Here is a 56,596-nt window from a genome sequence, read left to right as displayed (position 1 = left end):
CTCTTCACGGCGGCAGCGCGTGCAGACGAAGCGGACCTCGTGTGGGGACGCCGACCAGTTCGACCGCTTCACATTCGCGGCCATCGGCCAGGCATCGCAATGCGAGCACGACACCAGAAATCGACCGGGATCGAGCACACCCATTCCATCGGACTCCGCGTCCTGCCCGCCTCATTCAATGATTAATCCATGTGAATCGTTCCGGTGCCCAAGCACCGCCAGCCTTTGACCTCGGGGCCGCTATCGGTTCCCCGCAAGGCAAGGTGGTTCCGCTCAGCGAGCCCCCTTGAGGGTGCAGGAGGTCGTGCAGGTGACCGTTGTGCCGCGGTCGCACGCTTTGCAGGCGTTGACGCACTGGTTCATGTCGCGTGGATTGTAGCTGTAGTTTCGCATCGGACAGGTCGAATTCGTCGTGCCGGTGATGTCCTGCTCCTGATCGCAGGCCGCCGTCATGAGCGCGACTATGATCACTGCAACGAGGCGCATGGGATTGCCCTGTCAGGCATGACAAGTGACACTCGCGAGGCGCGCTGCATTGCAACGAACCCCGGCCTTCCCACAACGAGCAATCGCCGATCGGCGACGCCCGCATGCTTCAAGGATGCGCGCCAAACGTTAAGAACGGATTGCAGGCCGGCTCAGGCCGCAGCCCTGGTCGCGATCGCGTGCCGCATATCTGCCGCCAGCTGGCGGTACTGCTCCGCGAGCCTCAGATAGAACTCGCGCTTGGTGCTGTCGGTGGTGAGCTTGGCAATCAGCTCGCATTCGGCGGTGAGCGTCTCGAACCGTTCGAGCCTGTCCTCAAGATGTGTCATCGGCGTGTCCCCATCAGACGCCTCAGGGACGACAAACCTAGGCCCGGGAAATAGGTCACGGCGAACATCGTTATGGAGTAGCATCGTTTTTTCCGGTCCGGCATTCCGGACCGCAGCCACGGCTATTTCTGCTCCAGCCGCCAGGCGCCATCCCAATCGGCATCCGGCGGAGTGGGCGCGAACTGGGTGATGCGCTCGAGCATCGCGCGCGAGGGGCCGTCGCCAGGCGCCGCCTCGAGTGCCGCGTTGAAGGCGGCACGGGCCTCGTCGAAGCGCCGGGCGCGATAGGCGGCGAGACCTTCGGCATAGTGCGTGCGCAGGCTCGCTTGCGCATCGGTGAGTGCGCCCGGTCTCGCCATCACCTCGAAGATCGCCTGCGGGGCGCTTTGACCCGCGACCGCCAGACGATCGATCTCGCGCAATTCGAGGTGCGATCCAATTGCATCCGCAGTCGCCTGCGAGATCAGGATGCGGGTGCCGTAGACCTTGTTGACGGCCTCGAGCCGCGAGGCGAGATTCACGGCGTCGCCCATCACGGTAAAGCTCATCATCAGCTCGGAACCGATGCTGCCGGTCAGGACCTCGCCGGTGGCAATGCCGATGCGCAGATCGCACGGCGCCGGCATGGAGCGGATGCCGAGCAGATCCGGCAGCTGCTTCTGCAGCGCGGGCACCTGGTCAACCATCTCGACGGCGGCAAGTCCGGCGAGCATCGCCTGCTCGTCCTCCTCGATGAAGGGCGGGCCCCAATAGGCCATGATGGCGTCGCCGATATATTTGTCGATGACGCCGCGATTGCTCCTGATGGGCGCGGACATCACGGTGAAATAGTGGTTCATCACTTTGACGAGGCCCCGCGGGGTCATGCCCTCGCTCATCGAGGTGAAGCCGCTCATGTCGCAGAACATGATGGTCATCACCCGGCGCTCACCGTCGATGGCGACCTCTGGCCGGTCGATCAGGCCCTGCACCACCTTCGGGTCGATGTAGCGGCCGAAGGTCTCGCGGATACGTTCGTTGTGGCGCAACTGCTCGATCATGCGGTTGAAGGCCGCGGCAAGCTCGCCGATCTCGTCGTGCGTGGAGACGGTGATGGGCTTGTCGAACCGGCCCGCCTCGACCTCGCGGGCGCCGGCCAGCAGCAGCCGTACCGGGCGCGTGATGCCGCTACTCACCAGCAGTGCAAAGACAAACCCGACGATCGCCGCCAGCAAAGTCACGATGCCCGAGATGATGATCGCCTGATGCTGGCGGCTGATGACCTGCGACGTCGAGAAGAAGACCTGGGTCAGCATGTCACCGCGGATCGCATCGACCTTCCGGTTGAACTGGTCGCGCAGCACGTCGATGTGTTCCAGCGTGCCGCGGGCCTCGGCCATTTGCCTGGCGTCGACCTGCTTGAGGAGCTTGGCATGGTCCTCGGTCAGATCGCGGCGCAGCTCGGTGACGGCAGTCTCGATGCGGATATCGATCCGTCCCAGCGCGGCATTGTCGGAATACGTCCTGGGGTCGTCGATGATCGCGTTGATCAGCTTGCGCGCGGCCTCCGCCTCCTCCTCGATCTTGCGGTCCGAGGCCTCGAAGTCGCGAAGGCGCGCCGCATAGGCCTCCTCGTCCGACGGCGCCTCCATCTTGGTCATGACCATGCGCCGCAACGCCAGCCCGCGCTCCAGCGAGCGAATGTTGGCACGCGCCAGATGGCTATAGGCCGGGATGTAACGGTTGGTGAGCTCGTCGAGCAGGACGCCGACCTGGCTCGACATCACCATCGACAGGATCGAGGTGACCAGCATCAGGACGATCAATCCGAGAGCGATGCCGACGATCTTGCGCCGGATCGACTGATTGAAAATCGGCATAGGTGCAGGGCAAAGGCTGAAAGGACGAAGCGAGGGAACTCATACACCGGATTTGGTCGTTGGAACACGCGCAATCTCGCCGCCCTGACGTCCTGAACCGTGCACTCCCGTCGCGCGAGCCCTGATCGTTAACAAAGGTTAAAGCCACTGCCTCTTCCGCCATTTCGGAAGTTCCCGAGTTCCCATCCGTATTTTGCCGCATTGTTGCGACAGCCTGAGGATGCGACACGATGCTGATGCATCGTTCGATGCTTTGATTCGCAAGCCGCATGTCGTCGCGGACCTTGGTTTGTAGTGGTTTCGCAGGGGGGACCATCGAATGAACCAGTGCCTACGCTCGCTCGCGTGTGTCGTTGCCGTGGCCGCGATGGCCTTGCTTCCCGCCGAGCTGGCGGCGAAGACTAGTCACAAATCGTCCGCGCCGAAGAAGACGCATGAGGCGAAAGCCGGCAAGCACCGCCACGCCTCCGCCGGCAAAGCGCGACACGGCAAGCACGCCGACGCCAGGCGCAAGTCGAAGAAGACGGTCGACGAGCCCGCGGCCAAGCCGGCACTGCCGCCGCTGACCGGCGACCTCGCCGCGCTGAAGGACGCCATCGATCTCGCGCGCAAGGGCAAGACGGATGACGCGAGCGCGGCGCGCGACCGCATCGCTGACCCCGCCGGACAGAAGCTCGCCGACTGGTTCATGCTGCGCCACTCCGAGAGCACCGCGAATTTCAAGCGCTACGCCGGCTTCCTCGCCGCCAATCCCGACTGGCCGAGCAGCACGCTCCTGCGCCGGCGCGCGGAGGCGCGGCTGTGGCAGGAGAAGGCCGACGCCGGCACCGTGCACAAATTCACCATGGACCGGCCGACCAGCGCCAAGGGCAAGTTCGCGCTCGCCCGCGTGCTGCTCACTGAAGGCGAGGCCGACAGGGCTGCGCGGCTCGTGCGCGAAGCCTGGCGCACCGACGAATTGTCGGAGCGCAGTGAGGAGGACGCTTACGAGGCGTTCCGTGATTTCCTCACGGCGGACGATCATCGGGCCCGCATGGACAAGCGCCTCGGCGCCAAGGACTATGCCGGCGCAAGGCGCGCCGCCAAACGGCTCGGCGAGGATGCGCTCGCGATCGTCAAAGCCTGTGCCGCGGTCACCGGCAAGGCGAACAAGGCCAAGGACTATCTCGATGACGTCGCCGCTGACGCCCGCCGCGATCTCGGCTACGTGCTGTGCCGCGCGCAATGGCATCTCCAGAAGGACCGCATCGACGACGCTGCCGAGGTGATCCTCGCTGCCGCACCCGACACCATGGCCGCCCAGGACACCGATGCCTGGTGGCGCGAGCGCCGCCTGCTCGCGCGCAAGCTGCTCGACCAGGGCAAGTCCAGGACCGCCTATGATGTGGTGCGCACGGCCGCGGTGCCGGAAAAGGAAGTCTATCGCGTCGACTACCACTTCATGTGCGGCTGGATCGCGCTGCGCTTTCTCGACGATCCCAAGACGGCGATGATGCACTTCGCCGCGATCGACGAAGGCTCGGCCAATCCAATCGCGCTGTCGCGGGCCCATTACTGGCGCGGCCGCGCCGCCGAGGCCATGGGCGCAATGGCCGATGCGCGCATGAGCTATCGGGCGGCGGCGCGCTATCAGACCGCCTATTACGGCCAGCTCGCCCGCGCCAAGCTCGGGCTCGACCGCATCGAGCTGCGTGCGCCCTCGCCGGTTCTGGCCTCTGCCGATACACAGCTTGCGGACGAACGCGTCCGCGCCGCCGACATGCTGTACGGGATCGGCGAGCGCGACATGGTGTTCTATTACGCCGAGGATTTTGCAAAGGAGAGCACCGACGTCGCGGCGCTCGAAGCGCTCGGCGAGCTTGCCGGCCGGCGCAACGATGCGCGCGTGATGCTGGAGGTCGGCAAGTCCGCGCTGGCGCGCGGGCTCGCGCTGGACCATTACGCGTTCCCGACCATCGGCATTCCCGAGCACAAGCAGGTCGCGCCCGCGATCGAGACCAGCGTGATCTATTCGGTGGCGCGCACCGAGAGCTCGTTCGACCAGCGCGACAAGTCGCCGGCCAATGCGGTCGGGCTGATGCAGGTGACGCCGGAAGCGGGCCGAGATACCGCCAAACGCTTCGGCCTCACCTATGACTGGGACAGGATGGTGTCCGATCCCGTCTACAACACCCAGATGGGCGCGGCCGAGCTCAGTGCGCTTCTGTCGGAATATCGCGGCAACCAGATCATGACCTTCGCCGGCTACAATGCCGGCCGCGGACGCGTGCGCGAATGGGTGCAGGCGCGCGGCGATCCCAGGGATCCCAATGTCGATCCGGTCGACTGGGTCGAGCGCATTCCGCTGTCGGAGACCCGCAACTACGTCCAGCGCGTGATCGAGAACGTGCTGGTCTACCGCGCAAGGTTCGAGGGCAGCGGCATGGTCGCCGGCAAGAGCGACCAGCGCGTGGTCACGCATGAGGCCGGTGCAGCGGCACCCGTGGCGGCCGCAGCACCCGCTCCCTAGTCGACGCCGCCGGGGCTGGACACGGCGCCTGCAAGGTTGCGTCGCTGCGGCCTCCGCGCGAGTGCAGTCGCGCAGCTAGGTGTCACCTCCCTCCATCGTGATCAGATCGCGGCCGTCCAAATATGCGCCGGTCAAAGCTCTCGCGAAGGTCCAGGCGTTGATCGTGCAGCTCCAGCACCAGACGGCACCCAGGACCGTCAACATCTCGATCATGCTGCCAGCGGCAAGCTCGACGTTCCTGCCTGCCGGCTCTGTCCGCAGAGGCACCGGCCATTGCATCAACAACGAGACGAACTCGCCGCGCCGGTAGCAATCGTAGTCACAGTAACGGCGCTGTGTCCGCGCGTGCCGGACATAGCCGGAGCCGAGCGACCGCGAGCATGTGCTGCACGTGGCCGTGTGCAACGGAGGCTCGTGATTGACCAGCACGAACTTCATGAAACCGCTCTCACGCCATCTTTCGCGAGCGCCTCGCAGAACAGCGCGTAGCATTGATGGTCGCAGTAAGGCAGACGGGTCGCGATCTCGCGGAGATAGCTGCCGCTGATCGGCTCGCAGCACTGCGTGCACCAGGTCGGCCGGAACGGGGTCCGGCCGTTGACCAGCACGAACGCGAATCTCATGTGGCACCTCCCAAAGCGAAGCAGTAGACGCTGTCGAGCGGAGACAGTGCGGGCGGTGGAGCGCAAAGATGGTTTCGGCCGTCCGGATTATCCCGGTTTCGCTCCACCTTTTGCGGTGGGATCCGAATGTATCTCCCGTCCTCCCGGCGCCGCGCATAGATTTGGCCGTCGATGTATTTGATATCGGTCGGATAGCAGTCGGCGCTGTTGCAACAACTGAGGCTCGGATTGTCCGGCATGTGCCAGGTCGAATAGAATTTTTCGTGCAGCGCCTGGTCCTGGGGTGGGTGCTGGCGGTGAACGGCGCCGTGTCCCGTCTCCTGGGCCTGGACCGTCGCAATGGAGCCGAGGAGAACCATCGAGCACAAGAGCTTGCATGAGCGGTTCAACGCACGGGCTCCCGGATCAGACCTTCGGAACGGTGTCAGCTCTCCAGCCCGGCCTCACGCGACCTGAGCCCGGAACAACCACCGGCGGTCACGTTCGCGGCGTGTGCGGAAGCGGTCGACGCACTTTTTGGAGCAGAGCGCGGTGCGCCAGGAATAGTAGCGGATCAGGCCAAACCTACCGCCGCACACCGCACAGCCGTTGACTGAAGAGCAACGTTCGGACTCCGATAGGCGACGCTCAGGAAGTGCCGATGTATCGCACATTGTTGTCTCCCTCTGTTGCTTGCGCTGTTCGTTTCCTTCGACCTCACGCGGGTCGTGAATTTGCCGCGACGGCGGATACGTGTCGGGAGTTGCAGCGGCCTTGGTCGTGCCTGTCGATAAGACGCCTCGGCCGTAAGCTTCAGACCGGTTCTCGTGTGCTCGCTACGATTGGCCGGCCGATACTCCCGATTGGTCGCAAGGCTAGTCCGCTGGGGCCGAGACGCTCAATTGAACGGAAGTAAATTGCCGACATGACTAGGAATGGAGGAGCTATACCTAGGTTTGTCCCGTATTCGCCCGGGGGCCAGGCTGGCTCATGTTCAACGAGACGGCGCACGATGATCCGGCTGCACGGTCACCGTGAAAGCCTTGCCGGCATGGCGTCCTTGATGCGCCGCAATCGACCAGGCGGCGAGCGGTCAATTCAGAGGCGAACGTCATGACGGCCCATCCGAGCTTGGCCGGAATTGCTCCTCTCGCGGCAACGTGCTCTACTCGTGTTCACGCCGGGAGCGCCGGGAGCGTCTGCGATGAAGCCTGGCCGGGCAGCGACATTCGGGAAGTCAGCCGCGCAATTCCTCGTCGGCTGCGTCAGGCAAACTGTCACCGCTAAGCCGCGCACCAAGCTCGATGGCCCCGACCTGCTCGAGGCGGTCAAGCAGTGGCAGCAAGTCTTCGAGCACAACCCGGTCATGTACTTCATGGTCGACCCGGCGGGAACCGTGATCAACGTGAACACGTTTGGCGCCGCGCAGCTGGGCTATACGCCCGCGGAGCTGATCGGCCGATCCGTGCTGGATGTCTTCTTCGAGGAAGATCGCGCTACTGTCCGCGCGTGTGTCGCGCTGTGCCTTGAGACCGTCGACCAGTCTCACACCTGGGAGATCCGGAAGATTCGCAAGGACGGCTCGGTGCTATGGGTGCGCGAGAATGCCAAGACCATGCTGCGGGCCGATGGCGGACCAATCGTGCTGGTCGCCTGCGAGAACATTACCGAGCGCAAGGAAGCGGAGAATGCGCTGCGACAGAGCGAGGCTTATCTCGCCCAGGCGCAGGAATTGAGCCACACCGGCAGTTTCGGCTGGAAGGCCGCAACCCGCGAGATCACGTGGTCCAAGGAGACCTATCGCATCTTCCAATTGGACGAGGGGACCAAGCCGGAGATCCCGTTCATGCTCCAGCGGATCCATCCGGAGGACCGGCTCGCGGTGCAGAACACCACGGGCCGAGCGGCGCGCGAGGGAAAAGATTACGACCACGAATACCGGCTTGTGATGCCCGACGGTTCCATCAAGTACGTCCGAGCGGTCGCCCGGGCGACACGAGATGCCAGCGGTCAGGTGGAGTTCGTGGGATCGGTATCCGACATCACGGCGACCAAGGAGGCAGAGCGCAGGCTGCGTGACAGCGAGCAGCGCTTTCGCGACTATGCCGAAACCGCCTCCGACTGGTTCTGGGAGACGGGGCCAGACCATCGCGTCACCCATGTATCGGAACACTCCGATACCATCACCGTCCCCGCCGGCCTGATCGGACTCACGCGCTGGGACATCGCTCCGGACGCAGATCTCGAACCCGAAAAATGGCGACAACATCGGGCGGCGCTCGATGCCCATGTCCCGTTCCGCGACCTGGTGTATCGCAGCAGAGACCGCAACGGGCAGCCGATCTACGTCCGGACCAGCGGCAAGCCGTTCTTCGACGCCGACGGCGCTTTCCTGGGCTATCGGGGCGTCTGCACTGACGTAACCGCGGCCATCCGCGCCAATCAAGCCGAAGACGCGCTGCGCAAGGCCCAGGCCGAGCTCGCCCATGTGACGCGAGTCACGACACTGGGTGAGCTGACCGCTTCCATTGCCCACGAAATCAATCAGCCGCTCGCCGCAGTGATCGCAAACGCCGACGCCTGCCTCGCCTGGCTGCAGCGCAGCCCGCCCGATCTCCAAGCGGCCCGCCGCTCCGTCGAGTGGATCATCGAGGACGGCAGGCGTGCCAGCGACGTGATCCGTCACGTTCGGGCACTCGCCAAGCGGTCTGACATCGAGATGGTTCTGCTCGACGCCAATGTGGTCGTGCGGGAGGCCGTCGCGCTCGTTCAGCGCGAGATGGCCAGCCACGCCGTTTCGATACGAATGGAGCTGTCGTCGGCACTACCAAAGATCCTCGGCGATCGAATCCAGTTGCAACAGGTCCTGATCAACCTGATCATGAACGGGATCGAGGCCATGGAAGACGTCCACGATCGCCCGCGCGAGCTGGCGATCCGTTCGGGGGCGAGCGGCGATGACGCAATGCTGGTGAGCGTTTCCGACTGCGGGGTCGGCATCAGTGAACAGGCGATCGACCGCCTGTTCACGCCGTTCTTTACCACGAAGTCCTCCGGACTGGGCATGGGACTGTCGATCTGTCGATCCATCATCGAGGCCCATGGCGGACGACTTTCCGCCGCACCCAACCAGGAGCGCGGCGCGACTTTTCAGATCACCTTGCCCCTCCACCGAGAGGAACCATCGTGACCGAGCGCGCGGAATCTTCGCCGCCGCAGAAGGACGGCGATCAGCCCATCGTCCTCATCGTCGACGACGACGCATCCATGCGCCGTGCGCTCACCAATCTGTTCGAGTCGGTCGGTCTCAAGGTCGAAGCATTCGGCTCGGCGCCGCAGCTCCTCCAGGCCAAGCCGCCAGACGTCCCGAGCTGCCTGGTGCTCGACATCCGCCTGCCCGGAACAAGCGGCCTTGAGCTGCAGACCGATCTTGCCAAGGCAAATATCCACACGCCCATCATCTTCATTACCGGTCATGGCGATATTCCCATGACGGTTCGGGCCATGAAGAGCGGCGCGATCGACTTCTTGACCAAGCCGGTTCGCGACCAGGACATTCTGGACGCAGTCCAGGCCGCGATCGAGCGAGACCGCAAGCGCCGCGACCTCAACAGGACGGTCTCGAGCGTCAGATCGCGCTTCGAGTCACTGTCCTCGCGGGAACGAGACGTATTGTCGCTGGTGACGTCCGGCCTGATGAACAAACAGGTGGCCGCCCAGCTCGGATTGGCGGAAATTACCGTCAAAATCTATCGCGGCCAGATCATGCGAAAAATGGGCGCGAAGTCGCTGGCCGATCTGGTGAGAATGAGCGAGGCGCTCGGGATTGGGTCCAACAAATCCGACGCACAAACCTAAGTATGAGTTTCCAATCGTAACTGGCAGGTCCACCTTACGACTTTGTATGTAGCCGTGGCGACGGCAAGCGTAATTCCCGGCGAGGAGCGGACGTCTTGTCAGTGGCTTCGGTCATCTCGGTGCTTGACGACGACCCTTACGTTCGGGCCGCGATCAACAATCTCTTGGAATCGCGTGGATACATCGTCCACACATTCGCCTCGGCCGAGGAGTTTTTGAGCTCGACCGATTCGAATGACACCTCGTGCGTGATCGCCGACGTGCAGATGCCGCTGATGACCGGAATCGATCTGTTGACGCGGATGCGCGCGCAGGGTTCGGCCACGCCGTTCATCTTCATCACGGCTTTCCCGGATGAGAGCGTACGCGTGCGTGCGCTAGATGCCGGCGCAATCTGTTTTCTCGGTAAGCCGTTCGTCGCCTCGGATCTGATGCAATGCCTGAACCGCGCGCTGGCAGCAGATCAGGAAACCATGCTGTGAGCGCCCGGCGGCCAGCAAACGCGGCGGCGACAGCGAGCAGGACAAATCCCGCTTCTCGCGAGGTGGCCGCGTTCCGGCCTGCTCAGGATGAGTCGAAGAACCTGGCGACGCACCACAAGGCATGCGCCGCCCGGTTCAATCCACCTTGATATTCGCCGCCTTGATCATCGGCCACCATTTGGCGATCTCGGCCTTCTGCCGCGCGCCGAGCGCTTCGGGCGTGAGCTGATCCTTGGGTGTCATCTCGAGGCCCTGGCTTTCGAGCTGCTTCCTCACCGCCGGATCGTTCAGCGCCTCCACGGCGGCCGCATTGAGCTTGGTCACGATCTCCTTCGGCGTCCCCTTCGGCACCCACATGCCGGACCACAGCGTCATGTTGAAGCCTTTCAGGCCCGCCTCCTCCGCGGTCGGAATGTCGGGCGCCGAGGCGAGGCGCTTGTCGTCGGTGATGGCGTAGGCGCGGATGGTGCCGGCGCGGACCTGGTTGATGGAGTTGGAGGTCTGGTCGAGGATGAGGTCGATCTGGCCGGCGATGAGATCGTTCAGCGCGGGCGCGGTGCCGCGATACGGCACGTATTGCAGCTTGATGCCGGAGACGCTCTCGAAATAGACGCCGGCGATATGGCTGCCGGAGCCCGCGCCGGCGGTACCTGCGGTCGGCGGCGACGGCCGTGACTTGAGCCACTCGATGAGCTCCTTCAGCGAGGTCGCGGGCACCGCGTTCTTGCTGACCACGATCATCGGGTTGCTCGGCAGCAGCACCACCGGCTCGAGATCGGCGACGAGGTCGTATTTGAGCTTGTAGACGGCACCGTTGGCCACGTGGGTGCCGAGGTGGCCGAACGAGATGGTGTAGCCGTCGGGTGGCGATTGCACCGCGCGGCCGACGCCGATCGAGCCGCCCGCGCCGGTGACGTTCTCGATCACGACGGGCTGGCCGAGCGAGGTGCGCATCCGCTCGGCAAGCACGCGCGCCATCGCATCCGACGGTCCGCCGGCCGCGAACGGCACGATGATGGTGATGGGATGAGTGGGATAGTCATCGGCGCGCGCGGCGCCGGTGAACGCGAGAATAGCAAACAGCGCAGCCCAGACGGCCTTCGTCATTGTCTTCTCCCCAGCGATGTCGAATATTATTTTTGCTCTGCCCGCGTACGGGAAGAGAAATCGTTCGTGGCGTATTGCCGCGTTAGAACTGCGAATAGTCGATCGGCTTGTGACGATCGAGCGTGCGGGTGACCGGCGGCAGCGGATATTTCAGGCCGGTCGCGCAGTTGAACAGCATCACGCGATCGGTCTTGCTGACGCGGCCGTCGGCGAGGCTCTGTTTGTAGGCGGCGTAGGTGGCGGCGCCCTCGGGGCACAGCAAGAGCCCCTCCTCGCGCGCGACCTCGTTCAGCGCCGCCGAGATCTTGTCGTCATCGACGGCAATGGCAAAACCTTTGCTCTCGCGCACCGCGCGCAGGATCAGGAAATCGCCGATTGCCTGCGGCACGCGGATGCCCGACGCAATGGTGTGGGCGTCCTCCCAGCGCGTCGCATGCTCGGTGCCGGCATCATAGGCGCGCACCATCGGCGCGCAGCCCGAGGCCTGCACCGCGACCATGCGCGGGCGCTTGCTTCCGATGAAGCCGATCTTCTCGAGCTCGTCGAACGCCTTCCACATGCCAATCAGGCCGGTGCCGCCGCCGGTCGGATAGAAGATCACGTCAGGCACGTCCCAGCCGAGCTGCTCGGCGAGCTCGAGGCCCATCGTCTTCTTGCCCTCGATGCGGTACGGCTCCTTCAGCGTCGAGGTGTCGAACCAGCCGACTTTCGCTTTCCCCTCGCCGACGATCTTGCCGCAATCGTCGATATAGCCGTTGACGCGGTAGACGGTCGCGCCCTGCAGCTCGATCTCGCTGACATTCACCTCTGGCGTGTCGGCCGGGCAGAAGATCGTGGTCTTGATGCCGCAGCTTGTTGCGTAGGCCGCCAGTGCCGCGCCGGCATTGCCGTTGGTCGGCATCGCCATGTGCTTGATGCCGAGCGCCTTGCCCATCGACACCGCCATGACGAGGCCGCGCGCCTTGAACGAGCCGGTCGGCAGCCGCCCCTCGTCCTTGACGATGATCTCGCCGCCGCCGAGCTTTGTGCCGAGCTTCGGCAGCCGGATCAGCGGCGTCGTCACCTCGCCGAGCGAGACGATGTCCTGGCATTTGCGCACCGGCAGCAGCTCGCGGTAGCGCCACATGTCGCCGGGCCGGTTGCTGAGCGCATCCTTGGTCAGCGCCTTCTTCACGCCCGCGAGGTCGTAGCGGACGAGAAGCGGCTTGCCGGCCTTGGAGAGATTATGGACCTGGTCGGCCGCATAATGATCGCCCTCCATCGCGCATTCGAGATGGGTGACGAAGGTCGGGCGTTCGATGGTGAGATTGTCGTTGTCGTGCATGGGGTGATTTCCTTCTTATTCTGCAAACAGCTCTCTCTGCCCGTCATTGCGAGCGTAGCGAAGCAATCCAGAATCTTTCCGCAGAGGCAGTCTGGATTGCTTTGCTTCGCTTCGCTCGCAATGACGGCGGCGGTTAGATATTCAGCACCCGTCCATACGCATCCAGCACCGCCTCCTTCATCATCTCCGACAGCGTCGGATGCGGGAAGACGGTGTGCATCAGCTCTTCTTCCGTGGTCTCCAGGTTCATGGCGACGACATAGCCCTGGATCAGCTCGGTGACCTCCGCGCCGACCATGTGCGCGCCGAGCAGCTGACCGGTCTTCTTGTCGAAGATCACCTTGACCAGACCCTGGTCTTCGCCGAGCGCGATCGCCTTGCCGTTGCCGACGAAGGGGAAGCGGCCGACGCGGATCTCGCGGCCGTTCTCCTTCGCCTTGGCTTCGGTGAGGCCCACGGAGGCGACCTGCGGATGGCAATAGGTGCAGCCCGGGATCATGTTCTTGTCCATGGGGTGCGGATTGAGGCCCTTGATCGCCTCGACGCAGATCACGCCTTCATGCTCGGCCTTGTGCGCGAGCATCGGGGGTCCGGCGACGTCGCCGATGGCATAGATGCCGGGGACGTTGGTCTTTCCGTAGCCGTCGATGACGATGCAGCCGCGGTCGGTCTTCACGCCCAGCTTTTCGAGGCCGAGATTCTCGATGTTGCCGACGACGCCGACCGCCGAGATCACCCGCTCGAACTCGGTGGTCACGGGCTTGCCCTTGTCGTCGTCGATGGTGGCGACGACGCTGTCGGCCTTCTTCTCGAGTTTTGTGACTTTGGTCGAGGACATGATTTTCATGCCCATCTTCTCAAAGCGTTTCCGCGCGAGCCCTGCGATCTCCGCGTCCTCCACGGGCAGGATCTGCGGCAGCACCTCGACCACGGTGACGTCAGAGCCCATGGTGTGGAAGAAGGACGCGAACTCGATGCCGATGGCGCCGGAACCGACGACCAGCAGCGACTTCGGAATCCGGTCCGGCACCATCGCCTCGAAATAGGTCCAGACCAGCTTCTTGTCGGGCTCGAGCCCGGGCAGCACGCGCGGCCGCGCGCCGGTCGCGACGATGATGTGCTTGGCCTGATAGGTCCCCTCGCCCAGCGCGCCCTTCGGGCCCTCGACGTCGGACTTCTTCACCGTGATCTTGCCAGGCGCATCGATCGAGGCCGCGCCCCAGATCACGCTGACCTTGTTCTTCTTCATCAGGAAGCCGACGCCATCGTTCAGCCGCTTCGAGACGCCGCGCGAGCGCTGCACCACGGCCTTCGGATCGAACGAGACCTTCTCCGCCGAGAGGCCGTAGTCCTTGGCATGCTGCATGTAGTGATAGATCTCGGCGGAACGCAGCAGCGCCTTGGTCGGGATGCAGCCCCAGTTCAGGCAGATGCCGCCGAGATAGGACTTCTCGACGATCGCGGTCTTGAAGCCGAGCTGGGCGGCGCGGATCGCAGTGACATAGCCGCCGGGGCCGGAGCCGATGATGATGACGTCGAAGGATGTATCGGCCATTGCGGCTCCCCGAAGTTCGTAGGGTGGGCAAAGCGAAGCGTGCCCACCGCCTTCCAACCCAAAGAAACAAGGTGGGCACGGCGCGTTTCGCCCTTGCCCACCTTACGAATTCAACCCTCGCGGCTCACACCATCATCATCACAGGGTTTTCGATCAGCTGCTTGAACGCACCGATCAGCTCGGCGCCGAGCGCGCCGTCGATGGCGCGGTGATCGCAGGACAAGGTCACGCTCATCATGTTCGCGATCTCGATCTTGCCGCCACGGACGACCGGCCGCTCCTCGCTGGTGCCGACCGCAAGGATCGTCGCATGCGGCGGGTTGATCACGGCGGTGAAGTGGCTGATGCCGTACATGCCGAGGTTGGAGACGGCGGTGGTGCCGCCCTGGTATTCCTCGGGCTTCAATTTGCGGGAACGTGCGCGCGCGGCAAAATCCTTCATCTCGTTGGAGATGGTCGAGAGCGTCTTGGTCTCCGCTTTCCGGATGATCGGCGTGATCAGGCCGCCGGGCATCGCGACGGCAACACCGACGTCGGAATGGTGGTGCTTGACCATGCCGCTTTCGGTCCAACTGACGTTGCAGTTCGGGATCTTCTGCAGCGCGACCGCCATCGCCTTGATGACGAAGTCGTTGACCGAGATCTTGTAGAGCGGCCTCTTCTCCTTGTCCTTGGGAGCAGCCGCATTGATCTCCTCGCGCGCGACGAGCAGCTTGCCGATGTCGCAGTCGATGGTGAGGTAGAAATGCGGGACGTTCTGGATCGACGCGGTCAAGCGCTGCGCAATCGTGCGGCGCATGCCGTCATGCGGAACGATGTCGTAGGAGCCTGGCTCGAACAGCGACAGGATCTGCTTGTCCGACATGGTCGGCGCGATCGCGGGCGCACTTGACGGCGCCGCGGCAGGCGCCTTGAGGCCCTTGCCGGATTTTGCCTGCTCGACGTCGCGCGCGACCACCCGGCCGTGCGGGCCGGTGCCTGATATCATCGACACATCGATGCCGGCATCCTTGGCCAGACGCCGCGCCAGCGGCGATGAGAACACGCGGCCGCCATGGCCGTTGCTTTGCGCAGCCGGCGCTGCCGCCTGCGGCGCAGGTGCGGCGAACGGTGGTGCAGCTTTGGGAGCGGCGGGCGCGGGCGCAGGCGCGGCAGCCGGAGCTTCAGCAGCTTTCGGCGGTGCGGCCGAAGCGCTGGGCTTGGCGCTCCCTGCAGCCTTCACATCCTCGCCCTCGCCGGCGAGCACGGCGATCACGTCGTTGACCGGGACGTCCTGCGTGCCCTCGGGCACCAGGATCTTGGCGATCGTGCCCTCGTCGATGGCCTCGACCTCCATGGTCGCCTTGTCGGTCTCGATCTCGGCGATGACGTCGCCGGACTTGACCTTGTCGCCTTCCTTCTTCAGCCACTTGGCGAGGTTGCCCTTCTCCATCGTCGGCGAGAGAGCGGGCATCAGGATGTTGATGGGCATGCTGACCTCAAGAAGAACTTTGCAAAACGTCGTCTTTCGACAGCCGAAGACGAACAGACCAGGTTTAGTTGCCGATGTCGCCCTGCCACAGGCGCTCATTGGCTGGGATGGAACGCCAATTCTTCATCATGGTGATGGAGCGGTCGTCGGCAAGATCGATCCAGGGAATCCCGAACTTGTCGAGGATGTCCTTGGAGCCCTCGAAGGTGACGGATTCGCCGATCACCACCAGCTTGACCTTGAACAGCGCGAGCGCGCCGGCGCACATCGAGCACGGCGACAGCGTGGTGTACATGACGGTGTCGTGGAATTTGATCGCGCCGGCCTCGCGCAGGCAGCTCATCTCGCCGTGCAGGATCACGTTGTTCTCCTGCACGCGGTTGTTGTGGCCGCGGGCGATGATCTTGTTGTCGCGCGTCAGCACCGCACCGATCGGCAGGCCGCCCTGCGCGATCGAGGCTTCCGCCTCGCGGATCGCCTCGAGCATGAAATCGAAATGATAGGGTTCGATCGCCATGATCAGTGCCCCTTGCCGCGCGGCGTCGTGGTGCCGGTGTCGGTGGGGCGCTCGATCTCAGCCTGGAACATGTCGAGGATCCGGTTCAGCGCGTCCTCCTCGGTGTATTCGCTCTCGCGCGCATAGGCGCGCGCGGCGTGGCGGGCCAGATCGACGAGCAGGAGGCCCCACATGTCGGGCTCCTCGAAGGCACGCTGGAACGCCATCGACAGCCCACCGTCCAGCACGAACACGCGCAGGATCTCGACCGCGTCTTCGCGGGTCATGACGTCGGGCGGCAGTGGCTGCTCCTTGGGGCCCGCCATGGTCTACCTGTAGCAGACGGCTTTGGCGGCCTCGACGACTTCTGCCGCCGAGGGCAGCGCGAGCTTCTCCAGGTTCGAAGCATAGGGCATCGGCACGTCCTTGCCGGAGACGCGCGCAACCGGCGCATCCAGATAGTCGAAGGCGTTCTCCATGATGCGCGCGGCGATCTCGGCGCCGACGCCGCTCTGAGCCCAGCCCTCTTCCACCGTGACGGCGCGGCCGGTCTTCTTGACCGAGTTGACGATGGTCTCGGTGTCCATCGGGCGCAGCGTGCGCAGGTCGATCACCTCGGCCTCGATGCCGTCCTTGGCGAGCTCGTCGGCGGCCTTCAGCGCATAGGTCATGCCGTTCGACCAGGAGATGATGGTGACGTGGCTGCCAGCGCGCACGATGCGCGCCTTGCCGATCGGGATGATGAAATCGTCGAGCTTGGGCACTTCGCCGGTGTGGCCGTAGAGCACCTCGTTCTCGAGGAAGATCACCGGATTGGGATCGCGGATCGCAGCCTTGAGAAGGCCCTTGGCATCAGCTGCCGAATACGGCGCAACCACCTTGAGGCCCGGAATGTGCGAGTACCAGGCCGAGTAATCCTGGCTGTGCTGGGCGGCGACGCGCGCAGCGGCGCCGTTGGGCCCGCGGAACACGATCGAGCAGCCCATCTGGCCGCCGGACATGTAGAGCGTCTTGGCGGCGGAGTTGATGATCTGGTCGATCGCCTGCATGGCGAAGTTGAAGGTCATGAACTCGACGATCGGCCTCAGCCCGGTCATGGCGGCACCGACGCCGACGCCGGCGAAACCGTGCTCGGTGATCGGGGTGTCGATGACGCGCTTGGCGCCGAATTCCTGAAGCAACCCTTGCGTGACCTTGTAGGCGCCCTGGTATTCGGCGACCTCCTCACCCATCACGAAGACGTCCGCGTCACGGCGCATCTCTTCGGCCATGGCATCGCGCAAGGCTTCGCGGATGGTCTGCGTCACCATCTCGGTGCCGGCAGGCACTTCCGGATCCGGCTCGGCAACGGCCTGCGGGGCGGGCGCGGCTTTCGGCGCAGGCGCTTCGGCCTTTGCCGCGGCAGGCGGCGCGGACTCCACAGCCTTCGCAGCCGGTGCAGGCGCTTTCGCAAGATCAGCCGCACTCTCACCATCGGCGAGAATCGTCGCGATCGGCGTGTTCACCGCGACGTCGGCGGTGCCCTCGGGGATCAGGATCTTGCCGAGCGTCCCCTCATCGGTCGCCTCGACCTCCATTGTCGCCTTGTCGGTCTCGATCTCGGCGATGACGTCGCCGGACTTGATCGTCTCGCCCTCTTTCTTCAGCCATTTGGCGAGGTTGCCCTTCTCCATCGTGGGCGACAACGCGGGCATCAGCACTTGAATTGGCATATCTTCTCCAAAAGAAAGCTTGCGCGCGTTCAGCGGTAAACGTCGGTCCAGAGCTCGGCGACATCAGGCTCGGGATCATGCTGGGCGAAATCGGCGGACGCGTTGACGATGTCGCGCACCTCGGCGTCGATCGCCTTCAGATCCTGCTCGCTGACCTTGGCCGCGAGCAGGCGGTTACGTACCTGCTCGATCGGATCCTGGTCGTGGCGGACCTTCTCGACCTCCTCGCGCGTGCGATATTTTGCAGGGTCGGACATCGAGTGACCGCGGTAGCGATAGGTCTGCATCTCCAGAATGTAGGGACCTTTGCCGGCACGGCACCAGGCCGCCGCCTCCTCGCCCGCGGCCTTGACGGCGCGGACGTCCATGCCGTCGACCTGCTTGCCCGGAATGTTGAAGGAGACACCGCGCTTGGAGAAATCCTGCTGCGCCGAGGCACGTGAGACCGAGGTGCCCATGGCGTAGCGGTTGTTCTCGATGACGTAGATCACCGGCAGCTTCCAGAGCTCCGCCATGTTGAAGCTCTCATAGACCTGGCCCTGGTTGGCGGCGCCGTCGCCGAAATAGGTGACGCTGACATTGCCGTTGCCGCGATAGTGATTGGCGAAGGCGAGACCCGTGCCGAGCGAGACCTGGGCGCCGACGATGCCGTGGCCGCCGTAGAAGTGCTTCTCCTTGCTGAACATGTGCATGGAGCCGCCCTTGCCCTTGGAATAGCCGCCGCGGCGGCCCGTGAGCTCGGCCATGACGCCGTTGGCATCCATGCCGGTGGCAAGCATGTGGCCGTGATCGCGATAGCCGGTGATGACCTGATCGCCCTCCTTCAGCGCCATCTGCATGCCGACCACCACGGCCTCCTGGCCGATATAAAGGTGGCAGAAGCCGCCGATCGCGCCCATGCCGTAGAGCTGGCCGGCCTTTTCCTCGAACCGCCGGATCAGGAGCATGTCGCGGAGCGCCTTGAGCTCCTGCTCCCTGGTGAATTCCGGGGGCGAACCGCCGTCGGTCTTGGCCTGTGGGGTGCTTGCGGCGGCTTTCTTGGGTGCGGCCATAGGAATTCCGGGTCAGAGAAAACTTTCGCCCTCTCTAACCCAAGTCAATCGCGCGCGAAAGCACCGCGGCGGCATGGCACGATTTTCATTATGCCGCACTGCAACGTGATCGAAATATTGGAAAATCTTTGGCGCCGATCGGGCAACAAATCCATGCGCGCCATGGCGCGCGCAGATTCGTGACCGGATCAAGAACGGTGCGCTGCGCCAATCCCGGCATTCGGAGCGGACGGCGCCGAAGCGGCGCCGCCCTCTCCGGCCACCCGATCAGAAGAAGCCGAGCTTCTTCGGGCTGTAGCTGACCAGGAGGTTCTTGGTCTGCTGATAGTGATCGAGCATCATCTTGTGGGTCTCGCGCCCGACGCCCGACTGCTTGTAGCCGCCGAAGGCCGCATGCGCGGGATAGGCATGGTAGCAGTTGGTCCAGACCCGGCCGGCCTGGATCTCCCGGCCGAAGCGGTAGCAGCGATTGGCATCGCGGCTCCAGACACCGGCACCCAAGCCATAGAGCGTGTCGTTGGCGATCGCGAGCGCCTCCTCGTCGGTCTTGAAGGTCGTGACCGAGACGACGGGACCGAAGATCTCCTCCTGGAAGATGCGCATCTTGTTGTGGCCCTCGAACACGGTCGGCTGGACGTAGAAGCCGCCGGCGAGATCGCCGCCGAGCTCGGCGCGTCCGCCACCGGCGAGCACCTTGGCGCCCTCCTGCTTGCCGATGTCGATATAGGAGAGGATCTTGGACAGCTGCTCGCTGGATGCCTGGGCGCCGATCATGGTGGTGGGATCGCGCGGATCGCCCTGCTTGATCGCCGCGACGCGCTTCAGCGCCCGCTCCATGAAGCGGTCATAGATATCGGCGTGGACCAGCGCCCGGCTCGGGCAGGTGCAGACCTCGCCCTGGTTCAGCGCGAACATGACGAAGCCTTCGATCGCCTTGTCGAAGAAGTCGTCGTCCTCGGCGGTGACATCCTTGAAGAAGATGTTCGGCGACTTGCCGCCGAGCTCCAGCGTGACCGGGATGAGGTTCTGGCTGGCATATTGCATGATCAGCCGGCCCGTCGTGGTCTCGCCGGTGAACGCGATCTTGGCAATGCGCGGGCTGGACGCCAGCGGCTTGCCGGCCTCGAGGCCAAAGCCGTTGACGATGTTGAGCACGCCAGGCGGCAGCAGGTCGGCGATGATCTCGGCCCAGACCATGATCGAGGCCGGGGTCTGCTCGGCGGGCTTGAGCACGACGCAATTGCCGGCGGCCAGCGCAGGCGCGAGCTTCCAGCAGGCCATCAGCAGCGGGAAGTTCCAGGGAATGATCTGGCCGACCACGCCGAGCGGCTCATGGAAATGATAGGCGATGGTATCGTGATCGATCTCGCCGATCGAGCCTTCCTGGGCGCGCACGACGCCGGCGAAATAGCGGAAGTGGTCGATCGCGAGCGGCAGGTCGGCGGCGCGGGTCTCGCGGATCGGTTTACCGTTGTCCCAGGTCTCGGCGATGGCGAGGCGCTCGAGATTGTCCTCCATGCGGTCGGCGATCTTGTTCAGGATCGCGGCGCGCTCGGCGACGCTGGTGCGGCCCCAGGCGGCCTTGGCGGCATGCGCGGCGTCGAGCGCAGCCTCGACGTCCTGCGCGTCGGACCGTGCGATCTTGCAGACGACCTGGCCGGTCAGCGGCGAGGCATTGTCGAAATACTTGCCGGAGATCGGCGCCACGAACTTGCCGCCGATGAGATTGTCGTAGCGTTCGGCAAAGGGGACTTTGGTGACGCTGAGGAATTCCACCTTGTTCATTGATCACTCCCGATGTTTTGCTGTTTGCGCAATTCGTCGCCTGGTCGCGACTTGCGCCGACGATGTCGCGGGAGGTGTTTTCTGTCAGCCCGGCGGGAAGCGATGGTGGGGCGGACCTGTCGCAGTTCTGCGACAGTCGTGGCGCGGCGCCGCTCTCGTGTCCCGGACGCGCTGCAACGCTCTTGCGTTGCTGCGCGAGCCGGGACCCAGGTAGGCAACACGGGAGACTGCGACATGGGCCCCGGCTCAGCAGCGCACCACGTCGCAAGTGCGACGCGCTGCGTCCGGGGCACGAGATCGGAGTTTCGGGTAAACAGCGCGGCTCAGTGGTTCAGCTCGAACCGCTTCAGCTTTCTGTGCAGCGTGGCGCGGCTGACGCCGAGGGCCTTGGCGGCCGCGGAGACATTGCCGCCGGCGCGCAGCAGCGCGCGCTGCAACACCGCGCGCTGGCCGCCGGCAAGGTGATCATGCGCGGTATCGCCGCCGAGAAGGTCGGCGGCAGGCACCGGCTGCAAGGCCCGGCCGGGCGCGATTCCGAGCGCCGCCCGGGCGGAGCGGGTGGCGCCGATCACGAGGTCGTCCGCATCGACCGCAACGAGGCCGCCGCAGCTTCCGTCCGCAGCTTGCGTCAGCACGATACGGGCATAGGCAAAAGCCTTTCGAAACAAGTCGGCCTCGATCCGCTTGGCCGCCTCGCCTGCCGCGAGCGCGATCAGGCTGGCGAAGGCGTCGGTGCGGTCGGCGCGGCAGGAGGAGACGTCGAGCACGCCTGCGAGCGCCGCCTCATGGTCGTAGATCGGAACGGCGGTGCAGCTCAGAAGCGTGTTGCGGGCAAAGAAATGCTGGTCGCGATCGATCGTCAGCGGACGCTGCTCGACGAGGCAGGTGCCGATGCCATTGGTGCCCTCATGCTCCTCGCTCCAGAGTGCACCGGTCCACAGGCCCCAGGACTGAAACGTCGCGTCGTCCGCCACCGTGCCGCGGCGATCGACCGGCACGCCATCGCGGTCGGCGAGCAGCACGCAGCAGCCCGCGGCGCCGACGGCCTGATAGAGCCGGTCCATCGCGCCTTGCGCGGCGGCCAGAAGCGGCGCAATGCGCTCGCGCGCCTGGTGCAGCTCGGCTTCGGTCAGCCGGATCGGCGCGGCGTGGCCGCCGGGATCGAGATGATGCAATCGGGAGGAACGGCGCCACGAGGCCACGAGCGCGGACCGAGCCGCCTGGCCTGACGCGATGGCGGCCTCGACACGGGCCGCGTGATGCCGGGGCATTGTCCCATTCATCACAGTTTCCTCCGGATAGCAGTGTAGGACGTGCCAGTGCTGCCCGGTTGATCTGCGTCAACTTCAGCGAGCGCCACCAAAAGGCATGAGCCCGCCGCGGCACCGCCGTCAAGGCAACCGCCCGGTTCCAGGGTTACGACCTTCGCAGGAGGCAAAGGGTACGGTGGCCGGATTTCAGCAGCGACTTTCGCTGCGGCTTTCGAAAGCTGCGGATGCGCTAGTTCGCCGGGATCATCCGAACGAGATCGCGCGGATTGACATAGTCGAGCTGGAAGCGCGCCCGCTCGTCCAGCATGTCGGGGTCGATCTTCGCGGACCGCAGCAGCGACACCCGCTGCTCGCTCCTGGCGCGCTCGCGCTTGAGCTGAGCCAGCTCGCTGGTCAGCGCGATGATCTCCTGGTCGAGCTCCTGGCGGGCGTTGAGGCCGTATTTGCCGGTATAGGCGTTGACGCCGAAATAGCCGACGATCGCCGCCGCCATCGCGTAGAGGGCAAGGCCGGTCAGGATCGATTTCAGGCGGGCGCGGGAGACCATCTTCGGAAGATGGGACAGGTTGGTTAAGGGAGTGCTAATTGCACCCTGCCCCCCCCCCAGACATGGAAGCGTGATAGACGGCGCTCTGTCTCCCCAGCCGTCATGCCCGGCCTTGTGCCGGGCATCCACGTCCTTCGTCGCCGCAAGCAAGAACGTGGATGGCCGGGACATAGGCGAGCGGAAGCGACGCCGTCCTTCGGACGGCTATGCCCGGCCATGACGGAGAGTGCCTCAGCCCTGATGTTTCGCCACATGCGCGGCGAAGGCGTCGATGTACTGCTGCAGCACCGTCTTGAGGGAGTCCTTGGTCAGGTTGCCGTCCGCATCGAAGGCGTCGCCGACGCCGTTGAGATAGATTTCCGGCTGCTGGAGAACCGGACCGGAAATGCCCGGCAGGACGTTCTGCAGATGCTTGGCCGCACTGACGCCGCCAAGCGGCCCCGGCGAGTTGGAGATGATTCCGACCGGCTTGCCGAGGAACGAGCTCTTGCCATAGGGCCGCGAGGCGACGTCGATGGCGTTCTTGAGGACGCCCGGGATCGAGCGGTTGTATTCGGGCGTGACGAACAGGACGCCGTTCGACTTCTGGAGCTTCTCGCGGAAGGCGAGCCAGTCCGCGGGCGGCGCGCCCTCGAGGTCCTGGTTGAAGAACGAGATGCCCGCCGGCGTGATCACCTCGAGCTCGAGCGAGCCAGGCGCGAGCTTGGCGAGCGCATTAGCGATCTTGAGCGAGAAGCCGTCCTTGCGCAGGCTGCCGGCGATCGTGACGATGTTGTAGGCCATGATTGTCCTTGAGGGCTTGAGCGGAAATGCCGCGAAGGCACTTAAGCTATCCAAGCCAATCGATGCAAGTGCATGAACTGGCTCGATTTGGAAACGCTGAGTTTCTGGAAATGGGTCGGCTTGCGCTCCATCCGGGCCACGATCAAAAGCAATCAGGCCGCCAGTCGGCGGCCTGATATCCCTCCGTAACGGACCGAAGCGATCACTTGTACGGGTTGATCAGGAATTTTTCGCCGGTGGCGCGTTTGGCGTACACCGCGATGTTGGCGGGATCGAGCACCTCGGCAAGCGACACCACCTTGGTGTAGTGGCTGGCGAAGGTGGTCTTCAGCTCGGAGGCGACGCGCTGGCGCAGGCGGCCGATCTCGGCCGGACCGATCCTCTGAAGGAATGGCGTGAGCAGCCAGCCGCCAACGCCCCAGCTCAGGCCGAACGACCGGCTCAGCTCCGTCGGCCGCGTGTCGAGGCTGCCATAGATGTAGACCTGCTTGTACACGTTGGAGCCGTAGCGGCTGTATTCCTTCGCGGTCTTGTTGGCTGCAATTTCCATCGCGGTCAGGATCTGGCTCGCCAGCTTGCCGCCGCCGATGGCGTCGAAGGCGATGGTGGCGCCGGTCTCGACCAGTGCGCTGGTGAGATCGTCCATGAAGCTCGGCGCGCTGGAATCCACGACGTGCTTGGCGCCGATCTTGTGCAGGATGTCGGCCTGCTCCTTGCTCCTGACGATGTTGACGAGGCCGATGCCGTCCTTGATGCAGATCTTGTTGAGCATCTGGCCGAGATTGGAGGCGGCGGCCGTGTGCACGAGCGCCTTGTGGTTCTCCCGCCGCATCGTCTCGGTCATGCCGAGTGCTGTCAGCGGATTGACGAACCAGGAGGCGCCGTCGGCGGCCGTGGTGCCCGCCGGCAGCTCCATGACGTCGCGGACCTTGAGCACGCGGTACTGCGTGTACATTGCGCCGCCGATCATCGACACCGTCTTGCCCATCAGCGCTTTCGCCGCATCCGACGAGCCGGTCCGGATCACCGTGCCGGCGCCCTCATTGCCGACCGGCAACGACTGATCGAATCTCGCCGCCATCATCCGCATCGCCGCCTCCGGCATCGTGGCGGTGATGACCGGCATCTCCTTGGTGCCGGAAGCCTTGGCGGCCGACATGTCGGCTGGCCCGATCAGGAGGCCGAGGTCGGAGGGGTTGATCGGGGTGGCCTCGACGCGAACCACAACCTCATCATCGGCCGGCTCCGGCGTCGGGACGTTCACGAGAGACAATTCCAGCTCGCCGCTCTTCTTCAGCAGCGAACGCAATTCCAGTCCCGACGTGCCGTCGCTCATCTCGATCCTCCCCTGTCCATCTTTTTGCCGGCCGAGGCGCCGGCTTACGCCAGCGCCTTCAGTGCCGCCTTGCCACCATAGAGCGCCTGCTTGCCGAGTTGCTGCTCGATGCGCAAGAGCTGGTTGTATTTGGCGGTGCGGTCGGACCGCGCAAGGGAGCCGGTCTTGATCTGACCGCAATTGGTGGCGACCGCGAGGTCGGCGATGGTGGAATCCTCGGTCTCGCCGGAGCGGTGCGACATCACCGAGGTGTAGCCGGCCTTGTGCGCCATCTCGACGGCGGCGAGCGTCTCGGTCAGCGTGCCGATCTGGTTGACCTTGATCAGGATCGAGTTGGCGCGGCCGGTCTTGATGCCTTCGGCGAGGCGCTTGACGTTGGTGACGAACAGGTCGTCGCCGACCAGCTGGCACTTCTTACCGATCAGGTCGGTGAGCTCCTTCCAGCCATCCATGTCGTCTTCCGACATGCCGTCCTCGATGGTGACGATCGGATAGCGCGAGACCAGGTCCGCAAGATACTTCGCCTGCTCGGAGATCGAGCGGGTCTTGCCCTCACCTTCATAGACGTATTTGCCGTCCTTGAAGAACTCGGTCGAGGCGCAGTCGAGGCCGAGCATGATGTCGGTGCCCGCCTTGAAACCGGCCTTGCCGATCGCGTTCATGACGAAGTCGAGCGCGGCGTCCGCAGAGGGCAGGTTCGGGGCGAAACCGCCCTCGTCGCCGACATTGGTGTTGTGGCCGGCCTTCTTCAATTCGGACTTCAGCGTGTGGAATACCTCCGCGCCGTAGCGCAGCCCTTCGGCGAAAGAGGATGCGCCGACGGGAAGGATCATGAATTCCTGGAAGTCGATGGGGTTGTCGGCGTGCACGCCGCCATTGATGATGTTCATCATCGGCACCGGCAACAGGCGCGCGGAGGTGCCGCCGACGTAACGATAGAGCGGCATGTCGAGCGAGTTCGCGGCCGCCTTGGCGCAGGCAAGCGAGACGCCGAGAATGGCGTTGGCGCCGAGCCGGCTCTTGTTCGGCGTGCCGTCGAGGTCGATCATGATCTGGTCGATCTGGGCCTGCTGCTCGACGTCGAGGCCGCTCAGGGCCTCGAAGATCTCGCCATTGACGGCGCCGACCGCCTTGGTCACGCCCTTGCCGAGATAGCGGGCCTTGTCGCCGTCGCGCAGTTCCACGGCCTCATGGGCGCCGGTGGAGGCGCCGGACGGCACCGCGGCGCGGCCGAGAGCGCCGTCCTCCAGCACGACATCGACCTCGACGGTTGGATTGCCCCGGCTATCGAGAATTTCGCGGCCGATGATGTCGATGATGGCGGTCATGATGTCCACTTCCGTTCGTTAGGGCTGATCGGTGCCGCGGGTCTTACACGGGCCGCAAGCAAATGTGAACGCTTGGACGAGCCGCTTCGACTGACGCGTGAAGCGCCTCAGATTATGGTCGACCGCATCTGGTCCGCGTACCCAACCTCAATCTGAAACAGTCGGGGTAACGCCATGAATCGCCGCCAGTTTCTCGCTTCGAGCGCCGCACTGTTCGCCGCCCGCCCAGGTTTTGCGCAGGAGGGCACGTTCCGGACAAAATACTATCCCATCAGCCCGGGCATCGGCCTGCACGATCTCACGCCCGCCCCTGACGGCATGATCTGGTTCACCGCGCAGGGTAAGGGCCTGCTCGGCAGGCTCGATCCAGGAGATGGCCGTTTCAAGACGGTCAGCCTCGGCCAGGGCGCGGCCCCACACGGCGTGACCATCGGGCCCGATGGTGCCCCCTGGATCACCGAGGGCGGCCAGAACGCTATCGCGCGCGTGGACCCTTCCGATCTCAAGGTGACACTGTTCCGCCTCCCGGAAAAGTTCGCCTCCGCCAATCTCAACACCGGCGTGTTCGACAAGGAAGGCACCTACTGGTTCACCGGCCAGTCCGGCTATTACGGCCGGCTCGTGCCGAAATCCGGCGAAATGACGGTCTTCAAGGCGCCCAAGGGCGTCGGCCCCTATGGCATCACCGTGACGCCGAAGGGCGACATCTGGTACGCCTCGCTTGCCGGCAGCTACATCGCCAAGGTCGATCTTGCGACCGGCAATGCCCGCGTCGTGCAGCCGCCGACACCGAATGCGGGCTCACGGCGCGTCTGGTCGGATTCAAAGAGCCGGATCTGGGTCAGCGAGTGGAACAGCGGGCACGTGTCGGTGCATGATCCCGCCGACGGCTCGTGGAAGACCTGGAAGCTGCCAGGCGAACGTCCCCGCGCCTACGCGGTCTATGTCGACGACAAGGACAAGGTCTGGCTGACGGATTTTTCCGCCAACGCCATCGTGCGCTTCGATCCCGCCACTGAAAAGTTCAACGTCTTCGCCAGCGACAAGGCGAATGCGAGCGTCCGCCAGCTCGACGGGCGGCCGGGCGAGCTCTGGGGCTGCGAGTCCGGCAACGATCGGATCGTCATGATCCAGACAATCGCCGCCGGTTGACGGCAGCGGCATTTGCGTCCATCCCGGCATCCGAAACAGGATGTGACGACGATGGCGAAAAAATCCCTGCAGCTCGGCCGCGCGGTCGAGTGGCCGCACACGCCGGACGAAGCCCAGCTCGACCGCGTGCCCAATCCGCAAAAGGGCACCGACTACCTGGTGCGCTTCACCGTGCCGGAATTCACCTCGCTCTGCCCGGTCACGGGCCAGCCGGATTTCGCGCATCTGATGATCGACTACGCGCCGGGTGCGTGGCTGCTGGAGTCGAAATCGCTCAAGCTCTACATCGCGAGCTTCCGCAATCACGGCGCCTTTCACGAGGACTGCACCGTGATGATCGGCAAGCGCATCGCCAGCGAGATCAAGCCGAAATGGCTCCGCATCGGCGGCTATTGGTATCCGCGCGGCGGCATCCCGATCGACGTGTTCTGGCAGACCGGCCGCGTGCCGAAAGGCCTGTGGGTGCCAGAACAGGGCGTCGCGCCCTATCGCGGGCGCGGCTAATAGGCACTCAGCAAGTCCACCTTGGCATTCGCCAGCACCAGCCGCCGCGCCAGGATGGCGGCGAGGTTGCGCATGATTTTCAACGACGTTTCCGGGTGCAGCCGGCGGTAGTCGGCAAAACTGTCGAGCGGCAATTCGAGGCAGGTGACGGGCGTGTCGGCGAAGACGTCGGCGCTGCGGCTTTGCTCCAGGATCGCCATCTCGCCGAATTCCATGCCGGGGCCGAGGGAAGCGAGCCGGACGCCGCTCGGCAGCTTCACGCTGACCATGCCGCTCTGGAGAAAGAACAGTGAATTGGCAGGCGCGCCGGCCGCGACGATGCGCTGGCCGGCCGCGTAGTGCCGCGTGGTCGACAGCTTGACGATCGCGGCGATCTCCTCGACATCGAGCTCGGCGAGCAGCGCCTGCTCGTGAAGATGCGCACTCTCCTTCACGTCGGTGAAGCCGCCGAAGCGGTAAATCACCTGGTCTTCGGCCCATTCGATGGCATCGTCGAGCAGCGCGAAGCGGCGCAGCCGGCGCGGCTCGGCGGTGCGTGCGGCGATCGCGGTCCACACCGCGGAGCTCGTCTCGAAGCCGGACAGGATGGTGGTGACGCCGGCATTGCCGAGCGCGGTCAGCGTCTCGCCGAGCAGCTCGGCGCCGGCGGCGGTGATGTCGGGCACACGGCGGAAGTCGACGATCAGCAGAGGTGCGTTCGGCGGCTCGCTGGTGAGCCTTCGCGTGACGTAGTCGATCGTGGCGAAATTCATCGCGCCGACCAGCTCGAGCACACGGATGTCGCTGTGGCGCTCGTCGAGGATCTGCTGCTCGTGCGGCTGGCGGCTGCGGCGCGAGGAGATGCCGTAGACGTCGTAGTCCGCCATGATGCTGGTGCGCACGTCCGCGTTGCGGTTGAGCATGTGCAGATCGAACCGCGCCGACAGCGCCTCGCAGACCTTCAGGCCGCGCACGCTGTTGAAATGATTGTCGAGCAGCGGCGAGAAGGTGCCGAGACCGAGCTGCGAGGGCAGCGCCGCGACGATGCCGCCGCCGACGCCGCTCTTGGCGGGGATGCCGACGCGATAGGTCCACTCACCGGCATAGTCGTACATGCCCGAGCTCGTCATCACCGACAGCGTGCGCGCGACGATGTGCGGCGTGATCACCTGCACGCCCGTCACCGGATTGATGCCGCGATTGGCGAGCGTTGCCGCCATCACCGCGAGGTCGCGCGCGGTGACCAGGATCGCGCATTGGCGGAAATAGACGTCGAGCACGGCATCGACGTCGTCGGGCAGCACTGCGTAATTCCGCAGCAGCCAGGCAATCGCCCGGTTGCGGTTGCCGGTCGCGGTCTCCGAGGCATGCACGGCCTCATCGACGCCGAGCTCGCGGCCGGCGAACTCGCTGAGCTTGGCGCGGACGCGCTCGAAGGCCCCCTTCCCTTCGGCTTCATAGATCAGGCCCGAGCAGGCGATGGCGCCGGCATTGACCATGGGGTTGAAGGGACGGTTGTCGTTGGTGAGCCGGATCGAGTTGAAGGCCTCGCCGCTCGGCTCGACGCCGATGGTGGCCGCGACGCGCTCTTCGCCGACCATCTCCAGCGCCAGCGCGAAGACGAAGGCTTTGGACACCGACTGGATCGTGAACGGCACGTCGCTGTCGCCGACCTCGTAGACATGGCCGTCGATGGTGACGAGCGCGATGCCGAAATGATCAGGGTTGGCGCGTTTCAGCTCGGGGATGTAGTCGGCAAGTTCGCCGGAATTGTCGGTCCGGAATTCGGCGTGGCAATCGGCCAGGAAGCGCCGCAGCGGCGGCTTGGTGAGATATCCGGTCGAATGGGCCGTACCGGCTGCGCTGGCCGAATGACTGGTCTGGACGTCCACGGTCTCACACCTCGATTTGCCCAGAATCGAAGCAATTCGTGTGCCATGTATACCGGGCCGATGGTGTCGTGGTGGGGAGCAACGCCCGCTGAAGTCACCGAATGCACGTCAGCGCGCATCCGCCGGCGCGCGCGGCTTGAGCAGCCGGGCGCAGACGAGCCCCAGCGCTACCATGATCGCGGCGCTCACAAGCAGCGTCGGCATCTTGCCGCCGTGCTGGAGGCCAAAGCCGTAGGCGAGCGGCCCCACCGTCTGCCCCATGAAGAAGAAGAACGAATGCAGCGACATCGCGGTGGCACGCGCCTCGACCGAGAGCTCGCTGGCAAACACTTGCAGGCAGCCATGGGCCATGTAGAAACCCCAGCCCATCACGATGAGATTGAGCGCCTGGATCTCCCAGCGCGGGCCGAAGGCGACAGCGACCAGCTGCGAGGCGACCAGCGTCATCCCTGCGATCATCATGCCCTTGACGCCGAGCCGCGGCAGCATGCGCGACACCGTCAGCGTGTAGAACAGTCCACCCACCGCAAAGCCGGCGATGACGAGGCCGGCGATCGACAGCGAAGTCTGGCCGAGCTCGAACAGGAACGAGGCGATGTAGGGAAACAGGCCGAGCACGCAGCAGCCTTCGATGAACACGGCCGAGTAGCAGACATAGGCGTTCGGATTGGTGAAGATGGTGCGATAGCCGGCCTTCAGCGCCGACAGGCTCGTCTTCGGCGGATGCTTGACCTTGGCGCCGTGGAAGCCGGCCGCAACGGCGATCGAGGCGACGATCACGAGCGCACCGAGCACCGCGAGCACGCCGCGCCAGCCGAGGAAATCGCCGATCAGGCCGGAGGCCGAGGCGCCGAGCAGATTTCCGGTCATGGCGCCTGCCAGCGTGCGGCTGATCGCAACCTGGCGTTTCTCGGGCCCGACGAGATCGCTGGTGAGGCTGAGCGCCACCGGAAATACGCCGCCGGAGCCGATGCCCGCGAGGATGCGGGTGACGAACAGCACCGAGAACGAGGTCGAGAACGCACCCAGAATGTTGGCGAGGCCGAGCAGCGCGAGGCAACCGATCATCAGCCGCGTCTTGCCGAACAGGTCGGCAGCGGCGCCGATAATCGGTTGGATGATCGAGAAGGTGAAGGCGAACACCGCGGCAAAGCCGGCGGCGGTGGCGATGCTGACGCCGAAATCCTCGGCGACGTGCGGCAGCACCGGATCGAGCGCGCGCGCCGACAAGGCAGCGGCAAAGCTTGCGCCTGATATGACGTAGAGCGCTGCCGGCAAGCCGTGATCGTGCGGCCGCGCCTCGCTCTTCTGCATCAGCGCGGGCCGGTTTTTACAGATTCTTTGGCGAGCGCGTCGAAGGCCATCAGCCTGGCGATCAGCCCCTCGAAGTCGCGCAGCGGCACCATGTTGGGACCGTCCGAGGGCGCGCGATCGGGATCGGGATGGGTCTCGATGAAGACGCCGGCAACGCCGACCGCGACAGCCGCGCGCGCCAGCACCGGCACGAATTCGCGCTCGCCGCCCGAGGACGTGCCCTTCCCGCCCGGCTGCTGCACCGAATGGGTGGCATCGAAGATTACGGGCGCGCCGGTGGTGCGCGCCAGGATCGGCAGTGCGCGCATGTCGGAGACCAGCGTGTTGTAGCCGAAGGACGCACCGCGCTCGGTGACGAGCACGTTGGGATTGCCAGCGCTCGTGATCTTGGTCACGACGTTGGCCATGTCCCAGGGCGCCAGGAACTGGCCTTTCTTGACATTGACGACCTTGCCGGTCGCGGCCGCGGCCAGCAGCAGGTCGGTCTGCCGGCATAGGAAGGCGGGTATCTGCAAGACGTCCACGGCCTGCGCCACCTCGGCGCATTGCGTGGCCTCGTGCACGTCCGTCAGCACCGGCAGGCCGAGCGAGGATCGGATCTCGGCGAAGATCGGCAGCGACTGCGCCAGGCCCAGCCCGCGCGCCGCGGATGCGCTGGTACGGTTCGCCTTGTCGAACGAGGTCTTGTAGACGAGGCCGATGTTCAGCCGCGCCGCGATCTCCTTCAGCGCGGACGCGACCTCCAGCGCATGCTGGCGGCTTTCGAGCTGGCAGGGTCCCGCAATGATCGCAATCGGCAGATCATTGCCGAACTTGACCCTGCCAATGGTGACGACCGACGCCGCTGAATTTGAAGAGCTCAAGGCAAATCCCTCGTTTCGGCGCGACCATAGCCGCGATGAGGGTCGGATCAACCCTCTTCCGCCCGGGCCGTTCGAATATCAGGGTTGCGCCAGGGCTCCCGGCGCCGCCCTTGCATCGGCAGGTTCCTACTTCACCGCCGAGAAGGCGGTGGGCGCCAGGATTTGGCTGACGATATTGCCGACGATCTGGCCATCCGCCTCGCTCTCGGCGCGTGCTTTCATCCAGTCCGGATCAGTCATGAACTTGCCCCACTTCGTCTCGCGCTCGGCGAGCGACCCCCACGCCAGGAAATAGGTCAGCTCCTGGTTGGATTCGCCGATCAGGGTGGTGAAGAAGCCGGCCTGCTTGATGCCGTGCTTCTCCCAGATCTTGAGCGTGGCGGTCTCGAACCGCTTCAAGAGCGCCGGCAGGCGGCCCGGCACACAGCGATACTGACGCATTTCGTAGATCATTCATGTTCCTCCCTGAACAGGTCCGGCGGTTATAGCGGCTGGTCACGACAGTGTCTTGAGCCTCGCCTGGCCGCCCCCGTAGCGTTCCGCGCATGGCTCGAGCTTCCGGCGCTGCGCCGGACTCCCGCAATGCTGCCGCAATGATCGGGCCGCTAGAAAGGCTCGGTTGCGGTTCAGGTGCCCTTACATGCGGATTTTGCTCGTCGAGGATGAAGCGGAAATGGCCGGCGCGCTGGCCTCGGCGCTGAAGCGCTACGACATGGTCGTGGACCACGCGCCAACACTCGCCGAGGCGGAGGAGGCCATTTCCGCCGACGTGCATGCCGCTGTCCTGCTCGACCGCCAGCTTCCCGACGGCGACGGCCTTGCCTTGATCCCAAAGCTCCGCGCGCGCGCCGACGGCGTGCCGATCATCGTCCTGACGGCGCGCGGGGAACTCGCCGACCGCATCGCCGGGCTCGACGGCGGCGCCGACGACTATCTGGCAAAACCGTTTGCAGTCGAGGAGCTGCTGGCGCGGCTGCGCGCCGTGCTGCGGCGGCCCGCAGGCCTCTCCCCCGAAATCATCCGCGCCGGCCGCCTCGCCTTCGACGTCGGTCACCGCGAAGCCAGCATCGACGGCCAGCCGTTCGAGCTGCCGCGCCGCGAGCTCCTGGTGCTCGAAGCCTTGGTCCGCCGCATGGGCCGAACCGTGCTGCGCTCGGCGCTGGAAGAGGCGGTCTACAATTTCGACGACGAGATCCAGTCCAACGCGCTCGACACGCACGTCTCGCGTCTCAGGCGAAAGCTCGCGGAGGCGGACGCGGGCATCGAGATCCATGGCATTCGCGGCGTCGGCTATCTCCTCAAGAAGCTGCCAGCCTGAAGAAGCTAACATGAGCAAACACGACGATCCCTATTGCCTGCGCTCGCGCCTGAGCTGGCGCCTGCTCTCGCTTCAGGCCGCGATCCTGGTTGCGCTGGTTGCAGTCGTCCTGGCCGGGCTTTGCGCCTCAGGCTTCGTGCTGGCCGAGAGGGACGAGGACCGCGTCATCGACGTCGTCCAGCGCGCGCTCACGCGCGACGCGCAAGGTGGACTGGCCTTGCGACCGACGGCCGAGCTGCAGCAGTTGCGCAGCGAGACGCCGGACCTCTGGTTCCTGGTGCGCGACAGGCAGGGTCGTTTCCTCAGCGAAGGCACCGTGCCGGCCGAATTCGCCGCGATCGGCGGCGGTCTCGACCAGATCAGCCAGGCACGGCTCGGCTGGCAGCTGTTCGAGGGCGATCCGCGCAAGCCGGCGGCGCGGATGAAGCGGGTCGATACCGATGCGGGCAATTTGCAGGTCATCACGGCGACACAAGGACGCCTGACCGGCGCCAAGGCACTGTTCACGACATCCCTTGCGTTCCTCGGCATCGCCCTGCCCGGCCTGCTCCTGATGGGAACGGCTACGTTCATTGCCACGCCAATGATCGTACGGCGCGCGTTCAGGGGGCTCGATACCGCGGCGGACGAGGCGCGGCGCATCGACATCCATCAACGCGGCGCGCGGCTCCCGATAGAACGGATTCCGCTGGAGGTCGTGCCGCTCGTGACCGCGATCAACGACGCGCTGGCGCGGCTCGATCAGGGCTATGCCCGCCACAAGCGCTTCGTCGCGGACGCCGCACATGAGTTGCGCACGCCGATCGCAATCCTGAACACGCGCCTGGAGTCACTTAGCCCCGGCCCGGACAAGAATCGCCTGCTGGAGGATGCCGCGCGGCTGGCGACGCTTGCCGAGCAATTGCTCGATATCCAGCGGCTCGACCGCTGCGGCCAGCCTTTCACGCGCGTCAATCTCGCTGCCGTTGCGCAAAGCGTCGCCGCCGACCTCGCGCCGCTGGCGATTGCCGCCGGCTACGAGCTGGCGCTCGATGCGCCGTCGACACCGGTCGAGACGATCGGCGATGCTGCGGCCCTGGAGCGCGCGCTGACCAATCTCGTGCAGAACGCGATCCAGCACGGCCCTCGCCGCGGCACGATCGGGATACGCGTCGGCAGGCCTGCAAACATCGAGGTCACGGATGAAGGCGCCGGCATTCCCGCCGATCAGCGCGAGCAGATCTTCGAGCCGTTCTACCGGCTCACGCCGCTCGATCGCGGTGCCGGCCTCGGCCTCAACATGGTGCGCGAGATCGTGCAGCTGCATGGCGGCCACGTTTCAGTGGCGGACGGCCCGGAGGGCGGCGCCTGTTTCCGGATGACGCTGCCGGAAGTGCGACAGAGCTGATTCAATTCGCGTTCGCGCCCCTTAGCGCAATGCTCTCGCAATGCGCCTCCGCAACACTGCATCCGTCTCACCTCTGATCTTTAGGAGGTGCAAACCAAGATGCCGGAGTGCGCATGCCCAACGATTTCCTTTCCTTCTTCCTGTCCTGGATGTCGTCCCCGCGTCGAGTCGGCGCTGTCGCACCATCGGGTGCGGCGCTCGCCGATCTCATCACGCGTGAGATCAGCGCATCGACGGGGCCGATTCTCGAGCTCGGGCCCGGCACCGGCGCGTTCACCTACAAGCTGCTCAAACGCGGGGTCCGGCCGCAGGATCTCACGCTGATCGAATACGGCTCCGAATTCATGAAGATCCTGCAACTGCGCTTTCCCGGCGCACGCGTGCTGTGGATGGACGCAGGCCGGCTGACGACCGAGCGCCTCTATGACGGCACCCCGGTCGGCGCGGTCGTGAGCGGGCTGCCGCTGCTCAACATGTCCAGGCGCAAGGTCATCTCGATCCTCAGCGGCGCCTTCAGTTACGTCCGTCCCGGCGGCGCCTTCTACCAGTTCACCTATGGCATGAGCTGCCCGGTGCCGCGGCCCGTGCTCGACCGGCTGGGCCTGCGTGCAAAGCTCGTGGATCGCGCCTTGCTGAACGTGCCGCCCGCCGCCGTCTACAGGCTGACGCGGCGGCCACAGATGAAGTTGATCACGGGATCGCTGGCGGCTGAACCGTCAGCGCGGGTCGCGTTGGCGCCGATGCATCACGCGCGCGACTACTCCTCCGCGCGCTGAACCGTCAGACCAGCCGGCTCTGCACCATTGCGGCCTGAATGAACGACGCGAACAGCGGGTGCGGCTCGAAGGGGCGCGACTTCAGCTCGGGGTGGAACTGGACGCCGATGAACCAGGGGTGATCCTCGTACTCGACGATCTCAGGCAGCACGCCGTCCGGCGACAGCCCTGAGAATTTCAATCCGTGCTGCTCTAGGCGGTCCTTGTAGGCGGTGTTGACCTCGTAGCGATGGCGGTGGCGCTCGGAGATTTCGGTGGCGCCGCCATAGACCTGCGAGACGCGGCTGCCGCGGTTGAGCGCAGCCGGATAGGCGCCCAGCCGCATCGTGCCGCCGAGGTCGCCCGCCTGCGAGCGCTTCTCCAGCTCGTTGCCGCGCAGCCATTCCGTCATCAGGCCGACCAGGGGCTCCTTGGTCGGGCCGAACTCGGTGGAGTTGGCGTCCTCGATGCCGACGAGGTTTCGCGCGGCCTCGATCACCGCCATCTGCATGCCGAAGCAGATGCCGAAATACGGCACGTCGCGCTCGCGCGCGAACTGCGCCGCCTTGATCTTGCCTTCGGCGCCGCGCTGGCCGAAGCCGCCGGGCACCAGGATGCCGTTGACGTGCTCGAGGAATGGCGCCGGATCTTCCTTCTCGAAGATCTCGCTCTCGATCCAGTCGAGATTGACCTTCACCTTGTTGGCAATGCCGCCATGCGACAGCGCCTCGATCAGCGACTTATACGCATCCTTCATGCCGGTGTATTTGCCGACGATGGCGATGGTGACGTTGCCCTCGGGGTTGCGGATGCGCTCGTTGATCTCTTGCCAGCTGCGCAGCTCCGGCGGAATCCGCGAGCCGATGCCGAAGGCGGCGAGCACTTCGTCGTCGAGGCCCGCATTGTGATAGGCCTCGGGGACCGCATAGATGTTGTCGACGTCGCGCGCCTCGATCACGGCGCTTTCGCGCACGTTGCAGAACAGCCCGAGCTTGCGCCGCTCTTCCTTCGGGATCTCGCGGTCGGTGCGGCAGAGCAGGATGTCGGGCTGGATGCCGATGGAGCGCAGCTCCTTGACGGAGTGCTGCGTCGGCTTGGTCTTGAGCTCGCCGGCGCTCGGAATGTAGGGCAGCAGCGTCAGATGGATGTAGACGGCATGATCGCGCGGCAGCTCGTTCTTGAGCTGGCGGATCGCCTCGAAGAACGGCAGGCCCTCGATGTCGCCGACGGTGCCGCCGATCTCGACCAGCACGAAGTCGTAATCGTCATTGCCGTCGAGAACGAATTCCTTGATCGCGTTGGTGACGTGCGGAACCACCTGGATGGTCGCGCCGAGATAATCGCCGCGGCGCTCCTTGGAGATGATGTCCTGGTAGATGCGTCCCGTGGTGATGTTGTCGGCCTTGGTCGCCGGCCGGCCGGTGAAGCGTTCGTAGTGACCGAGATCGAGATCGGTCTCCGCGCCGTCGTCGGTCACGAACACTTCGCCGTGCTGATACGGCGACATCGTTCCGGGATCGAGGTTGAGATAGGGGTCGAGCTTGCGGAGGCGGACCTTGTAGCCCCGGGCCTGCAACAGGGCACCCAGTGCCGCCGAAGCCAGACCCTTGCCGAGCGAGGAAACCACGCCGCCGGTGATGAATATGTACCGCGCCATGGGACTTAACCTCTAATCCCTCGAATACGATTCGCCAAAGCCATTCGTATTCCGCCCCAAAGATTTTGCGGGCCTGTGGGTGATCCAGAACTGAGAGTGGCAACAGTGCCTTGATGGGGATTTTTGATGCAGGACGGTAGCAGCCGCCCTGCATGGCCCCCCTGCTTTATTGCGACCGCGGCACCTGCGGGCCGCTCGGGGCCGGGGCCTGTTGCTGCTCGTCGACCTTCTTCAGCGAATCCAGGATCCCGCCCGAGGTCGGCGGCGCGATCGGCGATCCGCCGGCCGGCTGGGTCTGCGACGGCTGGCCGATGATCGACGACGGCTTGCGGTCGTAGCCGGCGTACCAGGACAGGAACAGGCTGGTGAGGAAGAAGCCGACGGCCAGGATCGCGGTGGTCCGCGTCAAAAGGTTCGCAGTGCCGCGGCTCGACATGAAGCCCGCGCCTCCGCCCATGCCAAGCCCGCCGCCTTCCGACTTCTGGAGCAGCACGGCACCGATCATGACGGCGACGATCATGAGGTGGATGACGATGACAACGGTTTGCATAATATCCTTCCGTCACAAGCGGGCGGCGCCTGACGGCGGCCGATCGCGCTTCGCGGTTTTCCTGAAGTTGCGCGGTGTTACACGATCGGGAGGGGCATTGCCACCCCCGATCGGATCCGAGCCAACGGTTTGGGTTAGCTAGGGGCAGCCCTTGGCAATGGCAAGGAAATCGGCCGCTTTCAGGCTGGCGCCGCCGACCAGCGCGCCATTGACGTTTTTCACCGCCATCAACTCGGCAGCGTTCGAGGGCTTGACCGAGCCGCCGTAGAGGATCCGCATCTTCGCACCCTCAGCCTTGAACCGGGAGGTCAGGAGTTCCCGGATAAAGCCATGAATCTGCTCGACATCCTTGGCCGTGGGCGTCAGCCCGGTGCCAATCGCCCAGACCGGCTCATAGGCCACGACCAGATTGGCAGCGGTAGAGGCGTCCGGCAGTGAGCCGTCGAGCTGGCCACGCAGGATGTCCAGGGTTTGACCGGCGTCGCGCTGGCCCTGCGTCTCGCCGATGCAGACGATCGCCGTTGCCCCGGCGCGCCAGGCGGCCTCGGCCTTCTGCCGGATCAGCGCATCGCCCTCGCCGTGGTCGGCGCGGCGCTCGGAATGGCCGACGATGATGGCGGTCGCTCCGGCATCCGCCAGCATTTCGGCGGCGATATCGCCGGTATGGGCGCCGGAGGCGTTGGGGTGGCAATCCTGGGCCCCTACGGCGACCTTCTTGCCACGCGCCTTCTCGGCGAACGCCGCAATCAGGGTTGCGGGCGGGCAAACCAGCAGGTCGGCCTTGCCAGCCACATCTGCCGCGCCATTGAGCATGGCGTCGAATTCGGCAGCCTGGGCCTTCAGGCCATTCATTTTCCAATTGCCGGCGATCAGCGGTCGGATGGCGTCGGTCATGTCAAATCCCAGCGATATGAGAGTTTGTTCTTGCGCTAGCAGAGGTGCTCCTGCAGTTCCAGATTCTTGTTTTGACGCGTTTTCTTGACGCGAACCGGGGTCCACTTCGCTGGAAAACGCTTTGGGGCTTTTAACCGCAGCTTCTCGCCGCCGCACGAGGCGAGGTTGCGGGGGGAAAGCCGCCACTTTATGATGATCTATCAATTTGGTGACGCGCTTTTGCGGAATCTGCATTAAGACGCGCTCCGTTCCCCTCCTGACCAAACAAGTTGGACCAAATGCTTCGAGGAATGCGCAAGGCCTCATCAAACTGGCTCGGCAAGACCATTATGGCCGTGGTGATGGGCGTGTTGATCGTCAGTTTCGGCGTTTGGGGCATCGCCGACATCTTCCGCGGGTTCGGGCAGTCCACAGTGGCCAAGATCGGCAGCACCGAGATTTCGCTCAACGAGTTCCGCCAGATCTACACCGACCGCCTGCAGCAGATCAGCCGTCAGGTCGGCCGTCCGCTGACGCCCGACCAGGCGCGCGCCTTCGGCCTCGACCGCCAGGTGCTGCAGCAGACCATCGCGGAAGCTGCCCTCGACGAAGAGGCGCGCCGGCTCGGGCTCGGCCAGTCCGACGAGCAGATCCGCCAGGTCATCATGAACGACCCCAACTTCAAGGGCGTCGGCGGCAATTTCGATGCCAACCGCTTCCAGGCCGTGATCCGCAATTTCGGCTACACCGAGCAGCGCTACGTCGCCGAGCAGCGCAAGGTGTCGCTGCGCCGGCAGATCACCGGCACGATCGGCGCCGGCCTGGAACCGCCGAAGGCCATGATCGACGTGCTGACGCGCTACCAGAACGAGCAGCGCGGTATTGAATTCGTCAAGCTCGACGCCGCGCAGGCCGGCACCATCGAGGCGCCCTCGCCCGAAACCCTCGCCACCTATTTCGAGGATCACAAGGTCCAGTTCCGCGCGCCCGAATACCGCAAGATCGCCTTCGTCGTGGTCTCGCCGGAAGAGATCGGCAAGTGGACCGAGGTCTCCGACGAGGACGCCAAGAAGGTGTTTGAGCAGCGCAAGGACCGGCTCGGCACGCCGGAGAAGCGCCAGATCCATCAGATCGTATTCCCCAATGCCGCCGAGGCGCAGGCCGCGCGCGAGCGGCTCGCCGGCGGAATGTCGTTCGAGGAGCTCGGCAAGGAGCGCGGGCTGAGTGCCTCCGACGTCGACCTTGGCCTCGTGACCAAGTCTTCGCTCGATTCCGCGGTCGGCGACGCCGCCTTCAAGCTTCCCGCCGGTGAGATCAGCCAGCCCATCCAGGGCGCTCTCGGCACCTCCATCGTCAAGGTCGACAAGATCGAGCCGGGCAATGAGGCCGACTACGCCAAGCTTGCCGGCGACATCAAGCGCGAGATCGCGGCCGACCGTGCGCGCGTCAAGGTCGCCGACCTCCGCGACAAGATGGAAGACGAGCGCGGCGGCGGCTCCAGCGTGATCGACGCGGCGCAGAAGCTCGGCCTCACCGCTGTGACCATCGAGGCCGTCGACCGCTCCGGCCGCGCCCCGAACGGCCAGCCGGTCGCCAACATCCCGCAGGGCCTCGACGTGGTGTCGCAGGCCTTCAACACCGATGTCGGCGTCGACAACGACGCAATCTCGTTCAAGGGCGGCTATGTCTGGTACGACGTGCTCGCCATCACGCCCTCGCGCGACCGCAATCTCGACGAGGTTCGCGACCAGGTCGAGGCGCGCTGGCGGCAGGACCAGATCGCGGCCAAGCTGAAGGCCAAGGCAACCGAGATGGTGCAGAAGCTCGAAGCGGGCGGCAAGCTCGCCGACGAGGCCGCCGCCGTCGGCACCAAGGTCGAGACAGCGATCGGCTTCAAGCGCGACGACTCGCCCGCCGGCGTGCCCGGCACCGTCGTGGCATCCGCCTTCCGCACCGCCAAGGATGGCGTCGGACAGACGGCCGTAAGCGGCGGCAGCGAGGTGATCGTCTTCCGCGTCACCGACATCGTCGATCCCGCGGTCGACTTCGCCTCCGACGCGGTCAAGAAACTGAAGGAGAGCCTCGACCGGGCCCAGACCGAGGAGCAGGTCGCTTCCTACGTCAACAAGCTTGAAACCGACATCGGGACCACCATTAATCAGGCCGCCTTCGCGCAGGTGACCGGCGCGAACCAGTGAGTTGAAAGCACGCGATGGACGACCTGAAATCGATCATTGGAAAAGTGGCGACCGGCGCCAGCCTGTCGCGTGACGAAGCTGCTTCCGCCTTCGACGCCATGATGTCCGGCGAGGCCACGCCCTCGCAGATGGGCGGCCTCTTGATGGCGCTGCGGGTGCGCGGCGAGACCGTGGACGAGATCACCGGCGCTGTCGCAGCGATGCGTTCCAAGATGCTGACCGTGACGGCGCCGCCTGACGCCGTCGACATCGTCGGCACCGGCGGCGACGGTTCCGGCTCGGTCAACGTCTCGACCTGCGCCGCCTTCATCGTCTCGGGCGCCGGCGTGCCCGTGGCCAAGCACGGCAACCGCGCGCTGTCGTCGCGCTCGGGCGCCGCCGACGTGCTGGCCTCGCTCGGGGTGAAGATCGATCTCAAGCCCGAACAGGTCGGACGCTGCGTGCGCGAATGCGGCATCGGCTTCATGTTCGCCCCCGCCCATCATCCCGCCATGAAGAATGTCGGGCCGACCCGGGTCGAGCTCGCGACGCGCACGATCTTCAACCTGCTCGGTCCCCTGTCCAACCCGGCCGGTGTGGAGCGGCAGATGGTCGGCGTGTTCTCCAGGCAATGGGTGCAGCCGCTGGCGCAGGTGCTGAAGAACCTCGGCTCTGAATCCGTGTGGGTGGTGCACGGCTCCGATGGTCTCGACGAGATCACCCTCACCGGCCCGACCTTCGTCTCCGCGCTCCACAATGGCGAGATCCGGAATTTCGAGGTGACGCCGGAGGAAGCCGGGCTCTCGCGTTGCGAGGCCGGTGCGCTCAAAGGCGGTGACGCCGATGCCAACGCGATCGCGTTGCAAAGCGTGCTCGACGGCAAGCCGAGCCCCTATCGCGACGTGGCGCTGATCAACGCCGCCGCCGCGCTGGTCGTGGCCGGCCGTGCCAAGGACCTCAAGGAAGGCGTCGCGATCGGCGCCCGCTCGATCGACAGCGGCGCGGCCAACGCGAAGCTGAAGCACCTGGTCGCGGTCTCCAACGGCTGAATTGCGCATGTCCGACATCCTGACCAAGATCGAGGCCTATAAGCGCGAGGAGATCGCGGCAGCGAAGCGGGCACGTCCGCTCTCCGCCTTGGAGGCGCAAGCCAATGCCGCCTCCGCGCCGCGTGGCTTCCTGCGTGCGATCAAGAGCAAGCTTGCCGCTGGCGACTACGCGCTGATCGCCGAGATCAAGAAGGCCTCGCCCTCCAAGGGTCTCATTCGCGCCGATTTCGACCCGCCGGCCCTCGCAAGAGCCTATGAGGCGGGCGGCGCGGCCTGCCTTTCGGTGCTGACCGACACGCCGTCGTTCCAGGGCCATCTCGACTTCATGGTGGCGGCGCGCGCGGCAACGTCGCTGCCGGTGCTGCGCAAGGATTTCATGTTCGACACCTATCAGGTGGTCGAGGCGCGCGCGCACGGCGCCGACTGCATCCTGATCATCATGGCGGCGCTCGATGATGCCGCTGCCAGGGATATCGAAGACGCTGCCATCGCCTGTGGCATGGACGTGCTGATCGAGATCCACGACCGCGCCGAGCTCGACCGGGCGCTGAGGCTGCGGTCGCCGATGATCGGCGTCAACAACCGCAATTTGCGCACCTTCGAGACCACGCTAGCGACCAGCGAGGCGCTTGCGCCGCTGATTCCCGGCGACCGGCTGATGGTCGGCGAGAGCGGCATCTTCACGTCGGAAGATCTCGCCCGGCTCGAGCGCGTCGGCATGTCGACGTTTCTGGTCGGTGAAAGCCTGATGCGGCAGGCCGACGTCACCGCGGCGACGCGCGCGCTGCTCGCGCGCAAGACGACGGCGCGCGCGACGGGCACGCGCTGACATGGCGCGTAAGCCAGCCGAGACCAAGTCAGCCGAGACGAAGCCGGCCAAATCCAAGGCCGGCCCCGCCCTCACCCATATCGGCGCCTCCGGCGAGGCGCGGATGGTCGACGTCACGGACAAGCCCGCGACCGAGCGGCTCGCGGTCGCCGAAGGCCGCGTCGTCATGACCAAGGCGACGCTCGACCTGATCGTGTCCGGCGACGCCAAGAAAGGCGACGTGCTCGGCACCGCGCGCATCGCCGGCATCATGGCCGCCAAGCGCACCTCCGAGCTGATCCCGCTCTGCCATCCGCTCGCGCTGTCGAAGGTCACGGTCGACATCGAGCCGGATGCAGAACTGCCGGGTTGCCTCGTTCGCGCCAGCGTGAAGGTCACGGGCCCGACCGGCGTCGAGATGGAGGCGCTCACGGCCGTCTCGGTCGCCTGCCTCACCATCTACGACATGATCAAGGCGGTCGAGCGCGGCGTGCGCATCGAGGGCATCCATCTGGTCGAGAAGCTCGGCGGCAAGTCCGGCCATTACCGCGCCTGAAGCGACTTACTTCAGTGACTCACCTCCCGCGCCACCGCGCATCGCTTGCTTTTGCGCGCGGTCATTCACGTTGCGTTAACCGCACTTCCTAACTTTACCTCCACACCGTCCCCGTAAACCAACGGATGTTCTCGGGCTCATGGATTGATCCTGAGGTGTGCGCGGCAATGATCCAGCATGAAGATGAAATTCGGCAGTCGTCTCTTTGACCAGGTCTTCGTGCGCAGCGGACCGATCCGCTGGCTGGTGGTGGGCGGCACGCTGCTGATCGCGGCCATCGCCATAGGTTCGATCCTGATGGCGCAGAACTTCCGGGAGCGGGCGCTGCGCAGCTCCGGCCGCGAGCTGGAAAACACCGTGCTGCTGCTCACTCACCATTTCGATCAGCAATTGCAGGACTTCGCGGTCATCCAGAGGGATTTCGTCGACCACGTCCGCGCGGCCGGGATCACGACCGGAGGGGACTATCGCAAGCGCCTGTCGGGCGAGGACGTCCACCGGATGCTGCGATCGAAGATCGAGGCGCTGCCCTACATCGGCGGCGTCAACATCATCGATGCCGAAGGCAACCTGATCAACTCGTCGACGGCGTGGCCGGCTCCAAAGGTCAACGTTGCCGATCGCGCCTATTTCCGCACCTTCAAGTACGATCCTTACTCGCCCGACGTGCTGATCGAGCCGCTGCATAGCCGCATCTCGGGCGCCTGGACCATCCTGATCGTCCGCAAGATCGTGGGACCGGACGGCGAGTTCCTGGGCGTCGTCGGCCGCGGCATCGAACCCGCCAACTTCGAGAAATTCTTCGAGTCCGTTGTGCTCGGCGAAGGCGCGACGATCTCGATGTTGCATCGCGACGGCACGCTGCTCGCCCGCTATCCCCATTCCGGCGATTTGATGGGACGGAATTTCAAGACCGGTCCGTTCGAGCATCAGAGAGTATTCGGGCTCGATCATTTCGCCGGCCGTTTCACCAGCCCCGTCGACGGCGAGGACCGGCTGATCTCCTCGCGTGCCCTGCCCCACTTCCCGATCCTGATGATGGCCACCACGACGCGCGCGGCGGCCCTGACGGACTGGCGCGAGCAGATCGGCATGCTGATCTCGGTCGCCGGCGCTTCCGCGCTCGCCATCGCAGGCGTGCTGATCGCGGTCGTGCGCAAGCTGCTGGAGCAACACCGCGCATCGCGCGAACGGCTGACGCTGGAGAAGCTGCGGCTCGACCGCGCCGTCAACAACATGACGCAGGGCCTTTTGCTGTTCGACGCCGAGCGGCGGCTCGTGGTCTGCAACCAGCGCTACATCGAGATGTACGGGCTGGCGGCACAGATCGTGAGGCCCGGCTCCAGCTTCCACGACATCATCGCCCATCGCAAGGCAACCGGTTCGTTCACGGGCGACGTCGACGCTTACGTCGCGCTCGTGCTGAAGGACGTCCACGTACGAAATTCCATGGTGATCGACACCTCCGATGGTCGCTCGATCCAGATCCTCAACGAACCGCTCGCGGACGGCGGCTGGGTCGCGACCCACGAGGACATCACGGAGCGCCGTCGCATCGAGGAGCGCATCACCCACCTCGCCCATTACGACGCACTGACGGACTTGCCCAACCGTGCCATGTTCCACGAGCATCTGCGCGAAGAGCTGGCCGCGGTCGGCGGCGGCGAGCAGATTGCGGTGCATTACATCGACATCGACGAGTTCAAGGGCGTCAACGATGCGCTCGGCCACCTCGTCGGCGACGAGCTGTTGAAATCGGTCGCGGCGAACCTCCGCCGCTGTTCGGGCCCGGCGGACTTCGTGGCGCGGCTCGGCGGCGACGAATTCGCCATCGTACAGAGCGCGGTGACGTCGCTGGACCAGGTCAACGAGCTCGTTGCGCGGATCTTCGAAGCCATCCGCGCGCCGTTCGACTGCATGGGCCATCATCTCACCGCCGATGCCAGCATCGGCATTGCGCTCGCGCCGGAACACGGCACGGCGTTGGACCAGATCCTGAAGAACGCCGACATGGCGATGTACGCCGCCAAGTCCGCCGGGCGCCGCACCTACCGTTTCTTCGAGCCGGACATGGACGCCAAGGTCCGCGAACGGCGCCAGCTCGAGAGCGACCTGCGCCACGCCATCGCCCAAGGGGGTCTCGAAGGCGGGCTCGAGGTCTATTACCAGCCCTGCCTCGGTCTGAAGGACGACCGCATCACCGGCTGCGAGGCGCTGGTGCGCTGGCGCCATCCCGAGCGCGGCTGGGTCTCGCCGGCCGAATTCATCCCGATCGCCGAAGACACCGGTCTGATCAACGAGATCGGCGAATGGGTGCTGGCGACCGCGTGCCGCGACGCAGCAAGCTGGCCCGACGACATCCGCCTCGCCGTCAACGTCTCGCCCGTGCAGTTCAAGACCGGTACGCTGGCGCTGAAGATCATGGCCGCGCTCGCCGCGTCGAACCTGCCGGCGAGCCGGCTCGAGCTCGAAATCACCGAGGCGGTCCTGATCCGCGACGACGATGCCGCGCTCGCGATCCTGCACCAGCTCCGTGCCATCGGCGTGCGCATCGCGCTCGACGATTTCGGCACCGGCTACTCGTCCCTGAGCTATCTGCACCGCTTCCCGTTCGACAAGATCAAGATCGACCGTTGTTTCGTCGACGACATCGCCCGCCCCGACGGCTCCGCCAGCATCGTTCAGGCCGTCGTCAATCTGGCGGCCGCCCGCCGCATGACCACCACAGCCGAGGGCGTCGAGACGGAGGAGCAGCAGCGGCTGCTCCGCGCGCTCGGCTGCTCCGAGATGCAAGGTTATCTATTCAGCGCCGCCAGGCCTGCCGACAAGATGCTGGAGCTGTTCGCACTGCATCGCAGCCGGCTCGCCCGGCGCGAAGGCAGCGAGAGCCGCCGCCGCGAGGCGGGCTAGGTCGGACCCCGGTTGTCGGCGCAACGGCATTCCCAGAAGCTTTCCTCCAGGCAGACAACGCAGGTCTGCTCGAGGCGCTCCTTCAGCGCTTGTCGTGCGCGGTGAAGCCTAACGGTCAGGTTGTTCACGGTCACGCCAAGGTCAGCGGCAACCAGCTCCCGGGGCTCGCCGCCGAGATCGACCCTTCTGATGACTTCGGCATGCTCCGGCTTCAGCAGGGACAGATGGACATGGAGACACTCGCAGACCGCGGCATTCGTCGCGGCGTCCTGCTCGGCCGCCAGACGATCGTTGAGCTCATGCGGGAACGGCATCTCCCGGGCCCTGCTCCTTGATGCCTGGCGGTGGAAGTCGGCGATGGTCGTCGCCAGAACCCTGCTCAGCCAGCCTCGAACCGAGTCCGCATCGCGAATGTCGCCGGACCGCTCCAGTGCGCGCAACATGAATGCCTGGAGCACCTCTTCCGCTTCGGCCCGACCGGCAAAGCGTCGCTGCAGATAGCTGCGCAGGCGATCGTAGCTGCCGACGAGCGCGGCACGAACGACCGTGTCCTGCACGTCCAGGGAATCCGCTGCCTGTACCGGCAGACCCTCGTTCGGCGATTTCATGACCTATCGTCCTTGCATGCCATTCGGCAGATCGCTTCGTTGCAGCGAAATTCGTCGGATCGCGCGCGGACGCGATCCGCGGAGGCAGCAGCTCCCGTATGAGAGTCGTGAGAGATCGTCGCTGTGGTGCTCGCCCGGCGACCTCGCCTTGCCGCGAGCCAATGATCGCCCTGTCGACGTTCTTCCGCTCGACGCGCAGCGTCACGCGAGTGCCTCGCGCATCGCCATCATCCGCCGGGTATGGCACCCGTCACAGACGTGTCGATCCGCGCTCGGACCTGGAGCGACGCAGTACGGTCTTCGGGAGCTATCTCAGGCGATGGGGGGCCGATAGTGGCGGCGGAACGTGCCTTCGTCGCCGATCACGTCCGGCTGCGCTTCGCAGCGCGAGTGCGGGGACACGAACTTCGCGATCCCGGGAGCTTGGGGCGGCACGGCGCTGAAGCACAGCACCGAGCCGCAGCAGGCCGCGTGCCGATCGCCGGGCTCGTCCTGGTCGTTGTCACAATCTCCGTCCATCGCAACCTCGTGCAAATGCACCGCCGATCCGGCATTGATTCGATCGTGCGCATGCGTGGGCTGCTCGCACGGTATCGACGTGAGGGGGGAGATCGAAATCGCAAGAGACGGCGTCATCGACGCAAGCAGATAGGTCATGGCGACAAGCCATCCCCACCACCTTCGCCTTGGCTTTGTCGAGCCAATCATTCCTGCACCGCTACTTGCCCTGAAAAATATAACTCTGGTTGTACCGCCGGCCAATAGAAAACGACGAGCCAGCCATGCAGGACAGACGCCACATTCGTCCCGCGGAATCTTTTGGCTTCGGCAAGGGCATCGGCCGTCGGCGGCCCAATTGCAAAACAGATCATGAATATTTTTCGCCGGCCCTGTAATGTCGGAGGCTCGCAAGCGTCGCCCTTGCCGGTCAATGGTGCTTCATCCAGCCGACGCTCTTGATGTCGTTGAACGAGTCCGTCATGTGGCACAGAAAGCATTGATCGACCGATGCGTGCTCCTGTCCTGCGATCGTCCGATCCATCATGAAGTGGCCCATATAGTGGCTCGGCGGCGCCTGATGGCATTGGGCGCAGTCCTTCGAGGTTGGCGAAGGATGCAGGAAGCCCGCGATCCTCCAGGACGCGAGCGCATGGCAATCCGCGCATTCCCGTCCAAACAATCCGCGGTGCGGCTCCCGGTTGCTGTGACAGTTGGCGCAATCAAGCGCGGCCTCTTCCGGCCGGTCGAACTTTGGCAGACCGAGAAATTCGGTCAGGTCGGATCTCAGTTGATCGGCCGCGGTCCGGTCGAACACCTTCTTGCCGGAGGCCGCCATCGTGGCTTGCGGCAACGACGCATGGTTCATCCTGATCGGCCGCAAGTCGCCCGCGTGCTCGCGATGGCAGCCCGAACACTGGCCACCCGCCACGGCGTGGAACGCCGTCGATTGTTTGGCAAGATCCGCGGCCGAAGGCGCATGACAAGTGATACAGGCGGCCGCCTCGACGCCTTTGACCGGCGTATGGCAGCTCTCACATCTGTCGGACAGAAATGCATGCTTCGCGGACAGCGGCCCGGGACTAACGAGCCTCGTCCAACCCGGAACGATCGCGGGGTTGCCCTGGTACAGGGCAATCGATGCGGCCGCCGCACTTGCGACAGCCAGCGTCGCGACCACGACGTAGAGCAGGCCCCGAACTGTCACGCGAGCCACCGCAGCCCATAATAGACCTCGGTCGCCACGTGCACCGCGAGCAGCGCGTACATGACGATCGCCGCCAGGACATGCAGCCCGATCCACTGCATGAAGATCGCCTTGACCGCCTCGTTCGATCCGATGGCCGATTCGAGATCGGAAATGCCATCGACGAGTTGCAGCAGCGGCAAGTCCTGCAACGCCAGTGCATGAATCCCGGCCCCGTCTCGCTGATCCCGATCGGGCGACGACGTCGCCGCTGCCGTATGCTCATAGGCCGACCTCAAGGTCGCCAGATGCGACTGCTGCTGGCGCAGCTCCATCGCGGTCTGCGGCAGGTAATAGCGCCCGACGAATCCGGTGACGACGACGATCAGCATGCTGGTCAGCAGGGCGATCCCGAGCGGACTCTGGAGCTTGTGCCCGGTATGCAGCAGCGCGAGGAATGCCGCGACGATCCCGGCATAGGCGTGAAACGCCAGGAGCGTCGGCATCGACACGCATCGCGTGACGAGGGCCTTGAGCCTCGTGCTGTATTTCGTCATGGGATAGGCGAGAAGGAGGATCGTCAGCGCGGCCGCACTCGCGCCGAGGACGAAGCCGGCCAGGCTTCCGGCAAACCGGCTGTCGGAATGAAGCAGGAAAGCCGGCACCACCAGCAGCAGGGCCGCCAGAACGGCGTCGGCGATCAGGCGCTCTCTCCCGTTCATCATGTCAGGCCTCGACGACCAGGTCCCCGACCGATCTCGCCTGGCAGGCCAGGATGAGACCGTTCGCCTTGTCCTCTGCGGTCAGGGCGTCCTGAACCTCCATCGTCGCGTTCCCCTGCAACAGATGCGTCTTGCAGACGCCGCAGACCCCCGCCCTGCAGGAATAGTCGATCGCAACGCCGGCGCTCTCTGCGACCTCCAGCACGCTCTTGTCCGGCGGCAGCGCCGCCACCTTGCCGGATTTGTCGAAGCGAATGGTCGCCGTTGCCGGACCGACTGCTGCGGCCCCACGGTTGCCCGCTTCTCCTTCCGGCATTTGCGCTTCGGTGGCGGCCTTGCCGGGCGGTGGAACGGCGCCGCGGGCCGGCCCGAAGGCCTCGGTCTTGATCTGCTCGCCCGGCACGCCGAGGCCGATCAGGGTTTTCCGAAGTGCGTCCATCATTCCGGGCGGACCGCACAGATGAACGCGCCGCTTCGCAAGATCCGGCACCGCCTGCGTCAGGAATTCGGCCGTGATCTGCCCCTCGCGCCCCATCCAGGACGTGCCTGCGGCCCGCATCATCGTGGCCGCGACGTGCAGATTGTTCATCCTGCGCTGGAGATATTCCAATTCGTCCCGGAAGATGAATTGCTCGGTCGTCTGCGCGCCGTAGACGAGGTAGATCTGGCCGGGCCATGCGATGTCCGAGAGGTAGCGGATCGCCGCCATCAGCGGCGTGATGCCGACGCCGCCACCAATCAGGACGACGCTGTCGGCCTCCGTGCCCGTGAACGTAAAGGCGCCGGACGGGCCTGTGACCTCGACGAGGTCCCCCTCCTTCAGCTGGCCATGCATGTAGTCGGACAGCAACCCGCCTTCTTGGCGCTTGATCGTGGTCTCGACATAGGCGGTCTGGGCGGCGGACGAGGCGATCGTGTAGGAGCGCCTGACCGTCTGTCCGTCAATCTCGATGGCATAGGTCAGGAACTGCCCGGGCAGGAACGTAAACGGAATCGCACCACCCTCCGCCGCCTGCAGACGGAAAGTCTTCACATCAGGCGTCTCCTGATAGATCGCGCAGACCCTCAGCTTGCCTTTCCAAGGGCCGCTCGCCGCGCCGTGCTGCGGTCGGCGGTCTGTGCCCCGCGAAGCTGTCGTACCGCCGCTGTCGTTCGACGGGCCGGCAGCTGGCGTGGTTACAAGTGGCGTGACCACAGCCGGAGCGACTGCCACGCGCGTCAGCCGGTCGACGAGCGCGTTCGCCCGGCGCATGCGCGCGACGTAGACGGCGAGCATCCCCACTGAGAACAGCGCCAGCAGCGCCATGGTGGCGACGTGAAACCAGGAGATTCCGGTCGCGCCGTCATCTACATCCATGGTGCTTCGGGCAGGCAGCAGGTTCATTTGCGACCTGAACCAGGCCTGCGCGATCTGCTGCGGCGGCTTGCCTTCGTGAAGCGAACGCAGTGCGACCACGCCGCTCTGGACCGCGTTCAGGGACTCGCGAAGCCGGCGCGAGGCCTGATCCGCGGCAACGATGTCGCCGCCGGCGATAGCGTGCCGCAGGTCCATTCCAGCACCCGCCAGGCGATCGGCCTCAGCGCTGATCCGCGCCCGCGCCTGTCCCTCCAGGCTGCTCCTCTGCTCGGCGGACAGCGCCGGCATGTCCATCAATGCTGGATAGAACGCCCTGCGCGGCCGGCCCATCATGCCGTCCATTCCGCCCATCATTCCGGCGCTGGCAGCGCCGGGCGACTCGCCCGCCGCATGACCGTCGCTCGGACCTGCCGATCCCTCGGGCTTCGGCCTCGCCTCGCCGCCGGCTCCGGCGGGATGGTGCGCCGCGTGATCGCCCTCTGTCTCCGCTACCCGCCAGCGATGGGCGAACTGCCCGCCCGCATGCGTTACGCCGCGTCCGACCTCAGACGCCGACGCGGCCATCGCGACGAGCTGGCTCGCCAGGATGCCAAGCGCAAGCAGGCCGGAGCGACATCGAAGGGACGGACCGAACATGGTCTTGCATTCGCGTCGGGGGTCAGAACGATGCGATCAGAGGCAGCAGGATCGTATCCGCGGTCTGCTTCTGACTTTCGTTCAGCGAGGCGTAGAGCCGCGTGAAGGCCAGGCGAGCCGATTTGATCGCCTCCAGACGCTCGGACAAATGCCGCTCGTAGTGCTCCAGACGGTCGGCACTGCCGAGCCTGTCATCCATGACGAGCATCTTGCGCGCTTCCAGGAGGTGCTGCCGGCTCGACCGCAAGGCGTCCGCGACGCCGTTCCATTCCGCACTCTGCTTGTCGCTGATCTGCAGCTCCGCCTTCAGAAAAGCGATCCGCCCTTCGAGCCGCTCGGTCACATCCGACGGACCGCTCATCGCGCCACTGCCGCCGGATGAACTCATCTGGCCGCGCATCATCTTCTCCATCATTTGCATCATCGGCATCATCGGCATCATGCCGGAGTTGTCCTGGCAGCCGGCACCCTGGCAGTCCCGCATCTGGCCTTGCGGCGACATCTTCATCTTGTCGTCGTTCATCCGGCCGCCGCCCATGCTTTGAGATTGCCCTGCTGGTTGGCCCATGTTCATCTTGCTGCCGGAATCCGCGGGATCCGGCATCTTCGACATCTTGTCGTCGTCCATCATCGCGATCTGGGCAGGACCGGCGGCATATGCCGGCGACAGCCCGACGGGCCCCAGGACGAGCACGGCGAAGACGGCTGCGCTCATGACGACATTTCTCGAACGGTTCATGTTCATTCTCCAGGTTTGATTCGAATGGTCATCTGATCGTCGAGGTCGGCGATCCGGCGGTGCGGCGCGCGGCGGTCAGGCGTTATAGACGCGAAGCGTCTCCGGCTCTTACGCGCGGAAGTGCCATGCAGCTTGATGGTCTCTTCCGCGAAGATCAGCCCGGACGTCATCATTCGCCCGCCTCCTGGGCCGAGCGGCTCCTGTCGACGCCCTTCGACCACGTCCGGTAATAGGCAATGATCGTCATGATCCAGAGACCCGCCGCACCGACCATCAGCTGGGCCCATAGTCCCTCGGACCCGGACTCGAGCACGAAATGTGCAACGAAGGACAGAAACAGGCCGGCGCAGAACACGGACAGCGACTGCTGGCCGCATCTGATCAAGGGTTGCAGCAACGGCGACTTGAGACCGGGCCAGTCGACCGGGATGAGCCAGACGACGACGAGCACCAGGCTCGCCAGATGGATGACGCGATAGGGACCGAGATTGGTCTTGTCGTTCGGAATGAAGATCGCGGCAAGGCCTTCAGGAACAGAATCGCGCAGTCCCGGGATTCGTTCGGCCAGCGTCACAACGAGCGCAAAGAGCAGGACGGCACAGCTGAGGGCGAGCGCCGTGCGGGACGACAGCAGCCAGCGGCTCGCGGCCGCCCCTCCCAAGGCCAGCCAGGCTCCGAATACGAAGAGCAATTGCCAGGCGAACGGATTGAAGTACCAGACACCAGCCGGATAGGACGGCAAATTCCATCCGTAATGGCGGGCTGCCAGATAGAGACCAAGCGAGCCGATCATCACCGCATTGCGCCAGCGCAGCATGAACCAGAGCACGACTGGAAACGCGGCCATCAGCACGATGTAGAGCGGCAGCACGTCGAGATTGAGCGGCTTGAACTTGAGGATCAGGCCCTGTGCCAGCGTCTCGACCGGAAAATTCATCAGCGGCGCGACGTTGAACTGATCCATCAAATGAAGATCGTCGAACCTGTGCGCGAGGTAGTGCACCGCGGTGAGATAGACGAAGAACAACAGCAAGTGAGCGACATAGAGCTGCCATACCCGCCGCAGCAGCCGGGTTGCTCCGATGACGAAGCCACGCTCCATCATCATCGAGCCGAACACGAAGGTCGCGGTATAGCCGGAGATCAGCACGAACAGATCGGCGCCGTCGCTGAAGCCGTAGTTGCGCGTCGTGAACCAGACGAGCGCGGAATCCGGAATGTGCCCGAGAAAAATCAACCAGTTTGCCAGGCCGCGAAACAGATCGAGGCGAAGATCGCGCCTCGGCTTGACCAGCACCGATCTGATCGTGATCGTCTCCCAGAGCCGACGGCGCAACAGAAGCACAGCTTGCAGGGGGCGACCGGGGGCGTGAATAGTCTCTTCAGTCAACGGCGCGTTCTCCATCCTTACGATCGGCCTTTCGGATCGCAACCTCGTCGCCGCTCATTCGCGCCGGCACGCTAGGTCGCGTCATTGCCGCCGGTTTGACGGACATCAAACCCGATCGACGCACCAGCAAAATCTTTTTGTGATTCAATCGCGTAATGAATCGAGATGGATCTCGTCGCCGAGCGGAAGGTCACCTGCCGATGACTACCTGGCCCGCCGAGCGACGTGCTTAAGGGCATTGCACGAGGTTACGATTTCGCGCGTCGGCTTAAGAATTTTTTTCTGTAAGAAGATCGCCGCTTCGCGTCGCCTGCAGCAACTCGACGCGTCTTCGCATCTCGGCACTCGGCATGCGCATCGGCATGTTGATCTTGCTCAACCCGGACGAACACGCTCCGGGTTTGGTTGCGGCTCGATCAAGCCACCGGGACTTGATTGGCACCAACTCGATAAATTCGAACAGGAGAAACCAAATGAGTCACCGCAAGCTGATCATCGCTGCCGCGATCGTGTCCTTCGTCGCGCTGCCTGCGATGGCGCAGAAGAGCACGACCGACGAAAAGAACGGCCATCACTACTCAGGCGGACCGAAGACCGAGGTCCCGCATCACATGGGCAAGAAAGAGAGCGATGGCGGGTCGACCAGCGGATCCGGCGGCAGCCACCACTATGGCGGCGGGCCGAAGACGGAAGTCCCGCACCACACCGGCCCGAAGAAGCAGCAATGACCATCGCGCGGTGATCTCGCGGCTTGCCGCGGCCATGATCCCGACCTGAGACAGCGCAACAAACGAATTCGCCCGGAAGCGGTCATCCGCTCCCGGGCGATCCAGATCTGGATCTCGTAAGGCCTAGTTCGGCACCGCCGCCTTCGACCCGGGCTTGGCGGCAACCGCATTCGCGGTGACGCCATGGAGGAAGTCGAACGCCGCGTGCAGGGCCTTGTCGTCCTTCTCTTCCGGCGGGACATAGGATTGCGATCCGGTCTGCTCGGTGCCGTCGGCGGCCGACAGATGCCCGCGCATCTGGGACTCCGCCATGGTGTCCATCCGGCCCTTCAACTCGGGCGGCACGTCCTGGAGGATCTCGATGTCGGGCGCGACGCCCTGGGCCTGGATCGAACGACCCGACGGCGTGTAGTAGCGCGCCGTGGTCAGCGCCAGCGCGCCATTGCCGGCGCCGAGCGGAATGATGGTCTGCACCGAGCCCTTGCCGAACGAGCGCGTGCCGATCAGCGTCGCGCGCTTGTGGTCATGCAACGCGCCGGAGACGATCTCCGAGGCCGAGGCCGAGCCGCCGTTGATCAGCACCACGAGCGGCTTGCCCCTGGTGAGATCGCCGCCATGCGCGGTGAAGCGCTGGGTCTCTTCCGGACTGCGGCCGCGGGTCGAGACGACCTCGCCGCGCTGCAGGAAGGCGCTCGACACCGACACGGCCTGATCGAGCAGGCCGCCCGGATTGTTGCGCAGATCCAGCACGTAGCCGGCGAGCTTCTCCTGGGCGACCTGCTTGGAGATCGACGCGATCGCCTTCTTCAGCCCGTCGGTGGTCTGCTCGTTGAAGGAGGTGATACGGATATAGCCGATGTCGCCGTTCTCGACGTGGAAGCGCACGGGGCGCACATGGATGATCTCGCGCGTGATCGCGACATCGAGCGGCGCGTCCGCGCCCTTGCGCACGATGGTGAGCTTGGTCTTGGTGTCGACCGGTCCCTTCATCTTGTTGACCGCCTGCTCGAGCGTCATGCCCTGCACGGCCTCGCCGTCGATCTTGCTGATGAGATCGCCGGACATGATGCCGGCCTTCGAAGCCGGCGTGTCGTCGATCGGCGAGACGACCTTGACGAGGCCATCCTCCATCGTGACCTCGATGCCGAGGCCGCCGAACTCGCCGGAGGTGGTCTCCTGCATCTCGGTCCAGGCCTTGGCGTTCATGTAGCGAGAATGCGGATCGAGCGAGGTCACCATGCCGGTGATCGCCCCCTCGATCAGCTTGGCATTGTCGGGCTTCTCGACATAGCTGGCCTTGACGCGCTCGAACACCGCGCCGAACAGATTGAGCTGGGAATAGGCATCATCCGCGCCCGCTGCCGCCCGCGCCGCCCATACTCCGCCGTGCGGACTGGCTACCAGAAGGGTCAGACACGCTCCGGTGAGCGCGCCCAGGGGGAACAGCAGGTTTTTCCGCATGGATGAGGTAGCCTTTTGCTTGGCGGTTCTCTTGGGGGCTGGGAAGCGCCATGCAAATGGCGATCCAGCCCGCTTCTCACAATACCATTCCGGTTTCTTCAAGGCCGGGATGCCGCCGAGCCGTTCCAGAACGGCTACGCTGAAGAAATCCCTTCGCCTTGGGCTAAACTTTTGGCAACGTTCCGAAACTGTTTCGCGCAAGGCGGAAACCGGTCGGGCCGTCCACGCCTCGCAGCTATGCGATTTTAGGATGGTTTTGGAGGACCAGACGCGATAGGCGATGGCGATAAGACTTCAAATTCTCGGGAGGACAACGATGAACGAAGCGCCCCGCATCCGGCCGGAACGGAACGTCGAACTCGGCGCCAGCAACGAGCCGTTCCAGAATCTGCACGAGTTCATCCGGAAAGCGCGCGCCAACCTCAATCAGAATGCCTGGGACTACATCATCGGCGCCGCCGAGACCGAGACCACGTTGCGCCGCAACCGCATGGCGCTGGACGAGATCGCCTTCCGCCCGCGCGTGCTGCGCGATGTTAGCAAGGTCGATGGTTCCGTCGAGCAGCTCGGCCGCAGGATGCGCCTGCCGGTGGTGCTCGCCCCGGTCGGTGCCCTCGAGATCTTCGATCCGGATGGCGCAGCGAGCGTGGCACGCGCCGCCGGCACCTTCGGTGCGGCGCATATGCTGAGCTCGGTGTCGGAGCCCGGCCTCGAGCAGACCGCCGAGGCTGCCCCCGACGCGCTGCGGCTCTACCAGCTCTATGTCCGCGGCGACGATGCCTTTGTCGCCGATGTCGTCGGCCGGGCCGAGAAGAACGCCTATGCCGCCTTCTGCCTGACCGTCGACACCGCCCATTACAGCCGTCGTGAACGTGACATCGCCAAGCGCTACGTTCGCGAGAGCCGCCTGCGCGCCACCGGCGGCGATTTCCAGAAGGGCCTGGAGTGGCGGACCGTGAAGATGATCAAGGACAAGTTCAGGATTCCGCTGATCCTCAAAGGCATCGCCACCGCCGAAGACGCCCGGATCGCGGTCGATCACGGTGTCGAATGGATCTACGTCTCCAACCACGGCGGCCGCCAGCTCGACCACGGCCGCGGCGCCATGCATGTGCTGCCCGAGATCGTCGATGCCGTGAAGGGCCGCGCCAAGATCATGGTCGATGGCGGCTTTTGCCGCGGCACCGACATCGTCAAGGCGATCGCGGCGGGCGCGGACCTCGTCGGCATCGGCCGGCTGCAATGCTGGGCGCTGGCGGCCGCCGGCGAAGCCGGAGTCACACGGATGCTGGAGCTGCTGGAGGACGAGGTGCTGCGCTGCCTCGGCCTCCTGGGCGCCACCTCCTTCGCCGAGATCGATAAATCCTGCCTGCATCCGGCGACCGCCACCAACGCGCCCAGCGTGTTCAGCGCGTTCCCGCTGTTCGAGCATGAACCCTATCGTTACTGACTTGCCAATCCTGAAGTGAAAAGCACGCAATGACATCGCTCTCTCCCGGCAGCGCCGACGCGCTGCTGTTCGACCTCGGGCGCGTGGTGCTCGACATCGACTTCTCCAAGGCGATCGCCTGCTGGGCGGGACATGCCGGCTGCCAGCCCGAGGCCATCGTCGCGCGCTATGTGCGTGACGAGGCC

53 protein-coding genes (2 of these 53 cut by a window edge) are annotated in these 56,596 nt (G+C 65.0%); 17 read left to right on the top strand and 36 right to left on the bottom strand.

The genetic code is table 11. The features are described from left to right. The 4 genes from JQ566_RS20875 to JQ566_RS20860 all read right to left on the bottom strand — a co-directional run. A protein-coding gene (locus JQ566_RS20875; protein WP_212375036.1) for a hypothetical protein crosses the window boundary here: on the bottom strand, window positions 1-144 show its 5' portion. 114 nt of this gene lie to the left of the window's left edge; 144 of the gene's 258 nt are visible here — the first part of the coding sequence; the start codon lies at window positions 142-144; its stop codon lies off the left edge, out of view. A gap of 129 nt (window positions 145-273) precedes the next feature. Then, window positions 274-486: a hypothetical protein gene (locus JQ566_RS20870; RefSeq protein WP_212375034.1), complete on the bottom strand. Its 213-nt coding sequence runs from the start codon at window positions 484-486 to the stop codon at window positions 274-276. A 152-nt stretch (window positions 487-638) separates the two neighbouring features. Next, the gene (locus tag JQ566_RS20865; RefSeq protein ID WP_212375031.1) at window positions 639-815 is read right to left on the bottom strand and encodes a hypothetical protein; all 177 of its coding nucleotides are present in this window, start codon (window positions 813-815) and stop codon (window positions 639-641) included. Window positions 816-937: 122 nt separating this feature from the next. Beyond that, window positions 938-2,674 carry an adenylate/guanylate cyclase domain-containing protein gene (locus JQ566_RS20860; RefSeq protein ID WP_212375030.1) on the bottom strand — a complete coding sequence of 579 codons (1,737 nt, stop codon included), beginning with the start codon at window positions 2,672-2,674 and terminating at the stop codon, window positions 938-940. A 319-nt stretch (window positions 2,675-2,993) separates the two neighbouring features. Here JQ566_RS20860 and JQ566_RS20855 point away from each other — a divergent pair, with 319 nt between their 5' ends. Continuing rightward, window positions 2,994-5,183 (top strand): lytic transglycosylase domain-containing protein, encoded by a 2,190-nt coding sequence (locus JQ566_RS20855; protein ID WP_212375028.1) that lies wholly within the window; start codon window positions 2,994-2,996, stop codon window positions 5,181-5,183. Between the two features lie 75 nt (window positions 5,184-5,258). On the opposite strand, the gene JQ566_RS20850 is transcribed toward JQ566_RS20855, so the two are convergent. Together JQ566_RS20850 and JQ566_RS20845 are read right to left on the bottom strand one after the other, a co-directional pair. Next, complete coding sequence (locus JQ566_RS20850) at window positions 5,259-5,621, bottom strand: hypothetical protein (RefSeq protein ID WP_212375026.1); 363 nt, start codon at window positions 5,619-5,621, stop codon at window positions 5,259-5,261. Next, entirely contained in the window at window positions 5,618-5,806 is a 189-nt protein-coding gene (locus tag JQ566_RS20845; protein WP_212375073.1) for a hypothetical protein, read from the bottom strand. The genes JQ566_RS20850 and JQ566_RS20845 overlap by 4 nt, the downstream gene beginning before the upstream one ends. Window positions 5,807-6,989: 1,183 nt before the next feature. Between JQ566_RS20845 and JQ566_RS20840 the strand changes: the two genes are divergently transcribed. From JQ566_RS20840 to JQ566_RS20830, 3 genes are all read left to right on the top strand, one after another. Beyond that, window positions 6,990-8,975 carry a PAS domain S-box protein gene (locus JQ566_RS20840; protein WP_212375024.1) on the top strand — a complete coding sequence of 662 codons (1,986 nt, stop codon included), beginning with the start codon at window positions 6,990-6,992 and terminating at the stop codon, window positions 8,973-8,975. Continuing rightward, the gene (locus tag JQ566_RS20835; RefSeq protein WP_212375022.1) at window positions 8,972-9,643 is read left to right on the top strand and encodes a response regulator transcription factor; all 672 of its coding nucleotides are present in this window, start codon (window positions 8,972-8,974) and stop codon (window positions 9,641-9,643) included. The genes JQ566_RS20840 and JQ566_RS20835 overlap by 4 nt, the downstream gene beginning before the upstream one ends. 95 nt (window positions 9,644-9,738) lie before the next feature. Continuing rightward, complete coding sequence (locus JQ566_RS20830) at window positions 9,739-10,125, top strand: response regulator transcription factor (protein ID WP_212375020.1); 387 nt, start codon at window positions 9,739-9,741, stop codon at window positions 10,123-10,125. A 135-nt stretch (window positions 10,126-10,260) separates the two neighbouring features. Here the strand turns inward: JQ566_RS20830 and JQ566_RS20825 are convergent, their stop codons facing one another. The 14 genes from JQ566_RS20825 to eno all read right to left on the bottom strand — a co-directional run bounded on the left by JQ566_RS20825 (window position 10,261) and on the right by eno (window position 25,892). Further along, window positions 10,261-11,232 carry a tripartite tricarboxylate transporter substrate binding protein BugD gene (locus JQ566_RS20825; RefSeq protein WP_212375018.1) on the bottom strand — a complete coding sequence of 324 codons (972 nt, stop codon included), beginning with the start codon at window positions 11,230-11,232 and terminating at the stop codon, window positions 10,261-10,263. 82 nt (window positions 11,233-11,314) lie between these two features. Beyond that, window positions 11,315-12,556: a threonine synthase gene (locus tag JQ566_RS20820; protein ID WP_212375016.1), complete on the bottom strand. Its 1,242-nt coding sequence runs from the start codon at window positions 12,554-12,556 to the stop codon at window positions 11,315-11,317. A 133-nt stretch (window positions 12,557-12,689) separates the two neighbouring features. Beyond that, the gene (gene lpdA / locus JQ566_RS20815) at window positions 12,690-14,111 is read right to left on the bottom strand and encodes a dihydrolipoyl dehydrogenase (RefSeq protein ID WP_212375014.1); all 1,422 of its coding nucleotides are present in this window, start codon (window positions 14,109-14,111) and stop codon (window positions 12,690-12,692) included. A 124-nt stretch (window positions 14,112-14,235) separates the two neighbouring features. Continuing rightward, on the bottom strand, window positions 14,236-15,582 hold the full coding sequence (locus tag JQ566_RS20810; RefSeq protein WP_212375012.1) for a pyruvate dehydrogenase complex dihydrolipoamide acetyltransferase: 1,347 nt from the start codon (window positions 15,580-15,582) through the stop codon (window positions 14,236-14,238). 64 nt (window positions 15,583-15,646) lie between these two features. Then, on the bottom strand, window positions 15,647-16,099 hold the full coding sequence (locus JQ566_RS20805; protein ID WP_212375010.1) for a nucleoside deaminase: 453 nt from the start codon (window positions 16,097-16,099) through the stop codon (window positions 15,647-15,649). A 2-nt stretch (window positions 16,100-16,101) separates the two neighbouring features. After that, a complete protein-coding gene (locus JQ566_RS20800; RefSeq protein ID WP_027559362.1) occupies window positions 16,102-16,404 on the bottom strand; it encodes a DUF5076 domain-containing protein in 303 nt (100 codons plus the stop codon). A 3-nt stretch (window positions 16,405-16,407) separates the two neighbouring features. After that, the gene (locus JQ566_RS20795; protein WP_212375008.1) at window positions 16,408-17,790 is read right to left on the bottom strand and encodes a pyruvate dehydrogenase complex E1 component subunit beta; all 1,383 of its coding nucleotides are present in this window, start codon (window positions 17,788-17,790) and stop codon (window positions 16,408-16,410) included. A gap of 29 nt (window positions 17,791-17,819) precedes the next feature. Next, window positions 17,820-18,842 (bottom strand): pyruvate dehydrogenase (acetyl-transferring) E1 component subunit alpha, encoded by a 1,023-nt coding sequence (pdhA, locus tag JQ566_RS20790; protein ID WP_212375006.1) that lies wholly within the window; start codon window positions 18,840-18,842, stop codon window positions 17,820-17,822. 267 nt (window positions 18,843-19,109) lie between these two features. After that, window positions 19,110-20,627: an aldehyde dehydrogenase gene (gene adh, locus JQ566_RS20785; protein WP_212375004.1), complete on the bottom strand. Its 1,518-nt coding sequence runs from the start codon at window positions 20,625-20,627 to the stop codon at window positions 19,110-19,112. A 323-nt stretch (window positions 20,628-20,950) separates the two neighbouring features. Then, entirely contained in the window at window positions 20,951-21,910 is a 960-nt protein-coding gene (locus tag JQ566_RS20780; RefSeq protein WP_212375002.1) for a helix-turn-helix domain-containing protein, read from the bottom strand. Between the two features lie 217 nt (window positions 21,911-22,127). After that, the gene (locus tag JQ566_RS20775; protein ID WP_212375000.1) at window positions 22,128-22,445 is read right to left on the bottom strand and encodes an FtsB family cell division protein; all 318 of its coding nucleotides are present in this window, start codon (window positions 22,443-22,445) and stop codon (window positions 22,128-22,130) included. A gap of 231 nt (window positions 22,446-22,676) precedes the next feature. Further along, complete coding sequence (locus tag JQ566_RS20770) at window positions 22,677-23,228, bottom strand: NADPH-dependent FMN reductase (protein ID WP_212374998.1); 552 nt, start codon at window positions 23,226-23,228, stop codon at window positions 22,677-22,679. Window positions 23,229-23,430: 202 nt separating this feature from the next. Next, window positions 23,431-24,564: a zinc-binding dehydrogenase gene (locus JQ566_RS20765; RefSeq protein WP_212374997.1), complete on the bottom strand. Its 1,134-nt coding sequence runs from the start codon at window positions 24,562-24,564 to the stop codon at window positions 23,431-23,433. A 44-nt stretch (window positions 24,565-24,608) separates the two neighbouring features. After that, window positions 24,609-25,892: a phosphopyruvate hydratase gene (gene eno, locus JQ566_RS20760; protein WP_128925914.1), complete on the bottom strand. Its 1,284-nt coding sequence runs from the start codon at window positions 25,890-25,892 to the stop codon at window positions 24,609-24,611. A gap of 174 nt (window positions 25,893-26,066) precedes the next feature. Here eno and JQ566_RS20755 point away from each other — a divergent pair, with 174 nt between their 5' ends. Continuing rightward, on the top strand, window positions 26,067-27,044 hold the full coding sequence (locus tag JQ566_RS20755; protein WP_212374995.1) for a Vgb family protein: 978 nt from the start codon (window positions 26,067-26,069) through the stop codon (window positions 27,042-27,044). Window positions 27,045-27,095: 51 nt separating this feature from the next. Further along, window positions 27,096-27,548 carry a preQ(1) synthase gene (gene queF / locus JQ566_RS20750; protein WP_212374993.1) on the top strand — a complete coding sequence of 151 codons (453 nt, stop codon included), beginning with the start codon at window positions 27,096-27,098 and terminating at the stop codon, window positions 27,546-27,548. On the opposite strand, the gene glsA is transcribed toward queF, so the two are convergent. The 4 genes from glsA to JQ566_RS20730 form a co-directional block, all read right to left on the bottom strand. Beyond that, on the bottom strand, window positions 27,545-29,419 hold the full coding sequence (glsA, locus tag JQ566_RS20745) for a glutaminase A (protein WP_212374991.1): 1,875 nt from the start codon (window positions 29,417-29,419) through the stop codon (window positions 27,545-27,547). The two genes, queF and glsA, sit on opposite strands and share 4 nt — an antisense overlap. Before the next feature lie 108 nt (window positions 29,420-29,527). Further along, a complete protein-coding gene (locus tag JQ566_RS20740; RefSeq protein ID WP_212374989.1) occupies window positions 29,528-30,733 on the bottom strand; it encodes an MFS transporter in 1,206 nt (401 codons plus the stop codon). Beyond that, a complete protein-coding gene (gene kdsA, locus JQ566_RS20735) occupies window positions 30,733-31,596 on the bottom strand; it encodes a 3-deoxy-8-phosphooctulonate synthase (protein WP_212374987.1) in 864 nt (287 codons plus the stop codon). The genes JQ566_RS20740 and kdsA overlap by 1 nt, the downstream gene beginning before the upstream one ends. Before the next feature lie 126 nt (window positions 31,597-31,722). Beyond that, the gene (locus JQ566_RS20730; protein ID WP_212374985.1) at window positions 31,723-32,049 is read right to left on the bottom strand and encodes an NIPSNAP family protein; all 327 of its coding nucleotides are present in this window, start codon (window positions 32,047-32,049) and stop codon (window positions 31,723-31,725) included. Window positions 32,050-32,236: 187 nt separating this feature from the next. Between JQ566_RS20730 and JQ566_RS20725 the strand changes: the two genes are divergently transcribed. The 3 genes from JQ566_RS20725 (at window position 32,237) to JQ566_RS20715 (ending at window position 35,077) form a co-directional block, all read left to right on the top strand. Continuing rightward, window positions 32,237-32,914 carry a response regulator gene (locus tag JQ566_RS20725; protein WP_212374982.1) on the top strand — a complete coding sequence of 226 codons (678 nt, stop codon included), beginning with the start codon at window positions 32,237-32,239 and terminating at the stop codon, window positions 32,912-32,914. Window positions 32,915-32,924: 10 nt separating this feature from the next. Then, window positions 32,925-34,301 (top strand): sensor histidine kinase, encoded by a 1,377-nt coding sequence (locus tag JQ566_RS20720; RefSeq protein WP_212374981.1) that lies wholly within the window; start codon window positions 32,925-32,927, stop codon window positions 34,299-34,301. Between the two features lie 113 nt (window positions 34,302-34,414). After that, a complete protein-coding gene (locus JQ566_RS20715; RefSeq protein WP_212374979.1) occupies window positions 34,415-35,077 on the top strand; it encodes a class I SAM-dependent methyltransferase in 663 nt (220 codons plus the stop codon). 4 nt (window positions 35,078-35,081) lie between these two features. Here the strand turns inward: JQ566_RS20715 and JQ566_RS20710 are convergent, their stop codons facing one another. From JQ566_RS20710 to tpiA, 3 genes are all read right to left on the bottom strand, one after another. Next, the gene (locus tag JQ566_RS20710) at window positions 35,082-36,713 is read right to left on the bottom strand and encodes a CTP synthase (protein WP_212374977.1); all 1,632 of its coding nucleotides are present in this window, start codon (window positions 36,711-36,713) and stop codon (window positions 35,082-35,084) included. A gap of 166 nt (window positions 36,714-36,879) precedes the next feature. Then, entirely contained in the window at window positions 36,880-37,263 is a 384-nt protein-coding gene (gene secG, locus JQ566_RS20705) for a preprotein translocase subunit SecG (protein WP_212374975.1), read from the bottom strand. Between the two features lie 138 nt (window positions 37,264-37,401). Beyond that, window positions 37,402-38,157 (bottom strand): triose-phosphate isomerase, encoded by a 756-nt coding sequence (tpiA, locus tag JQ566_RS20700; protein ID WP_212374973.1) that lies wholly within the window; start codon window positions 38,155-38,157, stop codon window positions 37,402-37,404. A gap of 278 nt (window positions 38,158-38,435) precedes the next feature. Between tpiA and JQ566_RS20695 the strand changes: the two genes are divergently transcribed. The 5 genes from JQ566_RS20695 (at window position 38,436) to JQ566_RS20675 (ending at window position 45,636) form a co-directional block, all read left to right on the top strand. Continuing rightward, complete coding sequence (locus JQ566_RS20695; RefSeq protein WP_212374971.1) at window positions 38,436-40,334, top strand: peptidylprolyl isomerase; 1,899 nt, start codon at window positions 38,436-38,438, stop codon at window positions 40,332-40,334. A 14-nt stretch (window positions 40,335-40,348) separates the two neighbouring features. Then, window positions 40,349-41,362, top strand: a complete 1,014-nt coding sequence (trpD, locus tag JQ566_RS20690) for an anthranilate phosphoribosyltransferase (RefSeq protein ID WP_212374969.1) — start codon at window positions 40,349-40,351, stop codon at window positions 41,360-41,362. Between the two features lie 7 nt (window positions 41,363-41,369). Continuing rightward, complete coding sequence (gene trpC / locus JQ566_RS20685; protein ID WP_212374968.1) at window positions 41,370-42,191, top strand: indole-3-glycerol phosphate synthase TrpC; 822 nt, start codon at window positions 41,370-41,372, stop codon at window positions 42,189-42,191. Window position 42,192: 1 nt separating this feature from the next. Beyond that, window positions 42,193-42,726, top strand: coding sequence for a cyclic pyranopterin monophosphate synthase MoaC (gene moaC / locus JQ566_RS20680; RefSeq protein WP_212374966.1), 534 nt, complete (start codon window positions 42,193-42,195; stop codon window positions 42,724-42,726). Window positions 42,727-42,903: 177 nt separating this feature from the next. After that, window positions 42,904-45,636 carry a bifunctional diguanylate cyclase/phosphodiesterase gene (locus tag JQ566_RS20675; protein WP_212374964.1) on the top strand — a complete coding sequence of 911 codons (2,733 nt, stop codon included), beginning with the start codon at window positions 42,904-42,906 and terminating at the stop codon, window positions 45,634-45,636. Here JQ566_RS20675 and JQ566_RS20670 read toward each other — a convergent pair. The 8 genes from JQ566_RS20670 to JQ566_RS20635 all read right to left on the bottom strand — a co-directional run bounded on the left by JQ566_RS20670 (window position 45,633) and on the right by JQ566_RS20635 (window position 52,772). Then, window positions 45,633-46,244, bottom strand: coding sequence for an RNA polymerase sigma factor (locus JQ566_RS20670; RefSeq protein ID WP_212374962.1), 612 nt, complete (start codon window positions 46,242-46,244; stop codon window positions 45,633-45,635). The two genes, JQ566_RS20675 and JQ566_RS20670, sit on opposite strands and share 4 nt — an antisense overlap. Before the next feature lie 312 nt (window positions 46,245-46,556). Further along, window positions 46,557-46,901 (bottom strand): hypothetical protein, encoded by a 345-nt coding sequence (locus JQ566_RS20665; RefSeq protein WP_212374961.1) that lies wholly within the window; start codon window positions 46,899-46,901, stop codon window positions 46,557-46,559. 271 nt (window positions 46,902-47,172) lie between these two features. Then, window positions 47,173-47,922 (bottom strand): cytochrome c3 family protein, encoded by a 750-nt coding sequence (locus JQ566_RS20660; RefSeq protein WP_349643341.1) that lies wholly within the window; start codon window positions 47,920-47,922, stop codon window positions 47,173-47,175. 23 nt (window positions 47,923-47,945) lie between these two features. Beyond that, the gene (locus JQ566_RS20655; protein WP_212374959.1) at window positions 47,946-48,653 is read right to left on the bottom strand and encodes an iron reductase; all 708 of its coding nucleotides are present in this window, start codon (window positions 48,651-48,653) and stop codon (window positions 47,946-47,948) included. A gap of 1 nt (window position 48,654) precedes the next feature. Then, window positions 48,655-50,643, bottom strand: coding sequence for an FAD-binding oxidoreductase (locus JQ566_RS20650; RefSeq protein ID WP_212374957.1), 1,989 nt, complete (start codon window positions 50,641-50,643; stop codon window positions 48,655-48,657). 22 nt (window positions 50,644-50,665) lie between these two features. Then, window positions 50,666-51,382 (bottom strand): Spy/CpxP family protein refolding chaperone, encoded by a 717-nt coding sequence (locus tag JQ566_RS20645; protein WP_212374955.1) that lies wholly within the window; start codon window positions 51,380-51,382, stop codon window positions 50,666-50,668. Window positions 51,383-51,384: 2 nt separating this feature from the next. Beyond that, the gene (locus JQ566_RS20640) at window positions 51,385-51,555 is read right to left on the bottom strand and encodes a hypothetical protein (RefSeq protein WP_212374954.1); all 171 of its coding nucleotides are present in this window, start codon (window positions 51,553-51,555) and stop codon (window positions 51,385-51,387) included. After that, complete coding sequence (locus JQ566_RS20635) at window positions 51,552-52,772, bottom strand: OpgC domain-containing protein (RefSeq protein ID WP_249139624.1); 1,221 nt, start codon at window positions 52,770-52,772, stop codon at window positions 51,552-51,554. Before JQ566_RS20635 ends, JQ566_RS20640 begins: the two co-directional genes overlap by 4 nt. Before the next feature lie 473 nt (window positions 52,773-53,245). Between JQ566_RS20635 and JQ566_RS20630 the strand changes: the two genes are divergently transcribed. Beyond that, entirely contained in the window at window positions 53,246-53,500 is a 255-nt protein-coding gene (locus JQ566_RS20630; RefSeq protein ID WP_212374950.1) for a hypothetical protein, read from the top strand. A gap of 123 nt (window positions 53,501-53,623) precedes the next feature. Here JQ566_RS20630 and JQ566_RS20625 read toward each other — a convergent pair whose 3' ends face one another. Continuing rightward, window positions 53,624-54,961: a S41 family peptidase gene (locus JQ566_RS20625; protein WP_212374948.1), complete on the bottom strand. Its 1,338-nt coding sequence runs from the start codon at window positions 54,959-54,961 to the stop codon at window positions 53,624-53,626. A gap of 316 nt (window positions 54,962-55,277) precedes the next feature. Here JQ566_RS20625 and JQ566_RS20620 point away from each other — a divergent pair, with 316 nt between their 5' ends. After that, window positions 55,278-56,411 carry an alpha-hydroxy acid oxidase gene (locus JQ566_RS20620; RefSeq protein WP_212374946.1) on the top strand — a complete coding sequence of 378 codons (1,134 nt, stop codon included), beginning with the start codon at window positions 55,278-55,280 and terminating at the stop codon, window positions 56,409-56,411. A gap of 29 nt (window positions 56,412-56,440) precedes the next feature. Beyond that, a protein-coding gene (locus JQ566_RS20615; protein ID WP_212374944.1) for an HAD family hydrolase crosses the window boundary here: on the top strand, window positions 56,441-56,596 show its 5' portion. Its footprint extends 468 nt past the window's final position; the window shows 156 of its 624 coding nt (coding positions 1-156); its start codon is at window positions 56,441-56,443; its stop codon lies off the right edge, out of view.

Source organism: Bradyrhizobium sp. SZCCT0231, assembly GCF_018130245.1.
Lineage (GTDB): Bacteria > Pseudomonadota > Alphaproteobacteria > Rhizobiales > Xanthobacteraceae > Bradyrhizobium > Bradyrhizobium japonicum_F.
Note: the sequence above shows the minus strand (reverse complement) of the source record. Positions and strands in the feature narration are given on the sequence as shown.

Excerpts from the sequence above, each read along its gene's own strand:
- JQ566_RS20870 (WP_212375034.1), bottom strand. The coding sequence starts at position 486 with ATGCGCCTCGTTGCAGTGATCATAGTCGCGCTCATGACGGCGGCCTGC.
- JQ566_RS20865 (WP_212375031.1), bottom strand. The coding sequence starts at position 815 with ATGACACATCTTGAGGACAGGCTCGAACGGTTCGAGACGCTCACCGCC.
- JQ566_RS20860 (WP_212375030.1), bottom strand. The coding sequence starts at position 2,674 with ATGCCGATTTTCAATCAGTCGATCCGGCGCAAGATCGTCGGCATCGCT.
- JQ566_RS20855 (WP_212375028.1), top strand. The coding sequence starts at position 2,994 with ATGAACCAGTGCCTACGCTCGCTCGCGTGTGTCGTTGCCGTGGCCGCG.
- JQ566_RS20850 (WP_212375026.1), bottom strand. The coding sequence starts at position 5,621 with ATGAAGTTCGTGCTGGTCAATCACGAGCCTCCGTTGCACACGGCCACG.
- JQ566_RS20845 (WP_212375073.1), bottom strand. The coding sequence starts at position 5,806 with ATGAGATTCGCGTTCGTGCTGGTCAACGGCCGGACCCCGTTCCGGCCG.
- JQ566_RS20840 (WP_212375024.1), top strand. The coding sequence starts at position 6,990 with ATGAAGCCTGGCCGGGCAGCGACATTCGGGAAGTCAGCCGCGCAATTC.
- JQ566_RS20825 (WP_212375018.1), bottom strand. The coding sequence starts at position 11,232 with ATGACGAAGGCCGTCTGGGCTGCGCTGTTTGCTATTCTCGCGTTCACC.
- JQ566_RS20820 (WP_212375016.1), bottom strand. The coding sequence starts at position 12,556 with ATGCACGACAACGACAATCTCACCATCGAACGCCCGACCTTCGTCACC.
- lpdA (WP_212375014.1), bottom strand. The coding sequence starts at position 14,111 with ATGGCCGATACATCCTTCGACGTCATCATCATCGGCTCCGGCCCCGGC.
- JQ566_RS20810 (WP_212375012.1), bottom strand. The coding sequence starts at position 15,582 with ATGCCCATCAACATCCTGATGCCCGCTCTCTCGCCGACGATGGAGAAG.
- JQ566_RS20805 (WP_212375010.1), bottom strand. The coding sequence starts at position 16,099 with ATGGCGATCGAACCCTATCATTTCGATTTCATGCTCGAGGCGATCCGC.
- JQ566_RS20800 (WP_027559362.1), bottom strand. The coding sequence starts at position 16,404 with ATGGCGGGCCCCAAGGAGCAGCCACTGCCGCCCGACGTCATGACCCGC.
- JQ566_RS20795 (WP_212375008.1), bottom strand. The coding sequence starts at position 17,790 with ATGCCAATTCAAGTGCTGATGCCCGCGTTGTCGCCCACGATGGAGAAG.
- pdhA (WP_212375006.1), bottom strand. The coding sequence starts at position 18,842 with ATGGCCGCACCCAAGAAAGCCGCCGCAAGCACCCCACAGGCCAAGACC.
- adh (WP_212375004.1), bottom strand. The coding sequence starts at position 20,627 with ATGAACAAGGTGGAATTCCTCAGCGTCACCAAAGTCCCCTTTGCCGAA.
- JQ566_RS20780 (WP_212375002.1), bottom strand. The coding sequence starts at position 21,910 with ATGAATGGGACAATGCCCCGGCATCACGCGGCCCGTGTCGAGGCCGCC.
- JQ566_RS20775 (WP_212375000.1), bottom strand. The coding sequence starts at position 22,445 with ATGGTCTCCCGCGCCCGCCTGAAATCGATCCTGACCGGCCTTGCCCTC.
- JQ566_RS20770 (WP_212374998.1), bottom strand. The coding sequence starts at position 23,228 with ATGGCCTACAACATCGTCACGATCGCCGGCAGCCTGCGCAAGGACGGC.
- JQ566_RS20765 (WP_212374997.1), bottom strand. The coding sequence starts at position 24,564 with ATGAGCGACGGCACGTCGGGACTGGAATTGCGTTCGCTGCTGAAGAAG.
- eno (WP_128925914.1), bottom strand. The coding sequence starts at position 25,892 with ATGACCGCCATCATCGACATCATCGGCCGCGAAATTCTCGATAGCCGG.
- JQ566_RS20755 (WP_212374995.1), top strand. The coding sequence starts at position 26,067 with ATGAATCGCCGCCAGTTTCTCGCTTCGAGCGCCGCACTGTTCGCCGCC.
- queF (WP_212374993.1), top strand. The coding sequence starts at position 27,096 with ATGGCGAAAAAATCCCTGCAGCTCGGCCGCGCGGTCGAGTGGCCGCAC.
- JQ566_RS20740 (WP_212374989.1), bottom strand. The coding sequence starts at position 30,733 with ATGCAGAAGAGCGAGGCGCGGCCGCACGATCACGGCTTGCCGGCAGCG.
- JQ566_RS20730 (WP_212374985.1), bottom strand. The coding sequence starts at position 32,049 with ATGATCTACGAAATGCGTCAGTATCGCTGTGTGCCGGGCCGCCTGCCG.
- JQ566_RS20725 (WP_212374982.1), top strand. The coding sequence starts at position 32,237 with ATGCGGATTTTGCTCGTCGAGGATGAAGCGGAAATGGCCGGCGCGCTG.
- JQ566_RS20720 (WP_212374981.1), top strand. The coding sequence starts at position 32,925 with ATGAGCAAACACGACGATCCCTATTGCCTGCGCTCGCGCCTGAGCTGG.
- JQ566_RS20715 (WP_212374979.1), top strand. The coding sequence starts at position 34,415 with ATGCCCAACGATTTCCTTTCCTTCTTCCTGTCCTGGATGTCGTCCCCG.
- JQ566_RS20710 (WP_212374977.1), bottom strand. The coding sequence starts at position 36,713 with ATGGCGCGGTACATATTCATCACCGGCGGCGTGGTTTCCTCGCTCGGC.
- secG (WP_212374975.1), bottom strand. The coding sequence starts at position 37,263 with ATGCAAACCGTTGTCATCGTCATCCACCTCATGATCGTCGCCGTCATG.
- tpiA (WP_212374973.1), bottom strand. The coding sequence starts at position 38,157 with ATGACCGACGCCATCCGACCGCTGATCGCCGGCAATTGGAAAATGAAT.
- JQ566_RS20695 (WP_212374971.1), top strand. The coding sequence starts at position 38,436 with ATGCTTCGAGGAATGCGCAAGGCCTCATCAAACTGGCTCGGCAAGACC.
- trpD (WP_212374969.1), top strand. The coding sequence starts at position 40,349 with ATGGACGACCTGAAATCGATCATTGGAAAAGTGGCGACCGGCGCCAGC.
- trpC (WP_212374968.1), top strand. The coding sequence starts at position 41,370 with ATGTCCGACATCCTGACCAAGATCGAGGCCTATAAGCGCGAGGAGATC.
- moaC (WP_212374966.1), top strand. The coding sequence starts at position 42,193 with ATGGCGCGTAAGCCAGCCGAGACCAAGTCAGCCGAGACGAAGCCGGCC.
- JQ566_RS20675 (WP_212374964.1), top strand. The coding sequence starts at position 42,904 with ATGAAGATGAAATTCGGCAGTCGTCTCTTTGACCAGGTCTTCGTGCGC.
- JQ566_RS20670 (WP_212374962.1), bottom strand. The coding sequence starts at position 46,244 with ATGAAATCGCCGAACGAGGGTCTGCCGGTACAGGCAGCGGATTCCCTG.
- JQ566_RS20665 (WP_212374961.1), bottom strand. The coding sequence starts at position 46,901 with ATGACCTATCTGCTTGCGTCGATGACGCCGTCTCTTGCGATTTCGATC.
- JQ566_RS20655 (WP_212374959.1), bottom strand. The coding sequence starts at position 48,653 with ATGATGAACGGGAGAGAGCGCCTGATCGCCGACGCCGTTCTGGCGGCC.
- JQ566_RS20650 (WP_212374957.1), bottom strand. The coding sequence starts at position 50,643 with ATGTTCGGTCCGTCCCTTCGATGTCGCTCCGGCCTGCTTGCGCTTGGC.
- JQ566_RS20645 (WP_212374955.1), bottom strand. The coding sequence starts at position 51,382 with ATGAACCGTTCGAGAAATGTCGTCATGAGCGCAGCCGTCTTCGCCGTG.
- JQ566_RS20640 (WP_212374954.1), bottom strand. The coding sequence starts at position 51,555 with ATGATGACGTCCGGGCTGATCTTCGCGGAAGAGACCATCAAGCTGCAT.
- JQ566_RS20630 (WP_212374950.1), top strand. The coding sequence starts at position 53,246 with ATGAGTCACCGCAAGCTGATCATCGCTGCCGCGATCGTGTCCTTCGTC.
- JQ566_RS20625 (WP_212374948.1), bottom strand. The coding sequence starts at position 54,961 with ATGCGGAAAAACCTGCTGTTCCCCCTGGGCGCGCTCACCGGAGCGTGT.
- JQ566_RS20620 (WP_212374946.1), top strand. The coding sequence starts at position 55,278 with ATGAACGAAGCGCCCCGCATCCGGCCGGAACGGAACGTCGAACTCGGC.